The sequence below is a fragment of the Pseudomonas sp. EYE_354 genome (genome assembly GCF_023148575.1).
Lineage (GTDB): Bacteria > Pseudomonadota > Gammaproteobacteria > Pseudomonadales > Pseudomonadaceae > Aquipseudomonas.
Genome location: NZ_JAHXNQ010000004.1, coordinates 115,344 through 172,452 on the forward strand (window position 1 = coordinate 115,344; position 57,109 = coordinate 172,452).

The following is a 57,109-nucleotide window of genomic DNA, read 5'->3' on the forward strand; positions in this document are numbered from 1 at the left end:
GCACCTGCAGCCAAATCTCTTCGTACACATCGCGCAGGGCCAACACCCGGGCCTGGCCGTCGTCCGACAGCGAGCGCCATTCGTACACCAACACCGCCATGGCCTCGCCACTGCCGCCCATGATCGACTGCAATTCGCAGCGAATCAGCGCCAGCACGCGCTCACGCACATTCCCCGCCTCCTGCAGCGACGCGCGCATCAGCGCGGTGTTGTAGCGGATGGTTTCCTCCATCACCGCGCGCAGGATCTCGTCCTTACTCTTGAAGTGATGAAAAATACTGCCGCTCTGGATCCCCACCGCGCCAGCCAGGTCACGCACGGTGGTGCGCTCGAAGCCCTTGTTGCGAAACAGGTGAGCCGCGGTTTGCAGCAACTTGCCCCGGGCGCTGTCGGGGTCGGTCAATTGGCCGCCGTCGACCAGGGTGCGCATCACCCGCAGGGCTGTTTGCTCATCCATGCCACTCTCCTTTACTTCTACTCACGTCGTGGCCGGCAATTTAGGCCGTGCCCGCCACCCAAGCAAGCGCTTGGCTAAAACTTGTGACAGGCGTTTACAAACCAAGCGCTTGCTTGGTAGTCTCGGCAACAGCCACTCGAGGAAGGATTTCTCATGAGCAAGACGGTTCGTATCGGCTGTGCCAGCGCCTTCTGGGGCGACACCTGCACCGCGGCCGCGCAGTTAGTGCACGGCGGCAAGCTGGATTACCTGGTGTTCGACTACCTGGCGGAAGTCACCATGTCGATCCTGGCCGGCGCACGGTTGAAAGACCCTCAAGCCGGTTACGCCACGGATTTTGTCGAGGTGCTGACGCCCCTGCTGGCCGAGATCCAGCGCCAGGGCATTCGCGTGATCAGCAATGCCGGCGGCATCCACCCCCAGGCCTGCGCCGCCGCCCTGCAAGCGGCCTGCGACAAGGCACACATCCCGCTGAAAATCTCCGTGTTGCTCGGCGACGATCTGCACCCCCAGCTCAAACACCTGCGTACGGTCAGCGACATGTTCAACGGCGCGCCGCTGCCACCGATGTGTGTGTCCGCCAATGCCTACCTCGGCGCGCCGGGCATCACCCAGGCCTTGCAGCTGGGCGCCGATATCGTCATCACCGGTCGGGTGGTCGACAGCGCGGTGGTCAGTGCCGCGCTGGTGCACGAATTCAATTGGGCGTGGCACGACTACGACCGCCTCGCCCAGGCCGCCCTCGCCGGGCATATCATCGAATGCGGCGCGCAGTGCACCGGCGGTAATTTCACCGACTGGCGCGATGTGCCCGACTACGAAAACATCGGTTTCCCTATCGTCGACGTCAGCGCCGACGGCGCGTTCACGGTGAGCAAGGTCGACGGCACCGGCGGGCTGATCAGTGAACTGAGCGTGGCCGAACAACTGCTGTACGAAATCGGCGACCCGCGCGCTTATTTATTGCCCGATGTGATCTGCGACTTCAGCCAGGTCAAGGTGCAGCAACAGGGCGAAAACCGCGTTCATCTGAGCGGCGCCCACGGCATGCCGCCGACCGACACCTACAAGGTCAGCGCCACATACCCCGACGGTTTCCGCTGCACCGCCAGTTGCCTGATCGCCGGGATCGACGCCGTGGCCAAGGCCGAGCGGGTCAGCCAGGCCATCATCAACAAAACCTCGCACTTGTTCAGCCAGCGCGGCTGGGCGCCTTACACCGAGGTGAACATCGAACTGCTGGGCAGCGAAGCCACCTACGGCGCCCACGCCCTGCGCCATGACTGCCGTGAGGTGGTGGTCAAGCTCGCCGTACGCCATCCGAACAAACAGGCGCTGGTGCTGTTCGCCCGCGAGATCGCCCAGGCGGCGACGGGCATGGCGCCGGGGTTGACCGGGATCGTTGGCGGGCGGCCGACGGTTTATCCGTTGATTCGGCTGTTTTCGTTCCTGATCGATAAAGCCCAGTGTGAACCGGTGGTCGACTTCCAGGGCCAGCGCCACCCCTGCATCCTGCCGCCCGCGAAGCCCCTGGCCACGCCCACCGCGCCGATGGAAGCGCCAAAACCCCAAGGCCGCGCCGACGCCAGCGTCCCCCTGGTAAAACTCGCGGCGGCGCGCTCCGGCGACAAGGGCAACCACAGCAATATCGGCGTGATCGCGCGCCGCCCCGAGTACCTGCCGTGGATCGCCGAGGCCCTGACGCCCGAGGTGGTCGTCGACTGGATGAGCCACGTACTTGACCCCCTCATCGGCCGCGTCGAGCGTTGGTATCTGCCGGGCAGCCACAGCTTGAACTTCCTGCTGGAAAACGCCCTGGGCGGCGGCGGTATCGCCAGCCTGCGCATCGACCCCCAAGGCAAGGCCTTCGCCCAGCAACTGCTGGAAATCCCCATCGCCGTGCCGCAACACCTCGCCGATCAACTCACCTAAGGAGCGCTGCCGTGGCCTTCGATTCAATCTTCAAAGCCGACCTGTTTCACGGGCAGACCGTGATGGTCACCGGTGGCGGCAGCGGTATCGGCCGCTGCACCGCCCACGAGCTGGCGGCCCTGGGCGCCCAGGTGGTGCTGGTGGGGCGCAAGCCGGACAAGCTGCAAACCGTCGCGGCAGAAATCGTCGAAGACGGCGGCAGCGCCCATTGGCAGGTGTGTGACATCCGCGATGAAGAGGCGGTGAAAGCACTGGTCAGCCGGATCCTTCACGCACACGGTCCCATCCACGGCTTGGTCAACAATGCCGGGGGCCAGTACCCCTCCCCGCTGGCATCGATCAATCAGAAAGGCTTCGAAACCGTGCTGCGCACCAACCTGGTGGGCGGCTTTCTGGTGGCCCGCGAAGTGTTCAACCAGTCGATGAGCCGTCACGGCGGCGCCATCGTCAACATGCTCGCCGACATGTGGGGCGGCATGCCCGGCATGGGGCACTCGGGGGCCGCCCGCGCGGGCATGGACAACTTCACCAAGACCGCCGCGGTCGAGTGGGGCTGCGCCGGGGTGCGGGTCAACGCGGTGGCGCCGGGCTGGATTGCGTCCAGCGGCATGGACACCTACGAAGGCGCGTTCAAGGCGGTGATCCCCACCCTGCGCGAGCATGTGCCGCTCAAGCGTATCGGCACCGAATCGGAAGTCAGCGCGGCCATCGTGTTCCTGCTCAGCCCGGCTGCGGCGTTTATCAGCGGCAGCACCCTGCGCATCGACGGCGCCGCCAGCCTGGGCAGCCGCGCCTGGCCGCTGCACAAGGCACAGCCGCCGAGCGCGGCGTTCAATGGTTTCCACCGCGCCTATCTGCCGGATGTGCTCAAGGAAGGGACCTGAACCATGCCGCTGATCGAAAGCCTGATCGACCCCCACAGCCCGCAGTTCGTGCAGAACCGCGATGCCCTGCTGGCGAGCATCGAGCACCTGCGCCAACTGGAGCAAACCCTGCTGGACAAGGCCCAGCAAGCCAAGCCCAAGTTCGACAGGCGCGGTCAACTGCTGCCCCGCGAGCGCCTCAACCTCTTACTGGACCCCGGTGCACCGTTTTTGGAACTGGCGAGCCTGGCCGGCTATAAGCTGCACGATGACAAGGATGGCAGCGCGGCCGGTGGCGGCTTGATCGCGGGTATCGGCTATGTCAGCGGCGTGCGCGTGCTGGTGGTGGCGAACAACAGCGCGATCAAGGGCGGCACCATTTCCCCCAGCGGCCTGAAAAAATCCCTGCGCCTGCAACAGATCGCCCTGGAAAACAAACTGCCGGTGGTGACCCTGGCCGAGAGCGGCGGCGCCAACCTCAACTATGCCGCCGAGATTTTCGTCGAAGGCGCGCGCAGCTTTGCCAACCAGGCGCGTATGTCGGCCATGGGCCTGCCGCAAATCACCGTGGTACACGGCTCGGCCACGGCGGGCGGGGCTTATCAGCCGGGGTTGTCGGATTACGTGGTGGTGGTGCGCGGCAAGGCCAAGCTGTTTCTCGCCGGGCCGCCGCTGCTCAAGGCCGCTACCGGCGAAGTCGCCACCGATGAAGAACTGGGCGGCGCCGAAATGCACGCGCAGATAGCCGGCACCGCCGAATACCTGGCGGAAAACGACGCCGATGGGATCCGCATCGTGCGGGAGATCGTCAGTCTGCTGCCTTGGAATGCCCACCTGCCGCCGGCGCCGGCACGCATGTTCAAGGAGCCGCTGTATGCCATCGACGAACTGCTGGGCCTGATCCCCGATGACCCGAAAAAGCCCTACGACGTGCGCGAGATCCTGGCGCGCCTGGCCGACGGTTCCAATTTCCTCGAGTTCAAAGGCGAGTTCGACGCCCACACCGTCTGCGGCCACTTGCACATCCAGGGCCGTGCCGTGGGGGTAATCGGCAATAACGGTCCGATCACCCCCCAAGGGGCGATCAAGGCCGCGCAGTTTATCCAGCTGTGTGACCAGAGCCGCACGCCGCTGCTGTTCCTGCACAACACCACCGGTTTCATGGTGGGCACCGAGTCGGAGCAGCAGGGGGTGATCAAGCACGGCGCGAAGATGATCCAGGCGGTGGCCAATGCACGGGTGCCTAAACTCACGGTGGTGGTCGGTGGCTCGTACGGCGCGGGCAACTATGCGATGTGCGGGCGAGGCCTGGACCCGCGCTTTATCTTCGCCTGGCCCAACAGCCGCACGGCCGTCATGGGTGGCGCCCAGGCGGGCAAGGTGCTGCGCATCGTTACCGAGGCCAAGCAGTTGAAAGACGGTTTGGTGCCCGACCCCAAGGTGCTGGATATGCTGGAGCAGGTCACCGCGCAGAAACTCGACAGCCAATCCACTGCGCTGTATGGCACGGCAAACCTGTGGGATGACGGGCTGATCGATCCACGCGACACCCGTACCCTGCTCGGTTTTTTGCTGGATATCTGCCATGAAGCCCAGGTGCGGGAACTGCAACCCAACAGCTTCGGTGTGGCGCGTTTCTAACAGGAGAACAAGAACAATGATCTTCACCCAGGAACACCAGGAACTGCGCCGCACCGTGCGCGCCTTCGTCGACCGCGAGATCAACCCCCATGTGGATGAATGGGAAAAGGCCGGGCGCTTTCCCATCCACGAGATTTTCCGCAAGGCCGGCGACCTGGGCCTGCTGGGCATTTCCAAGCCCGAACGCTTTGGCGGCATGGGCCTGGACTACAGCTACTCGATCGTCGCCGCCGAAGAATTCGGCACCATCCACTGCGGCGGCATCCCCATGTCCATCGGCGTGCAGACCGACATGTGCACCCCTGCCCTCGCCCGTTTCGGCTCGGATGAACTGCGCGATGAATTCCTGCGTCCCGCCATCAGCGGCGAGCAAGTGGGCTGCATCGGGGTCTCGGAAACCGGTGCCGGTTCGGACGTGGCCGGGCTCAAGACCCACGCGCGCAAGGACGGCGCCGACTACGTGATCAATGGCAGCAAAATGTGGATCACCAATTCGCCAAGCGCCGACTTTATCTGCCTGCTGGCCAACACCTCGGACGACAAGCCGCATATCAACAAGTCGCTGATCATGGTGCCGATGAACACCCCCGGGATCAGCGTCAGCCCGCCCCTGGAAAAGCTCGGCATGCACAGCTCGGAGACCGCCCAGGTGTTTTTCGACAATGTGCGTATCCCCCAGCGCAACCGCATCGGCCATGAAGGCGCGGGGTTCATGATGCAGATGTTGCAGTTCCAGGAGGAACGTCTGTTTGGCGCGGCCAATATGATCAAGGGCCTGGAGTACTGCATCGACAGCACCATCGCCTATTGCAAGGAGCGCCAGACCTTCGGCAAAGCGCTGATCGACAACCAGGTGATCCACTTCCGCCTCGCGGAGCTGGCCACCGAGATCGAATGCCTGCGGGCGCTGGTCTACCAGGCCACCGAGCAGTACATCAAAGGCCAGGACGTAACCCGCCTGGCCTCCATGGCCAAACTCAAGGCCGGGCGCCTGGGTCGCGAGGTCAGCGACAGCTGTCTGCAGTACTGGGGCGGCATGGGGTTCATGTGGGACAACCCGGTCGCGCGGGCGTATCGCGACGTACGCCTGGTGTCGATCGGCGGCGGCGCCGACGAAATCATGCTGGGCATCATCTGCAAACTGATGGGCACCCTGCCGGGGAAAAAATCATGAACACCCTGCTGCTCGAATCCCATAACGGTGTGCTGCACATCACCCTTAATCGCCCCGAATGCCGCAATGCCATGAGCCTGCAGATGGTCAACGAACTGCATGCGGCCTTGGCGCAGTTGGACAGCCAGGTGCGCGCCGTGGTGATCAGCGGCGCGGGCGGGCACTTTTGCGCCGGCGCCGATGTGAAAGACATGGTCAGCGCGGGTGATCAATTGGCCGCGCTGAACCGCGCTTTCGGTGCCTTATTGCAAGCGGTCGAAGCCCTGCCGCAGGTGGTGATTGTGTTGCTGCAAGGCGCCGTGCTGGGCGGTGGCTTCGGCCTGGCCTGCGTGAGCGACATCGCGATTGCCGACCACAAGGCCCGCTTCGGCTTGCCCGAAACGAGCCTGGGCCTGCTGCCGGCGCAGATTGCGCCGTTCGTGGTCAAGCGTATCGGCCTGACCCAGGCGCGTCGCCTGGCCCTCACGGCCGCGCGCTTCGATGGCGTGGAAGCCGAGCGCCTGGGGCTGGTGCATTTCACCGAACATGACCCCCAAGCCTTGGCCGAACGACTCGATCAGGTGCTGGGCCAGGTCTTGCAGTGCGCACCGGGGGCCAATGCGCGCACCAAGGCGCTGTTGCTGGCCAGTGTCGAGCAGCCGTTGGGGCCTTTGCTGGATCAGGCCGCACAGTGGTTTGCCGAGGCGGTGAGAGGTGAAGAAGGGATTGAGGGCACGCAGGCGTTCGTGCAGAAGCGCCAGCCGGGGTGGTGCATATGACGCCTCCACCACGGGACAACGCCATGGGGGCGTTCAGCAAAATCCTCATCGCCAACCGCGGCGAAATTGCCTGCCGCGTCCAGCGCACCGCTCACGCTCTGGGTTACCGCACGGTGGCGGTCTATAGCGATGCCGATGCCGAAGCGCTGCATGTGCACATGGCCGACGAAGCCGTGTGTATCGGCCCGGCCCCCGTGCAGCAGTCCTACCTGAACATCCCGGCCATTCTTCACGCGGCAAAGATCACCGGCGCCGATGCGGTGCACCCCGGTTACGGTTTTCTTTCTGAAAATCCCGCGTTCGCCAAAGCGTGCTTCGACGCCAACCTCACCTTCATCGGCCCCAGCGTCGAAGCCATCGAATTGATGGGCAGCAAGCGCCTGTCGAAACTGGCCATGCTCGACGCCGGCGTGCCCTGCATCGCCGGCTACCAGGGCAGTGACCAGGACGACAGCACCCTGCAACAGCAGGCTGAGCGCATCGGCTACCCGTTGATGATCAAAGCCAGCGCCGGCGGCGGTGGGCGCGGCATGCGCCTGGTGCAGCAACCCGAGCAGCTGCTGGAGCAACTGCGCACCGCGCGTTCCGAAGCGCTGAACGCCTTCGGCAGTGATGAGCTGATTCTGGAACAGGCGCTGATCGAACCGCGTCACGTCGAAATCCAGCTGTTCGGCGACAGCCACGGCCACCTGATCTACCTCGGTGAGCGCGACTGCTCGATCCAGCGCCGCCATCAAAAAGTCATCGAAGAAGCGCCCTGCCCGGTGATGACCGCCGCCTTGCGCCAAGCCATGGGCGAAGCCGCGCTCAAGGCCGGCCGTGCGGTGAGCTACGTGGGGGCCGGCACTGTGGAGTTCCTGCTCGACCGCCACGGCCAGTTCTATTTTCTGGAAATGAACACGCGCCTGCAGGTCGAGCACCCGGTCACTGAGCTGACCACCGGCTTCGACCTGGTGGCCTGGCAACTGCAGATCGCCGCCGGCCAGACGCTGCCGGTCACCCAAGAGCAAGTGACGCTGACCGGCCATGCCATGGAAGTGCGCCTGTACGCCGAAGACCCGGCACGCGGCTTCGTACCGCAAACCGGGGACGTGCTGCGCTGGGAACCGGCGCCCGGTGTGCGGATCGACCATGGGCTGCGCGAAGGCGACACAATCAGCCCGTTCTACGACGCCATGCAAGGCAAGATCATCGCCCACGGCGCCACTCGTGAAGAGGCGCGGCGCAAATTGCTGCGCGCGGTGGAAGATACGCGGCTGCTGGGCGTCGCGACCAACCAGCAGCTGTTGATCGACGTGCTCAAGCATCCGGGCTTTATCAACGGCGATTTCAGCACCGGGTTTCTCGCCGAGCACTTCAATGTCATAGCGCAGCCGACGGTCACCGATGAACAACTGGCCCTGGCCGCTGCGCTGTTCCATCAACACAGTGCCGACCTGCACCCGCACGGCCTGGCGGGGTGGCGGAACAACGCCAGTGTGCCCAACACCTTGCGCCTTGAGGTCAACGGCGACATTCACAGCGTCACCGTAGCCCCGCTGCACCTGACCACCGACGGCCGCCACGCGACCCTGGTGCGCGACGGCATCCGCCGCCGCATCGCCTATCACCTGGACGGTGATCGGCTTTGGCTGGCGGGCCTGAGCGTGACCAACCGCACTCACCAGGTCGCCAGCCGCCACGCCGACGCCAGCAGCGGCACAGTCAAGGCGCCGATGGACGGGGCTATTGTCGAGGTGCGCGTACAGGCCGGTGAGCACGTCAGCAAAGGCCAACTGCTGCTGGTGCTCGAAGCGATGAAAATGGAGCAGCCGCTCACGGCGGGCATCGACGGCATTATCAAACACGTGCGGGTCATGGCCGGCGATCAGGTGCGCAATCGTCAGGTGTTACTGGAGATCGAATAGGCCCTGGGCGGAACTACAAGGCCGGGCTACGCTCTATCCCCATCAAGAAGGGAAGAGTACGGGAACCTGCACGATGCCTCATTGGCTGATTATTGACCTTGAAGCCACAACGGATGAAGGCGGCTGGCCCGTGACGGAGATGGAAGTCATCGAGATCGGCGCAAGCCTGGTGAACCGCCAGGGCCGTGAACTGGATCACTTCCAGCGTTTTGTGCGGCCGTTGCGCCGTCCCTTGCTGACGCCCTTTTGTCGCCAACTGACCCACATCACCCAAGCGAATATCGACACGGCCGCGCCCATCACCGAGGTGTGGCCGCTGTTCGAGCGCTGGCTGGGCCGGCATCTCGGCCCTCTGGAAGGCTGGGCCAGTTGGGGCGACTATGACCGCGCGCAGCTTGAACTCGAATGGCAGCGCAACCGCTTGGCCAGTGCTCTGGCGCAAACGCCCCACGTGAACCTCAAGCAGCGCTTCGCCAAGGCCCGGCGCCTGGACAAACCCCTGGGGCTCAATGGTGCCCTGCAATTGGCGGGGATGCAGTTCCAGGGTCAGCAACACCGGGCACTGGAAGATGCGCGTAACACCGCACGCCTGCTGCCGCTGATTTTGCCGGTCTAGGCAGCTCCCCTGGCGTTGGGCATACTGGCCGACCTTTTCAGACCCTTTTCCGAGGATTGGCCCATGTTCAAAGTCAACGAGTACTTCGACGGCACCGTCAAGTCGATCGCTTTCGGCACCGCAGAAGGTCCGGCGACCATCGGCGTGATGGCTCCGGGTGAATACGAATTCGGCACGGCCCAGCGTGAAATCATGCACGTAGTCTCCGGCGCCCTGACCGTCAAACTGCCCGACGCCAGCGACTGGGAAACCTTCGCCGCCGGCAGCCAGTTCAACGTACCGGCCAACAGCAAGTTCCAACTGAAGGTCGCCGTGGACACCGCTTACCTGTGCGAATACCGCGGCTGAGGGTTACACCGCGCATAAAAATGCCCGTCTCGCAGGAGACGGGCATTTTTATGGGCTCGGGAATTATTCGAGGATCGTCACCGGCATGCCCACCTCCAGGCGCCCGAGACCATCGTTGACCAGGTTCTGGCCAAACATCACGTCACCGTCGCGCTCGCGATAGGTCTTGAGGGTGGCCAGGGGCTCACGGTCCGCACTGCGCTCGCCGCTGGCAGGGTCGATGGTGGTGAGGATGCAGCGTGAACAGGGCTTGACCACGCGAAACTCCACATCGCCGATGCGCACACGTTTCCAGCCATCTTCGGCGAACGCCTCACCGCCTTCGATCACCAGATTGGGTCGAAAACGCAGCATCTCCATGGGGCGGCCGATGCGCTGGGATACGTCGTCCAGCGACGCCTGGCCGATAAGCAACAGCGGGAACCCGTCGGCGAAGGCCACCTTGTCGTCGTCCTTGCCGTAGCCGTCTTGCGTGGTACGCGCCCGTTCGACCGGGACATGCACCAGTCGCGTCGGCTTGCCGATAAAGTCGCTGACCCAGGCCGCCGCCGCATCACCGGCGTCCGGCACGCGCAGGGTGTCGCGCCAGATGGTCACCCCGCGCAAGTCGGTGTCAGGGCCCGGCAGCGCCACCTCCACGGTGGCGTGCCCAGGCGAGCTGAGGGTCAGGCCGCCGGCGCTGCTGCACAAGGCCGACAACTGGCCCATCTTCGCCACCGCACGCTGCGTGAGGAAACGCCCGCTGGCCTCGTCCACCAGCATCCAGCGTCGATCCCCGGCCAGCCCGAGTTTATCCAGGCCAACGTGCTGCAACGTCTCGGCCTTGCCGGACTTCAAGGGGTAACGGTACAGCGCGCTGAGACGAAGCATGGGCCTGCATTCCTGAGGGGGCAAAGGTGCCACCCTAAGGTCAAGCCGAGGCTTCGTCCAGCATCAGTCGTTGACGCACGACATCCACCAGCTTGTCCGGCTGGAATTTGGACAGGAAGTTGTCGCATCCGACCTTCTTCACCATCGACTCGTTGAAGCTGCCCGACAGCGAGGTGTGCAGCACCACGTAGAGCTTGCGCAGGCGCGGGTCGTTGCGGATTTCGGTGGTAAGGCGATAGCCGTCCATCTCAGGCATTTCGGCATCGGTGAAGATCATCAGCAGCTTGTCGGTCATCACGTGGCCGGCATCGGCCCAGCCCTTGAGCATGTTCAGCGCCTTGAGACCGTCGCTGGCGATGTGCATCTTCACGCCCAACTGGCCGAGGGTGTCGCGCAGTTGCGACAGGGCGACGTTGGAGTCGTCCACCAGCAGTACTTCGCGGCCGCGGGCACGCTCCAGTACCGGGTCTTCGAGTTTTTCACGGGAGACCTTGGCGTTGTAGGGCACGATTTCGGCGAGGACTTTTTCCACGTCGATGATTTCCACCAACTGGTCATCGACCTTGCTGATGGCCGTGAGGTAGTGCTGGCGACCGGCACTGGTCGGCGGCGGCAGGATGGCTTCCCAGTTCATGTTGACGATACGGTCCACGCCACCGACCAGGAAGGCCTGCACCGAGCGGTTGTACTCGGTGACGATGATGGTGCTGTTCGGGCCCGGCACGAGCGGGCGCATGCCGATGGCCTGGGACAGGTCGATCACCGGTAACGTCTGGCCACGCAGGTTGACCACGCCACACACGAACGGATGACGCTGGGGCATCAGGGTGAGCTTGGGCAGTTGCAGGACTTCCTGAACCTTGAACACGTTGATCGCAAACAGTTGCCGCCCGAACAGGCGGAACATGAGGATCTCCAGGCGATTCTCACCCACCAGTTGCGTGCGTTGGTCTACCGTGTCGAGAATGCCGGCCATTAAATGCTCCTGGTGTGCGCTGGAAAGTGTGGCGCTAAGGGGATGTGCTGTTCACTTACGCTAGTTATCGGCGGCGAACGGCAGACCTTGACCCCTAGTAAAATGCCACGGAAACCAATTGATGTCACAATGACATCATGCTTTACTGCGCTGGCTGTTCCAGATGGCAATAGAGCACCGCTGCGCGACATTCAAATCGACGCTTGGTTCCGCTATATAAGGGATTCCCCTATACACAATCAGGCCCAACCTGATATTCGCAATATCTAATAGCCATTAATGTGACGCCATTCTCATTGCATGAATGGAGTCGGGCTTTTGTTTGCCATGCCAAGCCCACGGCCCACAGGCCTTTCAGACGTCCACGTCGCGGCCATTGAAGGTGTGCAACAAAGCCTGCTCACGGGGGCTGTGCACGCCCCTTGCCGTTATTCAAGTATTCGTCCTACTGAAAACTCAGAAGCGGCCTACATACTCCGGTTATATTTCAGCGCTAGTTTTACGCCATTCACCCGGTGCGACCTCTCATCACCCGAGCTTATGTTGTGGAGACTTGCATGATGAACGACGGTAACGAGTGGCAATCGGCACTTCCCGAGTTCCTGCACGAGGCGCAAAGCCTGCTGGCCAAATCGGAAGAGTGCCTGAGCCACCTGCATTTGATCCGAAACGACAGTGACGCCATCGACTGCATAAAAACCAGCCTGATCAGGCTGGCCGAAAAAGCCGATTGTCTGGCGCTGCTGGCGATCAGCGAATTCTCGCGGCACATACAATGCCTGATCGCCAATGCCGAAAACCCGCTTCAACTGCATGATCAAGCCCTTGACGCACTGCATGACTGCCTGACCTTGCTCGCGTGGCAGTTGGAGTTGATCGACGCAAAAACCGGTCAGCTGACATTGGACGAGACCGAACAAACCACGTTGATCGCCACGGTTGCCGTACAGATCCCGCAAAAGGGCTTGGGTCATAAACCGCAGCAACGTATGCATCACGCGTCTTGACGACTCAGCAGCTCGTACTCGACCTGTAGTTATCCGAAAACGACAAATTCAACCTATCTTTTGCAACTAAATATTGCGCAAAAAGATATCAATTAGCCACTAATTGTAACAACGATACAAACCGATTGAATTACGTTAACTTCCCCACTCCCTCAACTCCGGGTTTAGTATCCCGGGGTGTTCACGCGGTTAATAACCCGCAAGGCAAGGCACCAGGCGACCAACGGTAAGAGTGGTGGTACTATGCCCCCGCTCGAAGTGACTCAACTTCATGATGCAAATAAACGAATCAATAACGTACTCCAAACACAGCCCGGCCAATCGCCATGACCGGTCTTCCTGCAGTGAACCTTCATTGGCTCCATCCGCTATGCATGCCAGCCTAAAGACCCTCATCGCCAGGTCAACGTCCCGCAGCAATGCACGCCGTTTGATCCTCGCCCTGTGCCTTGGCTCGCTGCTGTTGAGCCTGTGGGCCTACAGTCAATCCGCGCCGCTGCCACTTCTGGTATTGCTGCTTAACCTGGCCACGCTGCTCGTGGTGGGCGCGCAACAGTGGTACTCGCGTAAATCCATCAAGTTCCACCCCCAGGAACTCGCCGAGCGCCTGCTGCAGGTGCAGGAAAACGAACGCCACCGCCTCAGCCGCGAACTGCATGATGACATCGGCCAATTGCTCACCGCCGCCAAGCTGCAAAGCGAATGGCTCAAGCGGCGCCTGCCGGATGAGCTGCAAAGCCAGTGCACGGTGCTGTGCAACACCCTGAATGAGACCCTGGCCAAGGTGCGCGACGTCTCGGCTATCCTCAACCCCCGGCAGCTGGCCAGCCTGGGCCTGGAAGCCAGCCTGCGGGCGCACCTGCTCAAAACCCTGGAAAATACCCCGGTGCACTGGAGCCTGGAATGCCACCAGCGGCTGACCGGCATTCCGGAAGAAATGGCCGTAGCGGCCTTTCGCATTACCCAGGAAGCGGTGACAAACATGCTGCGCCATGCCCAGGCGCGGAACTTGCTGGTGCGCCTGCAACGCCTGCCCGAAGGCCTTTCGCTGATTATCTGCGATGACGGCCAGGGTTTTTCACCCGCCATCAACCCCGGCCTGGAAGGGCAACGGGGCATGGCGGGTATGTCCGAGCGGGTTGATCAACTGGGCGGTCGCTTGTCCGTCAGCAGCCAGCCTAGCGAAGGCACGCGGATCGACGCGCTTTTCCCCTGGGCGCCGCGCGCCCTCGAACGGGCCAGTTCCCCTAAGGTTATCGAGTGACGTGCACATTACTGTTGGTGGATGACCACGTGCTGATCAGGGCCGGCGTACGCGCGCTGATCCAGGACATGCCCGGCTATACGGTGGTCGGCGAAGCCAGCGATGGCGCGCAATTGCTGGAGCAGTTTCACGCCTTGCAGCCCGATATCGTTCTGCTGGACCTCTCGATGAAACACACCGGCGGCCTGGACGCCTTGCAGCAACTCAAGCGCGTGTACCCCAACAGCAAAGTGCTGATCCTGTCGATGCACACCGACCCGGAACTGATCATGTGCGGGCTGGAGGCCGGCGCCCATGGCTACCTGCTCAAAGACACCACCGCCAACGAGCTGGAACACGCGCTGCTGGCGTTGCGCAACAACGAGCGCTACCTGAGCCCGGCCATCGCCCACACCGTGATCACCCAAGCCCTGGTACGCAGCGGCGGCGGCACCACCCCGGCAGGCCACAGCCATAACCTCACCGCCCGCCAACTGGAAATCCTGCGCCTGATCGTGCGCGGCAAGTCCACTCGGGAAATTGCCCACGGCCTGGGGCTGAGCATCAAGACGGTGGAAGCGCACCGCTCGCAAATCATGAAGCGTCTGCAGATTTTCGACGTGGCGGGCCTGGTGTTATTCGCCGTGCGTGAGCAGATCATCAGCCTGGACGACTAAGGGCGAACCCAGCGGCAGGTGCACGCGAAGCGCCGCCGGCAAGGCCTCAAAACGCAAATCCTCGCCCTCGAGCGGCTCGCCGTCGAGATTGATGTAAAGCCCTTCGGCCTGCCTGATCTGCACCCATGGCAAGCGTGCACGCACGAACATGGCGTCCAGGCCCCAGCCGTTGCTCATCAGCTCGCGCAAGGCGCCCACCACCTCTTGGGGCGCCGGCAGGATACTGACGTCGAGCAAGCCATCATCGGCCATGGCGCCGGGGCATAGTTCATGCCCACCGCCGGCCTGGCGACCGTTACCGATGCCCAGCGCCAGCAGCTCGCCTTTCCAGTGAAAGTCCGGCCCATCCAGCTCGGCATAGGCCGCCGTGAGCTCGCTGAAACGCGTCAACCCGGTGAACAGATAGGCGGCACCACCTAAGATTTTTTTCAAGTCTTCAGAGGTATTGGCAGTCACTTGGCTGCCGAAGCCGCCGGTGGCCATATTCAGGAAGATTTGCCCGCCGACACGGCCGAGGTCGATCGCCCGCGGCGGCACGTCCAGCAACGCCAGGGCCATAGCAGGTTCCAGCGGCACCCCCGCGGCCTTGGCGAAATCATTGGCTGTGCCCAGCGGCATCAGCACCAGGCTGGCATCGGTCCGGGCCTGGGCCATCGCTTCGGCGACATCGCGCAAGGTGCCATCTCCGCCACCCGCGATGATCCGGGTATACCCGGCGTCCAAGGCTTCTTCAACCAGGCGCCGGGCGTCGCCGCCCTCCCACGTGACCCGTACCGCCAACTCCCAGCCTTGCTCACGCCGGGCCTGCACGGCGGCGCGCACGTCCTCGTTGAGGGCCTGCTTGCCGTGAAGGATCAACAGTGCTTTGGGAGTGGTCATCGAGGGAAATCTCCTGGTTCAAAAGTGCTCGCAGGATGTGGACCTTGAACCAGTAGGGAAAGTGCAGCCGCAAGCGCCAAGTTATCAGCGGCAGGCCAAAACTCGACACATGCCGCTTGAAGCTCGAAGCTTTCAGCCGCCCTTATGCAACTTACTCATCAATTGCGCTTCGGCCTGGGTCAAGCCGCACGACTGGGTCAGCTCATCCACCGTCGCCCCCATGCCCACCAGTTTCGCCGCCTGGGCAAACGACAGGCTGGAGGGGTCACGCTGCTCGATCTGCGCCAGTTTGTCCGGCAACGGCCCGAGAATGGCGCGCAGTTCATGCACCTCATCCCCCACCTTCACCGCACTTTGCTGGTAGTGATCGACACGCTTGACCAGCTCCAGGATGCGCCGGTCCCGCAACGCATCGCGCTCGGCCTGTTGCAACGCCAGCTCCCGCTGCTGGCGCACGTAGCGCAGAAAAAACGCAAGTGTCCCGGCCCACAACAGGGCCAGGACAATCACCAGGGCCTCAAAGAACAATCAGATACTCTCCAGTTCCGACCATTCTTCTTCGCTCATCATCTTGTCCAGCTCAACCAGAATCAGCAGTTCGTTGTTCTTGTTGCACACGCCCTGGATGAACTTGGCCGATTCTTCGTTGCCCACGTTCGGCGCGGTTTCCACTTCCGATTGGCGCAGGTAAACCACTTCGGCGACGCTGTCGACCATGATGCCAACCACTTGCTTATCGGCTTCGATGATGACGATACGCGTGTTGTCGCTGACTTCGACGGTATCCAGGCCAAAGCGCTGGCGGGTGTCGATGACCGTCACCACGTTGCCGCGCAGGTTGATGATGCCCAGCACGTAGCTTGGCGCACCCGGGACCGGCGCGATCTCGGTGTAGCGCAGCACTTCCTGCACGCGCATCACGTTAATGCCGTAGGTTTCATTGTCCAGTTTGAAGGTAACCCATTGCAGGATCGGATCATCCAAACCTTGTGCAGACGCTGACTTGTTCATAGCTGTGACCCCTTCAAATGCCGATGTAGGCGGCGTGTGTACTTCTTTTGGCCTTACTCGCGCGCGGCCCTTATTGTTCAATCAACTGCGTTTGGTAACCGGCATCGCTTTGACGGCACCGCTGGCGATCAACTCGGCCAGTTCGGCGACGTCAAGCAACGCGCACATATGTTCGATCACGGTGCCCGCCAGCCAAGGCCGCTGGCCCCGGTGGCTGCGCCATTTAATTTCATTGGGGTCCAGGCGCAACGAGCGGCTGACTTGATGCACCGCCAGCCCCCATTCGTAGCCCTGCACCGAAATCACGTATTGCAAACCCTGGCGGAAGTCATCGCGGTAGCGGTCGGGCATCACCCAGCGCGCGGTGTCCAGCACCTTGAGGTTGCCGGCCTGGCTCGGCAGGATGCCAAGGAACCACTCCGGCTGCCCGAACAGCGGCGTCAGCTCCTGGCCTTCCAGAGAATAGATCGACCCCAGACACACCAGCGGTACCGCCAGGGTCAACCCGGCAACGTCGAACAGCAAACATTCGAACGGCTCGGCTGCCCAGGCCGGGCGGCCGTCACCGGTGACCGGCGGCGGCGTTATGCTCGGCGGCAGATGCACTTCCACGACGGGCTCGACCACCACTTGCGCCACCACGGCGGGGGCGCTCGGCACCACTACCGGCGCGACCACTTGCGCATCGCGGGCCTGCTCTTCCAGTACGGCCAGCTGGAACTCATCCAGCGTGCTCGCTGCCGGCACGTCCAGCGCAGGCTCGAGTACCAGGATCGGCTCCGGCAGTTCTTCCTCGGTCGCATCCTGCAACAAGGCATCCAGATAGGATTCCAGCGCCAGTTGCGGCCGGGTCTTGACCTTGAGTTCCACGGGACGGTTCATCATCAGGCCACCTGCGCCACAAGCTGCTGGGACAGCAGGTGTTTGAGTAACGCGCGATAGGCCAGAACGCCGCGGCTTTTACCGTCGAACTGCGACGGCGTGAGCCCGGCACGACTGGCATCGCGCAAGCGCGTATCCACGGGGATGTAACCGTTCCAGATGGTCTCCGGGTAGGCGTCGCGCAACACGCGCAAGGTACCCATCGACGCCTGAGTGCGGCGGTCGAACAGGGTCGGCACGATGCTGTACGGCAGTGCCTGTTTGCGCGAACGGTTGATCATCGCCAACGTGCTGACCATACGCTCCAGGCCCTTGACCGCCAGGTGCTCGGTCTGCACCGGGATCACCAATTGCTGGCTGGCCGCCAGGGCGTTGACCATCAGCACGCCCAGCAACGGTGGGCTGTCGATGATGGCGTAGTCGAAATCCTGCCACAGTTGCGCCAGGGTCTTGGCGATCACCAGGCCCAAACCGCTCTGCCCCGGCGACTGACGCTCAAGGGTGGCCAGCGCGGTGCTCGATGGCAGCAGGGAAATACTCTCGCTACTGGTGGGCAGCAACAATTGGCCGGGCAAGTCGCTCGGCACACTGCCCTTGTGCAGGAACAGGTCGAAACAGCTGTGCTCCAGGGCATCCGGGTCGTAACCGAAATAGCTGGTCATCGAGCCATGGGGGTCGAGGTCAACCACGACCACGCGCTTGCCCGCTTCGGCCAGCAAGCCGGCTAAGGCGATGGAGGTGGTGGTCTTGCCGACCCCACCTTTTTGATTGGCAACTGCCCAGACTCTCATTCGGATGGTTCCTCCCGGTGGGCACATGCGCGACCGAGACATTGCATAAGTTATTGAGCCGGTGACGGAGAATTGACGGCACTCTGCCGAACCGGCGGCTTAACAGGGGCCGGTGCAGTTTGTGTGCCAGCACGCTTCAAAGCCGCGTCCGGTGTTGCATTGGCGGTGCCCGTACCGGTCAGGCTACGGCGCACATCCAGGTTTCGTGAGACCACCAACACCACTCGACGGTTGCGCGCGCGGCCTTCGAACGTGGCGTTATTGGCCACCGGCTGGAACTCGCCATAACCCACCGACGCCAGGCGCCCTGGGTTCACACCCTGCATCGCAAGCATGCGCACGATGCTCGCGGCACGCGCCGAGGACAGCTCCCAGTTGGTCGGGTACTGCGCCGTGCTGATCGGCACATTGTCGGTAAAGCCTTCGACATGCACCGGGTTGTCGAACGGTTTGAGGATCGCCGCCACCTTGTCGATGATGGTGAACGCCTGGTCGCTGGGCATCGCATCGGCACTGGCGAACAGCAGGCTGGAATTAAGCTCGATCTCGACCCACAACTCGTTGCCGCGCACAGTCATCTGGTTGGAGCTGATCAGGTCGCCAAACGCCGCGCTGATGTCATCGGCGATGCTTTTGAGCGGGTCGCTGGTGCCGCCCACGCCGGCAGCGGTTTCATCACTGTCGTTAACCAGCGGTTTGGCCGGCGTCACGGTCCTGGGCCGCTCTTCACCGATAGGGATCGGCTTGAGTGCGCGATCGGTATCGTTGAACACGCCGATCAGCGCCTGGGAAATGACTTTGTACTTGCCTTCGTTGATCGACGAGATGGAATACATCACCACAAAAAACGCGAACAGCAGGGTGATGAAATCCGCGTAGGACACCAGCCAGCGTTCGTGGTTAACGTGTTCTTCAGGCTCGCGACGGCGACGGCTCACAGGCAGGCACCTCTCTGTACACAACGTTCGTAGCCGCACTGCCACAAGTAAGTGTTCATGCCCATCAATCCATGAAGCCCTGGAGCTTGAGTTCGATGGAGCGTGGGTTCTCGCCCTCGGCGATCGACAGGATCCCTTCGAGCAACATTTCGCGGTAACGCGACTGGCGCATGGCAATCGACTTGAGCTTGCTCGCCACCGGCAGCAACACCAGGTTGGCACTGGCAACCCCGTAAATGGTGGCGACGAACGCCACGGCGATGCCGCTGCCCAGTTGCGAAGGGTCGGCGAGGTTGCCCATCACATGGATCAACCCCATCACTGCACCGATGATGCCGATGGTCGGCGCATAGCCGCCCATGCTTTCAAAGACTTTGGCGGCGTTGATATCGCGGCTTTCCTGGGTGTAGAAATCCACCTCGAGAATGCTGCGGATAGCCTCCGGCTCGGCGCCGTCCACCAGCAATTGCAGGCCTTTGCGTGCGTAGCTGTCGGGCTCGGCATCGGCCACGCCTTCCAGGCCCAGCAGGCCTTCCTTGCGTGCGGTGAGGCTCCAGTTGACGACACGGTCGATGCCGCCCGCCAGGTCCACGCGCGGCGGGAAAATGATCCAGATCACAATCTGCATCGCACGCTTGAACGAACTCATCGGCGATTGCAGCAAGGCGGCGCCCACGGTGCCGCCAATCACAATCAGTGCCGCCGGGCCGTTGGCCAGGGCGCCAAGGTGGCCGCCCTCCAAGTAGTTGCCGCCAATGATCGCGACAAACGCCATGATGATGCCGATCAGGCTCAACACATCCATCAGAGGCAGGCCTCCACCAGATGCTTGCCGATATCGTCCAGGCTGTAGATGGCGTCGGCCAGATCAGCTTTGACGATCGCCATGGGCATGCCATAGATCACGCAGCTGGCTTCGTCCTGGGCCCAGATCGCACTGCCGCCCTGCTTGAGCAGGCGCGCGCCTTCGCGGCCGTCGGCCCCCATGCCGGTGAGCACCACCGCCAGAACTTTGTCGCCGTAAGACTTGGCTGCCGAACCGAAGGTGATGTCCACACACGGTTTGTAGTTCAGGCGCTCATCGCCCGGCAGGATTTTGATCGCGCCACGCCCGTCAACCATCATCTGCTTGCCACCGGGGGCCAGCAGCGCCAGGCCAGGGCGCAGGATGTCGCCGTCCTCGGCTTCCTTGACGCTGATGCGGCACAGCTTGTCCAGACGCTCGGCAAACGCCTTGGTAAAGGCCGCAGGCATGTGCTGGATCAACACGATCGGCGCCGGAAAGTTGGCCGGCAACTGGGTCAACACCCGCTGCAACGCCACTGGGCCACCGGTGGAGGTGCCGATGGCGACCAGCTTGTAGGCCTTGCGCTTGGGTGCCGGCGAATGCGCGGCAGCAGGCGCGGCGGCGCGTACCGGCGGCGCGGCAGGCCGTGCAAGCGGTGCTGGCGCCGGGCGGCCGAACGTGGAACCGGTGGGCGCAGCAGGTGCCGCCACCGGTGCCGGAGTGGGCGCCGGCGCGCTGAACAAGCTGCGACGGTTACTGCGGGAAATGCTGTGGACTTTCTCGCACAGCAGTTGCTTGACCTTCTCGGGATTGCGCGAGATGTCTTCGAAATTTTTCGGCAGGAAGTCCACCGCCCCCGCGTCCAGCGCATCGAGGGTCACTCGGGCGCCTTCGTGGGTCAGCGAGGAAAACATCAAAACCGGGGTCGGGCAGCGTTGCATGATGTGCCGAACTGCCGTGATGCCATCCATCATCGGCATCTCGTAGTCCATGGTGATCACATCCGGCTTGAGCGCAATGGCTTGATCAATCGCCTCTTTGCCGTTGGTGGCCGTACCGACCACCTGGATGCTTGGATCGGCGGAAAGAATTTCCGAGACGCGGCGGCGGAAGAAACCTGAATCGTCCACCACCAGGACCTTGACTGCCATAAACACTCCGTTAGGTGGGGCAGGCTTTACCGCCCTGCCCCACCAGAATCAAATACGCCGAGCGGCGTAACGCTTGAGCATGCTCGGAACATCGAGAATCAGCGCGATCCGACCGTCACCGGTGATGGTCGCACCCGACATGCCCGGGGTTCCCTGCAGCATTTTGCCCAAAGGCTTGATGACCACTTCTTCCTGACCCACCAGTTGATCGACGACAAAGCCGATACGCTGGGTGCCCACCGAGAGAATCACCACATGGCCTTCGTGCTGCTCCTCATGGGCGGCCGATGCAACCAGCCAGCGCTTGAGGTAGAACAGGGGCAATGCCTTGTCGCGTACGATCACCACTTCCTGGCCGTCCACCACGTTGGTGCGCGACAGGTCGAGGTGGAAAATTTCGTTGACGTTGACCAGTGGGAAGGCGAAGGCCTGGTTGCCCAGCATCACCATCAGGGTCGGCATGATCGCCAAGGTCAAAGGCACCTTGATCACGATCTTCGAGCCCTGGCCCTTGGTCGAGTAGATATTGATCGAGCCGTTGAGCTGGCTGATCTTGGTCTTCACCACGTCCATGCCCACGCCACGGCCCGACACGTCGGAGATCTCGGTCTTGGTCGAGAAGCCAGGGGCGAAGATCAGGTTGTAGCACTCGGTGTCGGTCAGGCGATCGGCAGCGTCCTTGTCCATCACGCCACGCTTGACCGCGATATTGCGCAGAATGGCCGGGTCCATGCCTTTGCCGTCATCGGTGATCGACAGCAGGATGTGGTCGCCCTCCTGCTCCGCCGCCAGAATCACTTTGCCGCCGCGGGACTTGCCCGAGGCTTCGCGTTCTTCCGGGGTTTCCACGCCGTGGTCGACGGCGTTGCGCACCAAGTGGACCAGCGGGTCGGCCAGGGCCTCGACAAGGTTTTTGTCGAGGTCGGTTTCTTCACCCACCAGTTCCAGGTTGATCTCTTTCTTCAGTTGACGCGCCAGGTCACGAACCAGACGCGGGAAGCGGCCGAAGACTTTCTTGATCGGCTGCATCCGCGTTTTCATCACCGCGGTTTGCAGGTCGGCAGTGACCACGTCGAGGTTCGACACGGCCTTTTGCATGGCTTCATCGCCACTGCTCAAGCCCAGGCGCACCAGGCGGTTACGCACCAGTACCAGTTCGCCGACCATGTTCATGATGTCGTCCAGACGCGCGGTATCGACCCGCACGGTGGTTTCGGCTTCACTGGCCGGTTTGTCCGCAGCCGGTGCAGCGGCTGCGGCGGCACGCGCTGGCGCCGGCGCTGCTGCCGGGGCAGCCGCAGGTTTGGCGGCGGCAGGCGCAGCGGCTTTGGCCGGGGCAGCCGCTTTAGCGGCAGCCGGGGCTGCTGTGGCGACGGCGCCGGTCGAAGGCACCTCGCTGAACTTGCCCTTGCCGTGCAAATCGTCCAGCAGGGCTTCGAATTCGTGATCGGTGATCAGCCCATCACCGGCAGGCGCTGCACTGGCGGCAGGCGCTGCGGCGGTAGCGGTGGCCGCGACTGCCGGCAGGGCGTCGGCAGCAAACGTGCCTTTGCCATGCAGTTGGTCGAGCAACGCTTCGAATTCGTCATCGGTAATGTCAGTGCTGACAGGCGCGGCAGGCGCCTGCTCACCGGCCGGCGCAGTTGCAACCGGCGCCACCGCATCGGCGGCGAACTGGCCTTTGCCGTGCAATTGGTCGAGCAGCGACTCGAACTCTGCGTCGGTGATGTCTTCGCTGGTCGGCTCCGCTGGCGAGGCTACGGCGGCCGGCGCTTCGGCTTCGGCCTTGACGGCGCTGAGGGAGTTGAGCAGCTGCTCGAACTCGCTGTCCGTGACGTCCGCTTCATGCTCGGCCACCGGCTCAGGCGCCGCTTCAACCACCGGCGCTGCCGTGGTGTCCGCAGGCTCTGCGTAGCGTGCCAGGGCCGCGAGCAGTTCCGGCGTTGCCGCGGTGATCGGGGCACGTTCACGCACCTCGCTGAACATGCCGTTAACCGCATCCAGTGCTTCGAGAATCACGTCCATCAACTCCGAATCAACGTGACGCTCACCCTTGCGCAGGATGTCGAACACGTTCTCGGCGATGTGGCAGCACTCCACCAGCTCATGGAGCTGGAGGAAGCCGGCGCCCCCTTTTACAGTGTGAAAACCGCGAAAAATTGCATTGAGCAGGTTCGCATCATCCGGACGGCTTTCCAGCTCGACCAGTTGTTCGGACAGTTGCTCTAAAATTTCGCCGGCCTCTACAAGGAAATCCTGAAGGATCTCTTCATCGGCGCCGAAGCTCATGTGGGTGCTCCTTAGAAGCCTAAACTGGATAACAGGTCATCTACGTCATCCTGACCTGACACAACGTCTTCACGTTTATCGGCATGAATCTGCGGACCTTCACCCTTGGCGAGATGTTTTTGTGGATCTTTTTCCGAGAGGATCGCTTCGCGGTCATGTTCGATGCCGGCAAAACGGTCAACCTGGCCTGCCATAAGCACCAGTTTGAGCAGGTTGCTCTCCACTTCGGTGACCAGTTGAGTCACACGCTTGATCACCTGACCGGTGAGGTCCTGGTAATCCTGGGCCAGCAAAATATCGTTGAGGTTGCTGGACACCGTGCGGTTGTCCTGCTCGCTGCGCGACAAAAACCCTTCAACCCGACGTGCCAGCTCACGAAACTCTTCAGCTCCCACTTCCCGGCGCATGAAGCGGCCCCAGTCGTTGCTCAGGGCCTGGGCTTCAGTGGCCATGCCGTTGACCAGGGGCGTGGCGTTTTCCACCAGGTCCATGGTGCGGTTGGCCGCCGCCTCAGTCAGCCTGACCACATAGGACAGGCGTTCGGTGGCATCCGTAATCTGCGAGATTTCTTCGGCCTGGGGCATGTGCGGGTCAATCTGAAAATTGACAATTGCACTGTGCAGCTCGCGTGTGAGCTTGCCCACTTCCTGGTACAGGCCGCGGTCACGGGTCTGGTTGAGCTCATGGATCAACTGCACCGCGTCGCCGAAATGGCCTTTTTCAAGGCTGTCGACCAACTGGTGAGCATGCTTTTTCAGGGTTGACTCAAAGTCTCCCAGTGTCGTTTCTTTATGCTCCATAGCTCCCCCGCGATGGCATTAGCCGTGGATGCGTTCGAAGATTTTTTCGATCTTCTCTTTCAAGGCCAATGCAGTGAATGGCTTGACCACGTAACCGTTAACCCCGGCTTGGGCGGCTTCGATGATCTGCTCACGCTTGGCTTCGGCGGTGACCATCAACACAGGCAGGCTGCGAAGTTTCTCGTCGGCGCGCACGTGGCGCAGCAGGTCGATGCCAGTCATGCCCGGCATGTTCCAGTCGGTTACCAGAAAGTCGATGCTCCCGCTGTTGAGGATCGGAATCGCCGTAAGGCCGTCATCCGCCTCGACCGTGTTTGTGAACCCAAGGTCACGCAACAGGTTTTTTATGATCCGCCGCATCGTTGAGAAGTCATCAACGATGAGGATTTTCATGTTCTTGTCCAATTCGACCTCCAAGCAGTCTTAAACGCGCCCAGCACCTGGACGCGCCATTTCAATCAACAGGCATTACACAAAAAGGACTGCCGGGGGCACCACGAGCCGAACCCGCGACGGTCAATCACCGTCGCGGTATCGCTTTGCAGTGTCCCCACACTGCCTGTCAGCGCGCTCGCCACTCTCCCAAACGCCCCCGCAAGCGGGCGGCGCACTGGCTGTGTAACTGGCTGACCCGCGATTCGCTGACCCCCAGGACCTCACCGATTTCCTTGAGGTTCAGCTCTTCGTCGTAGTACAGCGCCAATACCAGTCGCTCACGCTCAGGCAAATTGGCAATCGCGTCAGCCAACGCCCCCTGGAAGCGTTCATCCTCCAGGTCGCGCGCCGGCTCCATGTGAGTACTCGCGCCGTCCTCGTGCAACCCTTCGTGTTCGCCGTCCTGCAACAGGTCGTCGAAACTGAACAGGCGGCTGCCCAAGGTATCGTTCAAAATCCCGTAATAATCGTCGAGACTCAATTGGAGTTCGGCCGCAACTTCGTGATCTTTAGCGTCGCGACCGGTTTTTGCTTCAATTGCGCGAATTGCGTCACTGACCATACGTGTATTGCGGTGCACCGAACGGGGCGCCCAGTCACCCTTGCGCACTTCATCGAGCATGGCGCCACGGATACGGATGCCCGCATACGTCTCGAAACTCGCACCCTTGCTCGCGTCGTATTTGGTCGACACTTCGAGCAGACCGATCATGCCGGCCTGGATCAGGTCTTCGACCTGGACGCTGGCGGGCAGGCGTGCCAGCAGGTGATAAGCGATGCGTTTGACCAGTGGCGCATAACGCTCGATCAACTCACCCTGACTGTCACGGGCAGACTTCTTGTAGGCGTTATAGCCGTTCGCTGTCATAGCACGGGTCCTGCGCTCGTCTGATGTACCAATCGCTCGACGAAAAACTCCAGATGCCCCCGTGGGTTGGCGGGCAACGGCCAGGTATCGACCTTCTGAGCAATAGCCTTGAACGCCAATGCGCACTTGGAACGAGGGAACGCTTCGTAGACTGCACGCTGCTTTTGCACAGCCTTGCGCACACACTCGTCGTAGGGCACTGCACCAACGTATTGTAGGGCGACATCGAGAAAGCGGTCCGTGACCTTGGTCAACTTGGCGAACAGGTTGCGCCCTTCCTGCGGGCTCTGGGCCATGTTGGCCAGCACGCGGAAGCGGTTCATGCCGTAGTCACGGTTAAGCAGTTTGATCAGGGCGTAGGCGTCGGTGATCGAGGTGGGCTCATCGCAGACCACCAGTAGCACTTCCTGCGCCGCGCGCACGAAGCTGACCACGGACTCGCCGATCCCGGCGGCGGTGTCGATCACCAGCACGTCGAGGTTGTCGCCGATATCACTGAAGGCCTGAATCAGACCGGCATGCTGCGCCGGGCTCAGGTGCACCATGCTCTGGGTGCCGGACGCGGCCGGCACGATGCGGATACCGCCAGGGCCCTGCAGCAGCACATCGCGCAGTTCACAGCGCCCCTCGATCACATCGGCAAGGGTGTGTTTGGGCGTCAGCCCCAGCAGAACGTCGACGTTCGCCAGCCCCAGGTCAGCATCCAGCAGCATGACGCGACGGCCAAGCTCTGCCAGGGCCAGGGACAAATTCACTGACACGTTAGTTTTCCCGACGCCACCTTTGCCGCCGGTCACCGCGATCACCTGTACGGGATGCATGCTGCCCATTTTATTTCTTTACCTTGTCTTGCTTAGACGCAGGCTACATGGCTTGGCCGCTTGAATCGCTTGCAGACCATCAATGTAGGTACATTTCACGGTGTTCATCCTGACTTCAACCGACCCGTTTGGCGGGGTTGTGGTAGAGGTCGGCGAACATATCGGCCATCGCTTCCTCGCTAGGCTCTTCTTGCATTTGCACGCTCACTGCGCGGCTGACCAACTGATGACGGCGCGGCAGATGCAGGTCATCCGGAATCCGCGGTCCATCGGTCAGGTAGGCAACCGGCAGTTCATGGCTGATCGCCAGGCTCAACACTTCGCCCAGGCTGGCGGTTTCATCCAGTTTAGTCAGGATGCAACCGGCCAGGCCGCAGCGCTTGTAGCTGTGATAAGCAGCGGTAAGAACCTGTTTCTGGCTGGTGGTTGCAAGCACCAGGTAATTTTTCGACTTGATGCCACGCCCGGCCAGGCTTTCCAGCTGCATGCGCAACGCCGGATCGCTGGCTTGCAGGCCCGCGGTATCGATCAACACCACGCGCTTGCGCAACAGCGGATCGAGGGCGTTGGCCAGGGATTGGCCCGGGTCGACGTGGGTCACCGGCACATTGAGGATGCGCCCCAGGGTCTTGAGCTGCTCCTGGGCACCGATGCGGTAGCTGTCCATGCTCACCAACGCAATGTTATGGGCGCCGTATTTGAGCACATAACGGGCGGCCAGCTTGGCCAGGGTGGTGGTCTTGCCCATGCCGGCAGGGCCGACCATGGCGATCACACCGCCCTCTTCCAGGGGTTCGACTTCCGGGGTGGCGATCATCCGCGCCAGATGGGCCAGCAACATGCGCCAGGCCTGGCGAGGCTCTTCGATTTCGGTGGTCAGGGCCAGCAGGTCGCGGGACAACGGGCCGGACAGGCCGATGCGTTGCAGGCGGCGCCACAGGTTGGCCTGCTGCGGCTTGCTGCCTTGCAACTGCGTCCAGGCCAACGAACCGAGCTGGACTTCCAGCAGTTCGCGCAGGCCATTGAGTTCAAAGCGCATCGAGTCGAACACGCGCTGGTCGACTGCGGCGGCCGGGGCTGGCGCTGCAGGACGCGGCGGTTCGATGAAGGTGGGCTCTACCAGTGGCTCGGCGGCGGTCAATGGCAGGCCGGCGAACAACTGGCGATTGGTGGTGGCATCGCTGTCGCCACGCATGCTCAGTTCAGCCTGGGCCGAGACGATGCGCGACGCGGTCTTGCGCAGCTCGTCTTCAAGTTCCATGTTCGGCACACGTGGCGCCAGGGCCTGGGGCGTGTAATCCAGGGCAGCCGTCAGCTCGACACCGCCGGCAATACGACGGTTACCGATAATCGCGGCGTCGGCGCCCAGCTCATCACGGACCAGTTTCATGGCCTGACGCATATCGGCGGCGAAAAAACGCTTCACTTGCATATCCCACTACCCTCAGCCGTTGGGCCCTACTGTCGCGACGATAGTCACTTGCTTGTTGTCAGGAATTTCCTGATAAGCCAAAACGTGCAAATTCGGTACTGCCAGGCGTCCAAACCGCGACAACATCGCCCGGACTGGGCCCGCCACCAGCAGAATCACCGGTTGGCCCTGCATTTCCTGGCGCTGTGCGGCGTCGATCAACGAACGCTGCAGTTTTTCAGCCATGCTTGGCTCCAGCAGAACGCCCTCTTCCTGGCCTTGTCCTGCCTTCTGAATACTATTGAGCAATATCTGTTCCAACCTTGGCTCCAAGGTGATCACAGGCAGCTCGGAGTCAAGCCCCACAATGCTTTGCACGATTGCGCGAGACAATCCAACCCGCACCGCCGCCACCAGCGCGGCAGTATCTTGACTCTTGGCGGCGTTGTTAGCGATGGCTTCGGCAATGCTGCGGATGTCTCGCACCGGCACCTGTTCGGCCAACAGCGCCTGCAGCACTTTGAGCAATTGCGACAGCGACAGCACGCCAGGCACCAGCTCTTCGGCCAGTTTCGGCGAGGCTTTGCCCAGCAGGCCCATCAATTGCTGGACTTCCTCGTGGCCGATCAGCTCGTGGGAGTGCTTGTACAGGATCTGGTTAAGGTGAGTGGCGACCACGGTGCTGGCGTCCACCACGGTGTAGCCCAGGGACTGCGCCTGGCTGCGCTGGCTGATTTCGATCCATACCGCCTCCAGGCCAAAAGCCGGATCTTTGGCGGTAATGCCATTGAGGCTGCCGAACACCTGGCCGGGGTTGATCGCCAACTCGCGGTCCGGGTAGATCTCGGCTTCGGCCAGGATCACGCCCATCAGGGTCAGGCGATAGGCGCTCGGGGCCAGATCGAGGTTGTCGCGGATGTGCACGGTGGGCATCAAAAAGCCCAGGTCCTGGGATAACTTCTTGCGCACGCCCTTGATCCGCGCGAGCAATTGGCCGCCCTGGTTGCGGTCCACCAGCGGAATCAGGCGGTAGCCGACTTCCAGGCCGATCATGTCGATCGGAGTGACGTCATCCCAGCCCAACTCCTTGGTTTCCTGGGCCCGCGCCGGGGATGGCAGCAATTCCTGCTGGCGTGCGATTTCCTGCTGGGCGATGACTTTGACCTGGTTCTGTTTCTTCCAGAACAGATACGCACCACCGCCCGCCAAGGCCGCCATGCTCAGAAACGACACATGGGGCATGCCCGGCACGATCCCCATGATCGCCATGATGCCCGCCGCCACGGCCAGAGCCTTGGGCGAGGCGAACATCTGCCGGCTGATCTGCTTGCCCATGTCTTCGGAGCCCGAAGCACGGGTTACCATGATGGCTGCTGCTGTGGATAACAACAGTGATGGCAATTGCGCCACTAAACCGTCACCGATGGTCAGCAAGGCGTACACCTTGCCCGCATCGCCGAAGGTCATGCCGTGCTGGAACATGCCCACAGCCACGCCACCGATCAGGTTGATGAACAGAATCAGCAGGCCGGCGATGGCGTCACCGCGCACAAATTTGCTGGCACCGTCCATGGAGCCGTAGAACTCGGCTTCCTGGGCCACTTCCAGGCGACGGGACTTGGCCTGGTTCTGGTCGATCAGGCCGGCGTTGAGGTCGGCGTCGATGGCCATCTGTTTGCCGGGCATGGCGTCGAGGGTAAACCGCGCGCTCACCTCGGAAATCCGCCCGGCACCCTTGGTCACCACCACGAAGTTAATGATCATCAGGATCGCGAACACCACGATACCCACCACGTAGTTACCGCCGATCACCACCTCACCGAAGGCCTGGATCACCTTACCGGCGGCGGCGTGGCCGTCCTGACCGTGAAGCATCACCACACGGGTCGAGGCCACGTTCAAGGCCAGGCGCAACAGGGTCGCCACCAGCAAAATCGTGGGAAATACCGCAAAATCCAGCGGCCGCAAGGCGTACACGCACACCAGCAGCACCACCACCGACAGGGCGATGTTGAAGGTGAAGAACACATCCAGCAGGAACGGCGGCATCGGCAACATCATCATTGCCAACATCACCAGCAACAACAACGGCACACCCAGATTGCCCCGCGAGAGGTCAGTCAGGGTTGTACGTGCCGTGCCGAGCATTTGAGAGCGATCCACCACCGGTATTCCTCGTTTCCCTTGAAGCAAACTTTTGACGCCGGGAGGCGTCCTGGTGGCGGTATTGCAAGAAACTGTCCAACTTTGGTTTTGGGCTTGGATAACCTCACAGGCGCGCCAATTCCCCAGGTGTGGAGACCCGCTTTATGGAGGATTTTCCGACAAGGTTGATCGTTCCCCGCGCGTGGGAACACCCTGATGAGGGTCGAAGACTATTTTAGCGTTGTCACTTCCGTTGCCTGCTGCCCCTTGGGGCCCTCGACCAGCACGTACTCAACCTTTTGATTCTCTTCCAGGCTTTTGTAATTGCCTGAATTGATACCCGAAAAGTGTACGAACACATCGGCCGTGCCATCGTCAGGACTGATGAAACCAAACCCTTTTTCCTTGTTGAACCACTTCACGGTGCCTGTTGCCATTGCCAATCTCCGAACGGCCTGATGTGAGGCTTAAGCCTTATCAAACCGTCTGGAAACCGGGTTGGCTACTGTCAGAGTTGACAGGTAGACACACACTGGCGACCGGTGGTACGGGAGGCAAGCGACGGTCTCTCTGATGAGCGCAATGTGTTGTTGTAAGCAGGGTTGTTGTGGTGAGCAGGCTTGCCCTGCGCCGGGCTGCTAAGCGGCCCCAACAAGATCACCACCGCCTGCCAGGATTCACGAAGAGGCAGGTTTTTTTGGGGGGGGGGCGGCAGGCCACCGGGAGGGTCAGGAATCGCGGCGCAGTTCCGGTGGGATCGGCAGGTCTTTGAGCGGGTCCGGGCGCTTGCCCTGGCCGGCACGGTACTGGCGAATCTGATAGACATACGCCAGCACCTGCGCCACCGCCAGGTACAACCCGGCGGGGATTTCCTGGTCGAGGTCGGTGGAGTAGAAGATCGAGCGCGCCAGTTCCGGCGACTCCAGCAGCAGAATGTCGTTGGCCACGGCGATTTCGCGGATTTTCAATGCGGTGAAGTCGCTGCCCTTGGCCAGCAGCATGGGCGCGCCGCCCTTCTCCGGGTCGTATTTGAGGGCCACGGCGTAGTGGGTCGGGTTGGTGATGACCACGTCAGCATCCGGCACCGCCGCCATCATCTTGCGCTGGGACATTTCCCGCTGCAGTTGACGAATGCGTTGCTTGACCTCAGGTCGGCCTTCCTGATCCTTGTGCTCATCGCGCACTTCCTGCTTGGTCATCAGCAGCTTCTTGTGGCTTTCCCACAACTGGATCGGCGCATCCACCGCCGCAATGATGATCAGCCCGGCCGCCATCCACAGCGCGCTCCAGCCCACCACCTGCACACTGTGGATGATCGCCGACTCCAGCGGCTCGTGGGCGATGCGCAGCAGGTCGTCGATGTCGGACGACAACACCATCAGCGCCACGAACAGAATCAGGATGAATTTGGCCAGGGCCTTGAGCAGCTCCACCAGGGCCTTGGCCGAAAACATACGCTTGAGCCCCGCCGCCGGATTCATGCGGCTGAACTTGGGCGCCATGCTGCCGGCAGCGAACAGCCAGCCGCCAAGAGCGACCGGCCCGATCAGCGCCGCCAACAGCAAGGTGATGAGGATCGGCTGCACCGCCAGGAGCGCGATTTTGCCCGAGTGCAGCAGGTACTGCCCCATGGAGTCGGGGTTGAGCAACACCTCACGGGGCAAGCTGAAGTTGTGCTTCATCAGCTCCAGCAGGTCCAGCGCCAGGCCGCCGCCATAGATCAACAAGGCGCCCGCGCCGGCCATCATGGTCGCCACGGTATTGAGCTCTTTGGAGCGCGCAATCTCGCCCTTTTCCCTGGAGTCCTTTTTACGTTTCTCCGTGGGGTCTTCTGTTTTGTCCTGACCACTCTCGCTCTCGGCCATGCTCAGCGCGCCCGTGCCAGATCACGTAAGAACTGCAAGGCGTCCGTCGCCAGCGGTTGATACTGATTGAGAATGTCAGCCAGGCCGACCCAGAAAATCCCCATGCCCAGCACCAGGGTCAATGGGAAACCGATGGAAAAGATGTTCAGTTGCGGCGCCGCACGGGTCATCACGCCGAACGCGATATTGACCACCAGCAGCGCTGTGATCGCCGGCAGCACCAGCAGCAGCGACGCCCCCAGCACCCAACCGAGACGCCCGACCACTTCCCAGAAATGGTTGACCACCAGCCCCGAGCCCACCGGCAGCGTGGTGAAGCTTTCGGTCAGCACTTCGAAGGCCACCAGGTGACCGTTCATGGCCAGAAACAGCAAGGTCACCAGCATGGTCAGGAACTGCCCGATCACCGCGGCCGACACGCCGTTGGTGGGGTCGACCATGGACGCAAAACCCATGCCCATCTGCACCGAGATAATCTGCCCGGCGACCACGAAAGCCTGGAAGAACAGTTGCAAGGAGAAGCCGAGCATGGCGCCGATGAGGACCTGTTCAGCAATCAACATCAGGGCACTCAGGTCCAGCGCATTGACCGGCGGCATCGGCGGCAACCCCGGCACCAGCACCACCGTGATCGCCACGGCGAAATACAGGCGCACGCGGCGCGGCACCAGGGTCGTGCCGAACACAGGCATGGCCATCAGCATGGCCGTGACCCGAAACAAGGGCAGGATAAACGACGCCACCCAGGTGCTGATCTGGGTGTCGGTCAAGGCCAGCAGCGAGTTCATCCGATCAGCCGATCAACTGCGGAATACTGCCGTACAACTGCAGGATGTATTCCATGAAGGTTTGCACCAGCCACGGGCCGGCGACGATCAGGGTGACCAGCATCACCAGCAAACGCGGAAGGAAGCTCAAGGTCTGTTCGTTGATCTGGGTCGCGGCCTGAAACATCGCCACCAACAGGCCCACCAACAGGCTCGGCACCACCAGCACGGCGACCATCACGGTGGTCAGCCACAGCGCTTCACGGAACAGGTCGACGGCGACTTCTGGTGTCATGGCCCTATACCCCGCCGAAACTGCCGGCCAGGGTGCCGATAATCAGCGCCCAACCGTCCACCAGCACAAACAGCATGATCTTGAACGGCAACGAGATGATCAGCGGCGACAGCATCATCATGCCCATCGCCATCAGCACGCTTGCCACCACCAGGTCGATGATCAGGAACGGGATGAAAATCATGAACCCTATCTGGAACGCGGTCTTGAGTTCCGAGGTGACGAACGCCGGCACCAGGATGGTCAGCGGCGCCTGATCCGGGGTGGCAATGTCAGTGCGCTTGGACAGGCGCACAAACAGCTCCAGGTCGCTGGAACGGGTCTGCGACAGCATGAAATCCTTGATCGGGCCCTGGGCCTTGTCGATCGCGTCCTGGGCGGTCATTTTTTCTGCCAGGTAGGGCTGCAGGGCCTGTTGGTTCACCTTGTCGAACACCGGCGCCATGATGAACATGGTCAGGAACAGGGCCATGCCGGTGAGGATCTGGTTCGAGGGGGTCTGCTGAAGGCCCAGGGCCTGACGCAGAATCGAGAACACAATGATGATCCGCGTGAAACTGGTCATCAGCATGACGAACGCCGGGATAAAACTCAGCGCCGTCATGATCAGCAGGATCTGCAGGCTGACCGAATATTCCTGGGCCCCGGCCGCATTGGTACCCAGCGTAATGGCCGGGATCGACAACGGGTCGGCGGCCATCGCCAACGGCGCAGCCAGCAACAGCATGAGCGTCAATAAAACGCGCATTACTTCTTATCCTTCTGATCCTTGCCCAGCAACTCCATCAGGCGCTGAGCGAATTCTGGCGTGGCGGCCTCGGTCTGGGCCACGTTCACCGGCGTTTTGAGCACATGCAGCGGGGTGATCCGGCCAGGCGTCAGGCCGAGCAGGATCTGCTCCTCCCCCACCTGCACCAGCACCAGCCGGTCACGCGGGCCGAGGGCACGCGAGCCGATCAGCTCGATCACCTGAGCATTGCCCGGACCGACCTGCTGCACACGGCGCAACAGCCAGGCCAGCACAAAGATCAAGCCCACCACCAGCAGCAGGCCCAACACCAACTGCGTCAGCTGACCACCAAGGCCACTGCCGACCGGTGCGGCGACGGCCTGGGCCAGCGGCTCGGCGGCCCAGGCGTCCAATGGCAGCGCGAGCAACAGTCCCACCATCAGCCGTTTCATATCAGCGCAACTTCTTGATGCGTTCGCTTGGGCTGATCACGTCCGTCAGGCGGATGCCGAACTTTTCGTTGACCACCACCACTTCACCGTGGGCAATCAGGGTGCCGTTGACCAGCACGTCCAATGGCTCACCGGCCAGGCGGTCAAGTTCGATCACCGAGCCCTGGTTGAGTTGCAGCAGGTTGCGGATGTTGATGTCGGTGCTGCCCACTTCCATGGAAATCGACACCGGGATATCGAGGATCACGTCCAGGTTCGGCCCGTCGAGGGTCACCGGGTCGTTGTTCTTCGGCACGCTGCCGAACTCTTCCATTTGCAGGCGGTTGCCCACTGGTGCGGTGGCGGCATCCGCCGCCAGCAGTGCGTCGATATCGTCCTGGCCAACCTCGCCGGTTTCTTCCAGGGCAGCCGCCCATTCGTCAGCCAGGGCCTGGTCTTCGGCAGAAGTGTTTTCGTGTTCGGTAGCCATTACATGTCCTCGGCGGAGCAAACATTCATAAATAGGGATGTATCAAACAGGTGGCATCAACGGCGAGTGATCGACTCCACCACCTGCAGCGCCAGGTTGCCCTTGTGGGAACCCAGCTTGACCTTGAATGACGGCACGCCGTTGGCGCGCATGATCATTTCTTCCGGCAATTCGACGGGGATGATGTCCCCCGGTTGCATGTGCAAAATATCCCGCAGGCGCAGTTGGCGGCGGGCCACGGTGGCACTCAGCGGCACATCGACATCCAGCAGGTCTTCGCGCAGGGCCTTGACCCAGCGTTCGTCCTGGTCGTCCAGGTCGGACTGGAAGCCGGCGTCGAGCATTTCACGCACCGGCTCGATCATCGAGTACGGCATCGTCACGTGCAGGTCGCCGCCGCCGCCATCGAGTTCGATGTGGAACGTGGAAACCACAATGGCTTCGCTGGGCCCGACGATGTTGGCCATGGCCGGGTTCACTTCCGAGTTGATGTACTCGAAACTGACTTCCATGATCGCTTGCCACGCTTCCTTCAAATCGATAAAGGCTTGCTCGAGCACCATGCGCACCACCCGCAGCTCGGTGGGGGTGAACTCACGGCCTTCGATCTTGGCGTGACGCCCGTCACCGCCGAAGAAGTTGTCCACCAGCTTGAACACCAATTTGGCGTCAAGAATGAACAACGCGGTGCCGCGCAGGGGCTTGATCTTGACCAGGTTGAGGCTGGTGGGCACGTACAGCGAATGCACGTACTCGCCGAATTTCATCACCTGCACGCCGCCCACCGCCACGTCCGCCGAGCGGCGCAGCATGTTGAACATGCTGATGCGGGTATAACGGGCGAAACGCTCGTTGATCATCTCCAGAGTCGGCATGCGTCCACGGACGATGCGATCCTGGCTGGTCAGGTCATAACTTTTGACGCTGCCGGGGTCGGCAGCCAGTTCGGTCTGTACCAGACCGTCGTCGACACCATGCAACAGGGCGTCGATTTCATCCTGGGACAGCAGGTCTTGCACGGCCATGTCGTGATCCTACTGCAATACGAAGTTAGTGAAGAGCGCCTGCTCGACCACGACTTTGCCAAGCTCCTTCTGAGCCACTTCCTGCACGCTGGCAGTGACCTTCTGGCGCAGCATTTCCTGGCCTACCGGGGTGGCCAGCGTGTCGAAGCTCTGGGCGGAGAACAGCATCACCAGGTTGTTGCGGATCACCGGCATGTGCACCTTGAGTGCGTCCAGGTCCGCCTGGTTACGCGCCAGCAAGGTAATGCTCACCTGCAGGTAGCGTTGACGGCCGTTCTGATTGAAGTTGGCAACAAAAGCCGGAAGCATCGGTTCGAAGATCGCCGGTTGCTTGGCGTTGGTGGCGGTTTCGGCGGCAGGTGCCGGTTTGCTCGCACTGCTGTGCATGATGTACCAAGTGCCGCCCACCGACGCGCCGATGGCCAGGAGCAAGCCCACGACTATCAACAGAATAAGCTTGAGCTTACCTTTGCCTGCGGGTGCGGGTGCTTTTGCTGCGTCGTCGCTCTTCGCCATGCCAATAATCCGTCACTATTCGGGGATTCATAGATCTACGGAAAGGCAAGAGCAAGTGTTATGCCAGAGTTGTCTGGTAAGCGCAGAGCAAGGCACGTCACCCATCAAATGTGGGGCGGTGCTCGCTGTGGTGAGAGGGCTGCCGGACAGCCCCGTGCGGGGCGGGCCCGCTCACCACGGCAATCAGGCGTAATAGTCGACGGCGCTGGAGCCGATCACGGTGGAGGTCACCGGCGTCACGGCTTCAGCCACATCGATGGCGTTGCCGCTGTCGCCATTGTCAGCGCCGCGCCCGCCAGCGCTGCCAACGCCACGGGTCTGAGCCTGCTGTTGCTGCTGCTCCTGCCCACGGGACTGGTCGGACACATTGACGTCCACCTGCCCCATCCCCTGCTGGGCGAACATCTCTCGCAGGCGACCGGACTGGCTTTCCAGCGCTTCACGTACCACCGGATGGGCACTCATGAAGTTGACCTGGGCCTGCTGGTCGGCCGTCATGTTGACCTTGATATCCAGGCGTCCGAGTTCAGCCGGCTGCAATTGGATCTCCGCCGACTTGAGGTTGGCGCTGGACAGGTACATCACGCGGTTGACGATTTCATCGGTCCAACCGCTCTGGTGCATGGCCAGTGGCGCATTGGTCACCGGCGGCAGGGCGTTCGCGGTTTTCGGCGTGGCGGCCTGGGTCAGTGCCGCCAGACGATTGGCGAAGTCGTCAACGCGGGTATCGCTGCTGGCGCTCTTCAGGTCTTTGAGGCCGTCTTCGATCAAGCCACTGAAGGCCTTGTCGCCGCCCTGGTCGGTACTGTCTTTGGTGGCTTGCTGATCGACCATCGTGGCCATGCCGGCGGCGAAGTTCTGCGCGGCCGTCGGCTGATCCTGAAGGGTGGTCGGCGCGGTTTTGGCCGGCGCCTGGCTGCTGGCTGACACATGTCCGCCCTGCTCCATCGCCAGACGCACAACCGGCATGGCATCCAGCGGGTCGGCCTCCGGGTCGAAGGTCGGCTTGGCCTCTTCGGTGGCGGCGATCGGCGCGGCCACCAACGGTTGGGCCTTGTCATCCTTGGCCGCTGCGACCGGAGCCGGGGTTTCCACCGGAACCGGCACAACCACCGGTGTGACGGCGGCAATCATGGCCGGGTCGACCACCGGATCAACCGCAGGCTGTTGCACCAGAGTCGGGTCGACCGGCGTTTCGCTCTCGGTGTCGGCGCTGTCGTCGGACGCAGCCGGCGGCTTGGCAGGCAAGGTATTGCCGCTATCGGCAACCGCCGGTGTACTGGCGGCAGGCTTGTCGCTGCCGGATGACGGCTTGGCGCTGGCATCGGCAGGCTTGTCCCGCGTGGGCCTGGCCGCGTTGTCGTCGGCCTTCGCCGTGGGTTTCGAGCCCTGGCTGGCAAACACTTGAGCGAAGCCAGGGCCCTTGTCCCGTGGGTCCGCAGCCGCTACCGACGGGGTGGCGACAGGCGCTTGAGGCTTGGCCGCAGGGGCAGCCTGAAGAAGCGAATTAGGGGCGACTGGCATAAATAAAGGTCTCCACTGCATGGGGATCGGGGATGCAGTATCAGGAGCTAGAGCAAGAGTCGGGCCAGATTTGTCAGCAACCTTCAATCACAGCTAAAAGCGCTGCCGCTCGTGCTCGTACAACGGCCGCACCAGCGCGAATTCCTGATCGATCTCATCCACCAGGCGGCCCAGGTCAGCCTCGACCGGTTGCGCCGAACCGTCCTCCAGGCGCCGGCAAAGTTCCGCCAGGCGCAATGCCCCCAGGTTGCCGCTGCTGCCCTTGAAGCTATGGGCAATGCGCCCCAATGCCTTGGCATCATCGCGCGCGTTGCGCAGCGCTTCGATGCGTTTCTGGGAATCATCAAGAAAGGTATCGAGCAACCTGGGGTACTCGCCTTCCATGACTTCCTGCAAACCCGACAACACCTGCGGGTCCAAATGAATCTCTGCCACTTGCTCGCTCCCTGATCAAGAATCGGCGGATTATGCCAGAGCCCCCCAGCAAAACTCCACGCAGACACTGCGCCCGCCGTCGGACCAGCGCACCTCGCTGCTTAATTGACGCACCAGGCTCAGGCCGCGCCCGGACAGACGGTCGACATCCAGCGGTCGCGCCAGCACCTGTTCCACGTCAAAGCCCGGGCCGCTGTCCTCCACGCGCAGGGTCATCTTGCCCCCCGTCCCGGTGGGCACCACCTGCACATGCACGCGCACATAACCATTGTTCAGCTGCGCCAGGCGATCGTTGCGTTGGCGATAGTACTCGGCAAACCCATGGGCATCGCGCTTGAGCTGCGAGTCCAGCCCCAACACGCCGTGCTCCAGGGCGTTGGAGTACAGCTCGGCCATGACGCTATAGAGCGCCCCGCTCTGCTCGCGCAGTCCATGAATCTCCAGCAACAGTTGCAACAGGTAGGGCAAAGGGTTGTAACGCTTGAGGGTGTCGGCGCGAAACTCAAAACTCACCGACCAGTCCAGCGGGCACGACTGGCCGCTGTCGGCATACAACGACCCCGTGGCCCGCAGCGACTGACCGGGTTGCAAGGTGATTTCGACCATGCTCACGTCATCGCGCGCCTCGCCACGAAACGCCGCCAGCGCCTGCTCAATGTCGTCGAACAGACGATTCGGCTCGCGATTGGCGGCAAATACCTGCTGCAAACGCTCGACACCAAACAGTTGATCATTGGCATCAGCGGTATCCAGCACGCCGTCAGACAGCAGGAACACTCGATCACCCACGGCCATCGGCCAGACTTCAGTGCGATCATCAAAGGCGTGCGCCGACAGCACGCCCAGCGGCAAATGCCGCGATTGCAGCGGCGTACGCTTGCCGGAGGCCACTTCGTGTACATAGCCTTCCGGCATGCCGCCGTTCCACACCTCCACCGCGCGCCGCTCGGTACTCAGGCACAACAAGGTGGCGCAGCAGAACATGTCCACCGGCAGGATGCGTTTGAGCTTGGCGTTCATCTCTCGCAGGATCTGCGTCAGGCCGTAGCCCTTGGCGGTCATGCCGTAGAACACTTCCGCCAGGGGCATGGCCCCCACCGCCGCCGGCAAGCCGTGCCCGGTGAAATCACCGAGCAACACGTGCATGTCGCCCGACGGGGTGTAGGCCGCGAGCAGCAAATCACCGTTGAACAGCGCATAGGGCGATTGCAGGTAGCGGATATTCGGCGCGGCGTTGATGCAGCCGGAATGCGCGACCTTATCAAACACCGCCTTGGCCACCCGTTGCTCATGCAGCAGATAGTCATGATGTTTGGCGATCTGGTCGCGCTGCTGCAACACCGTGGCCTGCAGCCGGCGCAAGCGGTCCATGGCATTGATCTTGGCGGCCAGGATCAGTTGGTTATAGGGCTTGGGCAGGAAGTCATCGCCGCCGGCGTCCAGGCATTCAGCCAGGGCGGCACTTTCGCGCAGCGAGGTCAGGAAGATGATCGGCACCAGCGCCTCCCCCGCCAGTTGCTTGATCCACCGCGCCGCCCTGAAGCCATCCATCACCGGCATCATGGCGTCCATCAACACCAGTTGCGGACGCTCACGGGCGAACACCTCCACGGCTTCCTCGCCATTGCTGGCGGTCAGCACGTGGTGGCCCTGTCGCCGTACGATGGTCGACAGCAACAACAGGTCGGCGGCACTGTCTTCGACGATCAGGATCGTCAACGGCTCAATAGCCGGGGCCAGGGCGCTCAATTGATGTCGAACAACTTGTCGAAGTTGGAGATGGCGAGGATCTTGCGCACGTCGGAACTGGTGTTGATCACCATGACCTGCGACTCGTCACCGCCTGCGTGATCACGCAGCAGCAGGAGCATGCCCAGGGCCGAGCTGTCCATGTAGGTGGTTTCTTTGAGGTCGATCACATACAGCTCAGGCACCTTGTAGAAACGCTCGTAAGCGTCACGAAACATCTGATGGCTGCCGAAATCGAACCGGCCCTTGATTGCAATCGTCAACTTCTTCCCGTCCAGGGATACTTCTGACTCGACTGACATGCGACTGCTTCCTTGTCATTGGCAATATGCAACAAGGTGTAGCAGGTGATGGGGATGTGGGCAACTTCTGGCCAGGATCAATACACATCTTTGCGCGGCATGCGCTGGGACAGCTCATCGAGCAGCTTCTGCTCGCGCTTGTCTTCCAACGCCCGCGCCTCGTCGATATAGCGCTGCACCAGCTTGCGCAGGCCTTCCACGCGGGCGAATGCCTGCTGCCAGCTCTCACGGGCCTTATCGAGGTTGTTCTGGTGCCAGGCCAGGCTTTGGCGCTGCTGACCGACCGCCGTTTCCAGTTGATTGAGAAAGCCCTGATAGCCCATCAGCCACTGGCCCGACACGCCCTGGGTGCCGCGCTCGATCCACTGTTGCTGGTACTCGGCGCGAAAGCGTTCAAGATCGCCCAGCTTGCTTTCGGCCAGGCGCACCTGGCCCTGAAAGTAGCCCAGGCGCTGCACTGCGGTTTTTTCGGCCTTCTCGGCCATGTCCACCACGGGCGCCAGGCGGGCAGCACGACTGTTGGCCATGGCTTAGCCGCCTGGCGCAGGGGCGAAGATGGACTGCAAATGCGCTTCGCTTTCACCCATGCTGATCTTGTCGTTGAGGCCCTGGCGCAGGTAGGTCACCAACTGCGGTTGCAGGGCAATCGCCAGGTCGGTGTCGCGGTCACCACCGGCGACGTAGGCGCCCACGCTGATCAGGTCGCGGCTCTGTTGATAGCGCGACCACAACTGCTTGAACTGCTGGGCGCGGATCATGTGTTCCGGTGTGACCACCGCCGGCATGACCCGACTGATGGACGCTTCGATATCGATGGCCGGGTAGTGCCCTTCTTCGGCCAGCCGCCGCGACAGCACGATGTGGCCGTCGAGCACACCCCGCGCCGAGTCGGCAATCGGGTCCTGCTGGTCATCGCCTTCGGACAATACGGTGTAGAACGCGGTGATCGAACCACCACCGGCCTCGGCATTGCCCGCGCGCTCCACCAGTTTGGGCAGCTTGGCGAACACCGAGGGCGGGTAGCCTTTGGTCGCGGGCGGCTCTCCGATGGCCAGGGCAATTTCCCGCTGGGCCTGGGCGAAACGTGTGAGCGAGTCCATCAGCAACAGGACGTTCTTGCCCTTGTCGCGAAAATATTCGGCGATGCGCGTGCAATACATCGCGGCGCGCAGGCGCATCAGCGGCGCATCGTCGGCGGGCGACGCCACCACCACCGAGCGTTTGAGACCTTCTTCACCGAGGCTGTGCTCGATGAACTCCTTGACTTCCCTGCCCCGCTCGCCGATCAGCCCGACCACGATGATGTCGGCCTCGGTAAAGCGGGTCATCATGCCCAGCAACACCGACTTACCTACACCCGTACCGGCGAACAGACCCAGACGCTGGCCGCGGCCGACCGTCAATAAACCGTTGATGCTGCGAATCCCCACATCCAGCGGCACGCTGATGGGGTTGCGGTTGAGGGGGTTGATGGTCGGGCCGTCCATCGGCACCCAGTCTTCGGCCTTCATGCCGCCCTTGCCGTCCAGCGCGCGACCGGCGCCGTCGAGCACACGGCCGAGCATGCTCATGCCCATCGGCAGGCGGCCCGTGTCTGCCAGGGGCACCACGCGCGCACCGGGGGCGATGCCCGCCAGGCTGCCGACCGGCATCAAAAAGATTTTATTGCCGGAAAAACCCATCACTTCGGCTTCGACCTGCACCGGGTGGTAGCTGTCGTCGTTGATCACCATGCAGCGGCTGCCCATGGCGGCGCGCAGGCCTTCGGCTTCGAGGGTCAGGCCGACCATGCGCAACAGGCGCCCTTCGAGGATCGGCTGCCCAGGCAACTCGGTGGCCTCGGTATAACCGTCCAGACGCTTGGCGAAGCTGGTGCGATCAAGGCGCATCGGCGGCGTCCAGGTCCACGCTCAGGTCGGGCTCGGCCGGGTTGAGCGCTTGCTCGTGCTGCTGGTCCAGCAGCTTGGCCATGATCTGACTGATGCGGGTTTCCACCGTGGCATCAATGCGGCTGTGTTCGGTCTCGACCCGGCAACCGCCCGGTTGCAGCGCAGCGTCTTCGACGATGCGCCAGGTTTCTTCGTGGCGCTCGCGCAGGGCTTTGACCTGCTCGAAGTCCTGCGGGTTGATATACAACCGCACGTTGCCCACGCCCAGGGGCAGCAGCTTGAGGGCTTCGCGCATCACGCTTTCGATCTGGCTGGAATCGAGCACCAGTTCGCGCTGGATCACCTGGCGCGCAATGTGCTCCACCAGGCGCACCATGGCTTTTTCAATCTGCGAATCCTGCTCGGCGATGGGCTCGAACAGCCCGCCCATCAAGCGTTCCAGGCTGGCCAGCTTGACGCTCAGCGCCGCCTCGGCTTCCTGGCGCACTTTGAGAGTGGTGCTGCGAAAACCGTCTTTCTCACCGGCGGCGAAGCCTTCGTTGTAGGCTTCCTGGCGGATGCTTTCCAACTCTTCCAAGGTCAGTGGCTGGACCTCTTCGAGCGGTACTTCTTCCATCTCCACCGGTTGTTCGATAACCGGTTCCGGCTCGGGCTCGGGCACGTGCGGGTCGAAGCTGGGCAACGACCAGATGTCGAACCCACCGACATCCCGTGCGCGAATCAGATCGCTGGGCGCCTCATCTTTGTTCGACATGCAAAGCGCCTTAGATCATTTCTTCGCCGCCCTTCCCACCGAGAACGATTTCTCCGGCTTCGGCCATACGGCGGGCAATGGTGAGGATTTCTTTCTGCGCGGTTTCCACGTCGCTGACACGCACCGGGCCTTTGGCCTCCAGGTCGTCGCGCAGCAGCTCGGAAGCCCGTTTGGACATGTTCTTGAAGATCTTCTCTTTGACGCCTTCGTCGGAACCCTTGAGGGCCAGCACCAGCACGTCCGAAGACACTTCGCGCAGCAACGCCTGGATGCCACGGTCGTCGACATCGGAGAGGTTGTTGAACACGAACATGAGGTCTTCGATCTGACCGGACAGGGTGTCGTCGATCTCGCGGATCGAGTCCATCAACTGGCCTTCGACCGAACTGTCGAGGAAGTTCATGATATCGGCCGCGCGCTTGATGCCACCCAAGGTGGTGCGCGAGGCATTCGAGTTGCCGGAGAACTGCTTCTCCAGAATGGTGTTCAATTCTTTCAGGGCGGCCGGCTGTACGGTGTTCAGCGACGACACGCGCAGGATGATGTCCAGACGCACTTTATGGTCAAAGTGGCCCAGCACTTCACCGGCCTGGTCGGGGTCGAGGTAGGCCACCACGATTGCCTGGATCTGCGGGTGCTCGTAGCGGATCACATCGGCGACGGCACGCGGCTCCATCCACTTGAGGCTGTCGAGGCCACTGGTGTTGCCGCCCAGCAGGATGCGGTCGATCAGGCCATTGGCCTTGTCTTCGCCCAGGGCCGAGGTGAGCATCTTGCGGATGTAGCTGTCGGAACCGACGCCCAGGCTGGTCTGGTCGCCGACGATCTCGACGAACTCGCTCATCACCTGTTCGACTTGCTCACGATGCACATTGCGCATTTGCGCCATGGCCACGCCGACACGCTGAACCTCTTTGGGGCCCATGTGGCGCAGCACTTGGGCGGCGTCGGTTTCCCCCAGCGACAGCAGCAGGACTGCGGCTTTGTCGACCCGGGAGAGTTTGGCAACAGCGGCTCGATTATCACTCATCTGCGTTGATCCACTCTTTCACGACCTGGGCCACACGACCCGGGTCTTCTGCTACCAGACTTTTGATTGCGTTCAACTGAGCGTCGTAACCTTCGCTCGGACTAGGCAACAGAATGCTTTGCGGGCCGCCGAGGCTGACGCGGTCGTTGGCCAGTTCGCCATCCAGGCCGCCCATGCCACCGAGCTCGACATCGCCGCCGCCAAACGCCGCCAGCTGTTGCTTCTTGCCGTTGCCGGTGATGTTGTTGAGCACCGGGCGCAGCACGCCGAACACCAGCACCAGGATGAACAACACCCCCAGCACTTGCTTGACGATGTCCCAGAACCACGGCTGGGTGTAGAACGCCGCTTCGGCGATGACTTCACCACGCTCGGCGGAGAACGGCATGTTGATCACGCTCACGCTGTCCCCACGGCTGGCGTCAAAACCGACGGCGTCCTGCACAAGACGGGTGAAGCGCGCCAATTCGTCGGCGCTCCATGGAGCACGGGTAACGGCGCCGTCCGCGGGGTTGACCTTGACCTGGTCGTCGACCACCACCGACACCGACAGACGATTGACGCGCCCTTGCTGCTGCTTGGTGTGGCTGATGGAACGGTCGAGTTCGAAGTTCTTGGTGGACTGGTTACGCTTGTCCGCCGGGTACGGGGCGAGCATCGGCTGGCCGGTGGCCGGGTCCATGATCTGCTGACCGTTGGCGTCCAGCAGTGGCTGGCCAGGCTGAATCGCGCCCGCCGCAGCCGCAGTGCCGCCAGTGGTTTGCGGGGCCGAGGCCGGTGCCGGTGGCTGGTTGCTCAGGGCACCCGGCACACCTTGCGGGCCATTGCTGGCAGTGCGTTGTTCGCTGGTGGACTGCTCGCTGCGCAAGGCCGGCTGGTCAGGGTTGAATTGTTCGGAGGTCGATTCGACGGCACTGAAGTCCACGTCGGCGGACACTTCAGCTTTGTAGCGGTCGTTGCCCAGCACCGGCTGCAGGATGTTGTGCACACGCTGGGTGAGCATGCTTTCCATGCGGCGGCTGTAGTCGAACTGCTTGCCGGCCATGGTCAGTGCGGAGTTCTCCGCCTGGTCGGACAGCAGGTTGCCCTTTTGGTCCACCACGGTGATCTGGGATTTGCTCAGTTCGGGAACGCTGGTGGCCACCAGGTTGATGATCGCCATCACCTGGCCAGGCTCCAGGGAGCGGCCGGAAAACAGCTCGACCAGCACCGAAGCGCTTGGCTTGCGCTCATCGCGCACAAACACCGAGCTTTTCGGAATAGCCAGGTGCACACGGGCGCCCTTGACGTTGTTCAAGCTGGAGATGGTGCGCGCCAGCTCGCCTTCCAGGCCCCGACGGTAGCGAGTCGCTTCCATGAACTGGCTGGTACCCAGGCCCTGGTCCTTGTCGAGGATCTCAAAGCCGATGTTGCTGTCGGACGGCGTCACACCGGCGGCGGCCAGTTTCATGCGCGCACGGGCCACATCGTCGGCCTTGACCAGCAAAGCGCCGGAATTGGGTTCTACGGTATAGGCGATGTCGGCGGCGGCCAGGGTTTCCATGATCTGCTTGGAATCCATACCCGCCAGGCTGCCGTACAGCGGCCGGTAATCAGGTTGCTGCGACCACAACACCACGGCAAAACCAATCGCCACGCTGGCAGCCAGGCCAACCAACAGGCCCACCTGACGCAACATGGTCATTTCCGAGAGGTTTTCCAGGAACGACAGGCCGAACAGCGGCGGCTTGCCGTCTGCCTTGGCGGGTACGTTGTCCACGACTGCTTCTGCCATGACTTAAATCTCGCCCTTAAACCGGCATCTGCATGATGTCTTGATAGGCCTGAACCAGCTTGTTACGCACTTGGGTCAGGGCCTGAAAGGAGACGCTGGCCTTTTGCGAAGCGACCATCACATCGGTGAGGTCCACGCCGCTTTTGCCGATCTCGAACGCGTTGGCCAACTGGCTGGAGGCTTGCTGGGTATCACTGACTTTGTTGATGGCCTGGCCGAGCATGTCGGCGAAGCTGCTTTGGCTCAATTCCGGCGCTGGCGCGACGGATTTCGGCTGAGCCATGGCATCCATCTGCATGGAGCGCATATCCAACATCAACCGATTGAACTCAATACCCTGGCTCATGACCTTCTCTCTCCGACAACCCGTATTTTTTTTGACGCTACGCCGCAATTACTAGGGGAAGTAGCAACAAGGGTGCCAGCTCTGTATCAACTCGTAAGAAAAGGCGACAAACCTTGTCAGGCTTGTTACCGGTTATGTGGCAAACAGATAGGCTTCCACATCCATCCCGGCGTCACGCATCTGCGCCAGCTTGTAGCGCAGGGTGCGCGGGCTGATGCCGAGGCGCTCGGCCGCTTCTTTGCGGCGGCCGCGCTCGGCGCGCAGGGTGTCGATGATCATCTGGAATTCACGTCGACGCAGGTCGTCGCCCAGCCCGCCGGCAGGCTCCGCCTCGACCACCACCGGTGCCGGTGCCAGCGTGGGCAATGGCGCGGCCCCGCTGCCCGTGGCCAGACAGAAGTCCTGGGGCTGAATCAGGCCGCCCTGCTGCAAAATCAGCGCGCGCTGGATGGCGTTGTCCAACTCCCGCACGTTGCCCGGCCATGGGTAGCTGATCAGGCACGCCTGGGCCTCGGCCGACAACCGCGCCTGGGCGTGCTTCATTTTTTTGACGTGGTTGTTCAGCAGACGCTCGGCCAACGGAACGATGTCGGCCGGACGTTCGCGCAACGGGCGCCAGGCCAGGGGAAACACCGACAAGCGGTAGAACAGGTCTTCACGGAAACGCCCCGCCGCCACCTCGCCGGCAAGGTCGCGGTTGGTGGTGGCGACCACGCGGATATCCAACTGGATCGGCTTGCGTGCGCCCACCCGCTCCACTTCGCGCTCTTGCAGCACCCGCAGCAGCTTGGCTTGCAGCCCCAGGGGCATTTCCGAAATTTCATCGAGCAGGATGGTGCCGCCGTCGGCCTGTTCGAACTTGCCCGCCTGGGCGGCGATGGCCCCGGTGAACGAGCCCTTTTCATGGCCGAACAAGGTGGCTTCAAGCATGTTGTCGGGGATCGCCGCGCAGTTGATCGCGATGAACGGCTGTTTGGCGCGGGTCGATTGCTGGTGGATATAGCGCGCCAGCACCTCTTTACCGGTGCCGGACTCGCCGGAGATCAACACGGTGGAATCGCTGCGTGCCACGCGGGCCGCCAATTCGAGTAATTGCGCACTGGCCGGCTCGAAGGCAATCGGGCCCTCGCCTTCGCCGGCCGGGATCACGCCCAGGGCGTGGCGCGCCACCAGCTCCATCAGGGCCTTGGGCTCGAAGGGCTTGACCAGATAATCCGCCGCGCCCTGACGCATCGCATCCACCGCACGCTCGACCGCGCCATGGGCCGTCATCAACAACACCGGCAGTTGCGGCTGACGCGCACGCAGCAGCCCGAGTAATTGGTGACCGTCCATGCCCGGCATGTTCACGTCGCTGACCACCAGGCTGAAGGACTCCTGCTCGACCGCCTCCAAGGCGTCCTCGGCTGAACCGACCGCCCGGTAGTCATGGCCCGCCAACAGCAGCGTGTCAGCCAATGCTTCACGCAGGGCGCGATCGTCTTCAACCAATAGAACCTTGATAGCCATGTTCTTCGTTACTCCGCGCTTGCCGCGCACGAAAACAGCGGCAAGGTCATCAATGCACAGGTGCCACGCCCCACACGGGAGTGCAGTTGCAATTCTCCCTGATGCGCACGTGCCACGGCCTTGACCACGGTCAGGCCGAGCCCGGTTCCGTTGGTCTTGGTGGTGAAAAAGGGTTCGCCCAGGCGTTGCAGCACAGCGGGCTCGATCCCGCTGCCGCTGTCGCTGATGCACAGGCGCAGGGTTTGCCCGCGGTTGTACAGGTGCACTTTGAGCCGCGCCCCCACCCCACTCGCCTGGATAGCGTTTTCGATCAGGTTAAGCAGCGACCCCACCAGGGTGTCGCGGTTGCACAGCAGCTCGCCGAGGTGGCTGTCGCACTGCCAGCGCACCTGAGTGTCCTGGATATGGGCAGTGGCCGCCGCTTGCAGCGCCTGCATCAGTTGCGCCGGGGTCAGGCGGTCGGTCAGCGGTAATTCGCCACGGGCAAACACCAGCATGTCGCGCACCTGGTGCTCCAGCTCATGCAAACGCTCTTTGAGGCGCCCGGCAAAGCGTTGCTGGGTGGCGGCGGGCAGTTGCTCATCAGTCAAATGGCTGGCGTAGATCAACGCGGCCGACAGCGGCGTGCGGATCTGATGCGCCAAAGAAGCGACCATTCGACCTAACGAGGACAACCGTTCATGGCGCGCCAACTGGTCTTGCAGGTGGCGGGTTTCAGTCAGGTCGTTGAGCAACACCAACTGGCCGGGCTCGGCGTCCAGGGAGCGAGTGGCAATCGACAGCCGGCGCCCGTCCTTGAGGGAAATTTCATGGCCATCGTCTTCACGCGGCGCGAAGCAGCGGGTGATGACATGGCGCCACAACTCGCCTTCCAACGGCAGGCCAAGCAAGTCGCACGCGGCTGGGTTGGCTTCGCGCACACGGCCTTGGTCGTCGATGACAATAACGCCACCGGGCAGCAGGTCGAGCAGGTTTTGCAGACGGTTGGCCAGGCGTTCTTTCTCGGCCAGCTCTTCCATGCGCTGGGCGCTGACCACTGCCAGCTCGCCTTTGAGCTCGGACACCCGGGCTTCGAGCAGGCTGTAGGAATCCGTCAGCTGGCTGGACATCTGATTGAACAGCGAGAAGGCCTGCTCCAGGCCATTGCGGCTTTGCTGTTCGACACAGGGGACGAGCCCCGAAAGATCGGGGGCCGAAGATAGTTGGGCGGCGTGGGGCATCATGCTCTCTCGCTGGCTGACCGTCAGTTAAACGGAACGTTGCGAGGGCTGTAGCAATACCCGTGCCTAAAAAAAAACCGCTGACGAATCAGCGGTTTGTGTTTTAGGCGTCAATCATCCGCCTGTTCATCGCCTTCGCGACGACTCATTCCGTACTTGCGCATCTTCTCCACCAGGGTGGTTCGACGGATGCGCAGACGCTCGGCGGCACGGGCGACGATGCCGTTGGCGTCGTCCAGAGCCTGTTGGATCAGGCCTTGCTCGAGGTTGCCGAGGTAGTCTTTCAGGTCGAGACCTTCGGGCGGCAGCATGGCAGTGGAACCGAAGTCCGGGGTATGACCGTTGATCGCCACCCGCTCTTCCATGTCGCTGCGCAGGCTGTCGACCATCTGCTCGTCTTCGTCGTCGACGTAGCGGAACTTCTTCGGCAACTCGACCACGCCGATCACACCGTAGGGATGCATGATCGCCATGCGCTCCACCAGATTGGCCAGTTCACGCACGTTACCCGGCCAGCCATGACGGCACAGCGACATGATCGCGGCGGAATTGAAGCGAATCGAGCCGCGCTTTTCGTGTTCCATGCGCGAGATCAGTTCGTTCATCAGCAGCGGGATGTCTTCGACGCGCTCACGCAGCGGGGCCATCTCGATGGGGAATACGTTGAGGCGGTAGTAAAGATCTTCGCGGAAGCTGCCGACCTCGATCATGCTCTCGAGATTCTTGTGGGTCGCGGCGATGATGCGCACGTCGACGCTCTGGGTCTTGTTACTGCCCACGCGCTCGAAGGTGCGCTCCTGCAGCACGCGCAGCAGCTTGACCTGCATCGGCAGCGGCATGTCGCCGATTTCGTCAAGGAACAGGGTGCCGCCGTTGGCCAGCTCGAAACGCCCGGCACGGCTGGTGATCGCCCCGGTAAAGGCGCCCTTCTCGTGGCCGAACAGTTCGCTTTCAAGCAGTTCTGCCGGGATCGCCCCGCAGTTGACCGGCACAAAAGGCCCGTCGCGGCGCTTGGAGTGGTAGTGCAGGTTGCGCGCGACCACTTCCTTGCCGGTGCCCGACTCGCCGAGAATCAGCACGCTGGCGTCGGTGTCGGCCACTTGCTGCATCATCTGGCGCACATGCTGGATGGCACGGCTGGTGCCGACCAGGCTGCGGAACAGGTTGGGTTCACGGTGGCGACCGCGCTCACGAGCCTGGTCATACATCTCGCGATAGACCTGGGCACGGTGCAGGGAGTCGAGCAGTTTGCTGTAACTTGGCGGCATTTCCAGGGTGGAAAGCACGCGGCGGCGCTGGTCTTCCGGCAGCTCGATGGAAGAAATATCACCGATTAGCAACACGGGAAGGAACTCATCCCAGGTAGACAGTGTCTTTAACAAGCCCAAAACAGCACCAGGAGCGTTTACCGTCCCGATCAGCACGCAAATGACTTCACGGCTCGATGACAACGAGCTGACAGCCTGCTGCCAGTCATGGCTGCCGCAGGCTAAATTTTCTTCGCCAAGAAAATTTAAAATCACCGCCAAGTCGCGGCGCCGGACGCTATCGTCATCGATCAGCAGAATTTTGGTTTCACGCCACATGCAATAGCAACTTCCCTAGTAAACTTCCTGCCCGGTGTAAGGGCAATCGAGACGGCTGTAGGACTTCTTACTCTATAGACGTCTGAACTCTGAAAACAGCACTAGTTAAGTCAAAAAAGCTGGCACGGTCAAATTTATGACGCGCCGGATGGATTAACTGCGTCTGTTCAGCCGAACAGATGGTAGACCTTTGACGCATTTTTCGCTTGGTTGATCTGCGACATCTCTTCGAAAATCGCCTGGCGCTCGCCAGTCGTCACCTCGAGCAACTGCTGGTACACCGCCAACAGGCTCTCAAGCTTCTCACGCAACGCATCCTCGTCCACCGGCGCCTCACTGAGCACCTGCTCGATCACGTCGCGACAACCCATGTCCAGTTCGCCAATGGCATCCCAGTTACGGTCCGCCAGCGCGCCCATCAGCGCTTCACGGGTTTCATCAATGCGTTGCAGTGCATGGCTCATGACAGGTTCCTCAAGGCCGCAGGCCTTATTCTGCTGCGCCTTGTGGCGCGCCGATGGCATCCCAGCCTTCTTTAACGGTAATCATCAAACGGGCGACTTCGTCGATCATGTCGGCGTCGTTGTGCAGGTTCGCCTCCATCAGACGGTTGGTCATGTACGCGTACAGGCTTTCCAGTTGCTGGACGTAGGCCGGGTTATCGCTTTTTTCCGCATCCAGACCATCACGCAGGCCGATCACAATGTCGATGGCCTTGCCGAGCATCAAGCCCTTCTGGGCAATGTCACCGCGCGCCAATGCGCCCTTGGCCTGAGCCATACGGTCCAGGCCGCCTTCCATCAGCATCTGCACCAGACGATGCGGGCTGGCTTCGGAGATCTGAGCATGGGAATTGACCTTCTGGTATTGGCGAAGGGCTCTCATGGGATTCATGTTTCTACCTCGTGACAGGCGACAGCGAAAAGGATTTCAGTGACTAGTATGTCGACTGGGTTACCCATTACTTTAATTCGACGACTGTTAAAAAAAACCAGTGCTCAAGGCATTGGTTTTTTGCATGCCTGGCAAGCGCCCTATTATAAGTACGCAACCTCGTCCGCTGCCGCGAACCTGCTCGACTGCTGTTGGTACGCTTCCTGCTTCGCCCTCCAGCGATAGCAAAAACGATATTTCATTGACAGTCGTGGGTACCATGAAAAACATCATCAAGTTGTTAGTACCAGAGATGCCGAAAGTCGAGCAAATTCTCCCGTACTGGCAACAAATCGATGAGAACCGGTGGTATACCAACTTCGGCCCACTGGTCACCGAGCTTGAAGGTCGATTATCGCGCTCATTCAGCCGGGAGCCAGCGCAGGTACATGTTGTATCCATGGCCAATGGCACCTGTGCGCTGCAAATAGCCCTGGAAGCATTAAAATTACGTAAGGGGGGTCGTGTACTCGTCCCTGGATTGACCTTCGTAGCCACGGCGACCGCCATCATCCGGGCCGGGCTCACCCCTCTGATCAGTGACGTAAACCTTGACAATTGGCTGCTTACGCCGGCTATCGCACGGAATGTCCTGGCTGAAACGCCCTATGACGCAGTAATGCCGGTGGCCACTTACGGTTGTCCTCAAGATGTCGCAGGCTGGGACCTATTCAGTGCCGAAACCGGCATTCCGGTGGTCGTGGATGCCGCAGGTGCCTGGGGCAACCAACAGATAGGCCTGACGACAAAAGTCGCTTTCAGCCTCCACGCGACCAAGTCTCTGGGCGGCGGAGAAGGTGGGTTCGTGGCGTCGCGACACCACGCCTACGCCCAAAGCATGCGAGCATTGAGCAACTTCGGTATCGACGCCCACAGTGGCGGCCTGGTCTTCGAGGCAGGTGAGAACGGGAAAATGAGCGAATACCACGCCGCGGTTGCATTGGCCGCGTTGGACAATTGGCCAAGCGTCTCTGAGACACGGCGCAGCCTGCATCAACGTTACGCCGCACAGCTACTGAAAAAAATTCCCTCACTCAAACTTCAGGTCAAACCCATGGATGGCCTATACAGCTTGATGCTGGTACTCCTGCCGCCAGGATTTCGTGGTGTGGATATTCAACTGCGCCTGCTTGGCAAAGATATCGAAACACGCCGCTGGTATTGCCCTCCGCTGCACAGCCATCCGGCGTTCCAGGCATGCACGGCAGGCCCGCTACCCATGGTTGAGCTGCTGGCGGAGCGCTTGCTGGGCTTACCCTTCCATCTTTCATTGACAGACGCAAACATCCAAAGAGTTATCGACTGCCTGGCAGAGTTGCTAGCTGCACAGCCGGCGGCGCAATGACTCCGATGTCGGGCGACAAGCCTTTGGTTGTCATATTCACCGGCGCCAACGAGCGTGCGGTCGGGGCTTTTTGCCGCTCCCTGCAACGCGATCATATCGACTTCGTGTTGATCACGCGCAACGCGCAGGATCTGTTGTACCGCACCCGCCTGCAACGTCACCTGTTTGCTCAGCGTACGCTTGACGCCTTGGACGAAAACGAATTCAAGCGCTTGCTGCTCGACGTCAAAGCCCATTACCCCAAGCGTGCTTTGACCTTGGCGCCCAGCGCCGAGTCGATAAATCGCTTGTTACTCGGCATGCAGGACTGGATGGAGCGCGAAGGTATCCAAGGCATCACCGTCAGCCCGGCGATTTACCGGTTATTTTCCGACAAGGAAAAGCTCCTTGCAGCAGCGGTGACAGTCGGCCTGGAAATACCGGCAGCGGTGGAGCAACTATCAGAAAGCCAAATACCTTTTGTACTCAAGCCCAGAGTCGAAAGCGGCGCCCACGGGCAACGCATTTACCCGCTACTGGTACGCAATGTCGCCGAATATTCCGAACATGCCGTCAGCTATGACGCGAAGCGTTATTTGATTCAGCGCTACATAGACGGGCAGAGTTTTTACTACGTCTATTTCCGCAACGATGCGGGTGTTGTCGCGCTGTTTCAACGCAACATCGTCCAGCAGGCGGCAGGCAAGTCGATGGTCGCCGCCGAACTGGTGAGATGCCCGGATGCAGATACGGACCAGCGCCTGCGGGTACTACTCGAACAGCATGAATATTGCGGTTTCATCATGTTCGAGGTGATGGAGAGCGCTGGCCGGCATTTCCTTATCGAAGCCAATCCGCGCCTTTGGGGGCCGATGCAACTGGCTTTGGAGAATGGCTTCCGCGCCAGCTGGCTGGTTCAAGCCCGTCACACCCCGCCACAGATGACCACGCCGCTACGCTTTCTCGGTCTTTGGCGACGGGACAAATACCTCTGGCTCGGCGGCTTTGTAGGACAGTCACGCAGTGATATGCGTTTTTTTGTCGGCTCTCAGCGTTGGCTGTGGAAGGCCTGCTGTTGGTTACCGCGCTATGACATTTGGTTCTCCACCGACAGCCTTCGGCTGTTTTTCTTCGAGCTCTTTCGTTCAGGCAAACGCCAATGACCAAAGAACAATTACTGGCGCTATACATGCACTCTGGCAAACACGCCAGCTATCAACCGCTGCCTGAGTTTGTGGTCGAGCAGTTGGGTGTCGACGTTCCTGTGAACCCGCGCTGGCGCGCCGACCATGGACGCCTTGATTACCTCAAAGCACATTTTGATTTCAGTGGGCAGCGGCTGCTGGATGTCGGTGCCAATACCGGATTGTTTACCACTACCCTCGCCCACGCGTACCCCACAAGCCATTGCGTTGCTTGGGAACTGGACGAGAGCAGCGCCGACTTCATCCGCGCTCTAGCCACTGAATTCAATCTGGCAAATGTTGAGGTGGTGCAGCAGCCGCTTGACTATCAGATCGCCCAGGCCATGCCGGAGCATTTTGACACCCTATTGCTGTTCAACGTACTGCACCACGCCGGAGTCGATTTCGACGCCGCATTGGTACCCGATAAACAAGCGCTGCAAGACTATATCCAGGGTTTCCTGAAGGGGCTTCGTCCAGCAGCCGATTGTCTCCTCTACCAGATGGGGTTCAATTGGGGCGGTGATACCGCCCAACCCGTGGCAGGCCGCAATGCGTTGGTCGAAAAGCTTGCTTATATCGAGGCGGCGCTGGCCGGGACCGGATGGAGGATTGAACACGTCGGCCTGGTACTGGATCCGCAGACCCGGAAAATCGAACTGTTCGATTCGGCCGGCGCCCTTGCCCATGCTGACCTATGCGATCGCCTGGGCCGCGAAGGCGGCCTCAGCGAGTTCTACCTTCGCCCCTTATTTAAATTGGTGTGAGCATGACCACTACTCCTCCAGCCGACCGCTTGCCGCTGGTCAGCATTGCGATACCGGCCTACAACCCGCGCTTCTTTGAGGCAGCGTTGAGCAGCGCACTGGAACAGCGTTATGCCAATATCGAAGTCGTCATCACTGACGATTGTCGCAGCGATGGCATTCGTCTGATCACCGAGCGTCTTGCTGCGCATACGACTGTACCGGTCCGCTACCTGCACAACGAACACCAGTTGGGCGGCATGCTGAACCTCAACCGATGCCTGGAAGAGTCCCGCGGCGAATACATCAAGTTTCTCAACGACGACGACCTGCTACTGCCAGATTGTGTACAGCGCATGGCCGCTGTGCTGCAAGCGCGTAACGATATCTCGCTGGTCACCTCGCGACGCAGGTTGATAGATGCCGAAGGTGAGCGTCTGCCGGATATTCTCGAGACATCCGGCGTGTTCGTCGAAGACACCTGCCTGCATGGCGAGGACGTTATTTCGCTGCTCTGCGACTGGCCCACGAACTTCATTGGTGAACCGAGCACCGTAATGTTTCGCCGTGCGCAATTGATCGACAAGGTGCCGCACATCTGCGCCCTGGGTGGTGTAGTTATTCGTGCCATCAACGACCTTGCATTGTTTGTGAATCTGCTGCAGGAGGGCCATCTGGCTTTTCTGCATGAACCTCTGTCGTTTTTCCGCAGGCATGCCGAGCAGCGCCAGAACCAGTCCGACATGCGAGCGCTGTTCAAACAGGGCCGCGTCGACTTCATCCAGCAGATTCGTGCACTTGGGTTATACCGCCCGCAATTCTTATTGCAGGTCCGTCGTGCGTCCTTGTCAAAACCTCAGGCTTTCACACTGTTTCGATTGCGCGACGCTTACGTTGCACCCCATTCTCAACTTGGCGATTCACTCAACGACACCGGCGCACTCACCGAAATGTGCGAATTGCTGGAGGTGGAGCGATCATCTGTTCCGGACGACGAGCCACCCGTCGGTGTAGTTATCCATGCTTATCATCCCGAAATGTTGCCGGACATTTTTCGGCGCCTGATTCAGTTGCATGAACGCCTGCATCTGTATGTCACCTGCGTGGCCGGAGATGAAAATGACGTACGCGGCCAATTAGCCACCACTGGACTCGGTTATTCGTTATTCAGGGTGCCAAACCACGGCCGAGACGTTCTACCCTTCCTGCGGGTATTGCCATTTTTACGGGCCGATAACATCCACACATTGGTCAAGCTGCACACAAAGCGCTCTCTGCATCTGGGCGCGGACAACGCCTGGGCCAGCCAGCTTTTCGATGACCTGCTGGGCCCTGTGCGATTCCGCCAATCGGTAGAGTACCTTGCCAACCCGATGCACCATCCAATGCTCGGCACAGAGCAATACCGTCAGCCAGTGAGCACCAACCTTGATGACAACAACCGCGTGCATATGCTGGCGCTTGCCCAGCGTGCGGCTATTGATCCCCAGCAAATCGATGACGCGGACTTTTTCGCCGGCACCATGTTCTTCATGCGTATGGATGCCTTGGCCCCGCTGGAACACATGCAGCTTACGGGAGCCGATTTCGAAACTGAATCCGGCCAACTCGATGGCACGCTTGCCCACGCCTTCGAACGTTTTTTTGGCGTGCTGGCAAATATTGGTAAACAGCAGCGCAACATCCGCCTGTATCAACGCTGGCTGGATACCCGGCAGTTGGCGGCCGCCGAGTTCGAAAGTTTGCCGGCGCGCCTGGCGAGCTGGCCACAACAGCCGGGCGTGTTGGTGATCGTGACCGATACCACCGGTGATATCGCGTCATTACGCGACAGCCTGGACAGTATTGGGCGCCAGCTTTACCAGGCGGCGGCAGTCGCCGTGCTGTCCAACGCCGAACCCGAGGGCGTGACGCCGGCTGATAATCTGGTCTGGTTGCCTCTGGCTGATGCTTGGCCGAGCCAGCTCAATGAGCTGCTGCAAGGCATTCAGACCGACTGGTGTTATCTGCTGCGCGGCGGCGACCAGCTCGACCCCCACGCATTGCTGTTACTTGCCGAAGGCATTGCGCTGAATCCGGGCATCAGTGCCTGTTACAGCGATGAAGACACACTGACCGCAGCCGGCTGCCAGAACCCGGTGTTCAAGCCGGACATGAACCTGGATCTGTTGCGCAGTTATCCGTATGTAGGCCGCAACCTGGCCTTCAGCCGCGAAGCCGCGTTGCGGGCCGACGGCTTTGATCCCGCCCACGCCGAACTGGCACCCCATGACCTGCTCTTTCGGTTGGTAGAGACCCACGGGCTGGGGACCGTAGGTCACCTCGCCGAAGTGCTGGTGCACCAGGCAATCAACTTCGGCCAGTGGCTTGGCGAACCCCAGGTAATCGCAAACTCCGCCGCGGTTACGCAGGCACATTTGCAGCGCTTGGGCGTGGCTCATGAGTTACGTGCGGGCCCCTTGCCGATGGTCACCCGAGTGGTATACCAGCACTTCGGCAAACCGTTGGTATCCATCGTGATTCCCACCAAAGATCAACTGCCAATGCTGATGCGTTGCATTGAAAGCCTGATGGAGAAAACGCTTTACACGAACTACGAACTGATCATCGTCGACAACAACAGTGAAACCAATGAAGCCCGAGAATGGTTCGCAGGCATGACGCGCTTGAACGACGCCAAGGTTCGTATCCTGCGCTACCCTCATCCGTTCAACTATTCGGCGATCAACAATTTCGCCGCGAGCCAGGCCCGCGGCGAGTACCTGTTGTTGCTCAATAACGACACCGCTGTCGTTGATGGTGGCTGGCTTGACGCACTTATCCATCATGCCCAGCGCCCGGAAGTGGGCATAGTCGGGGCCAAATTACTGTTCCCACACGGAACAATCCAGCACGCTGGCGTCGTTCTTGGTCTGCGTGGCGTCGCAGATCACCCCTTCATCGGCGAACCAATGCTGTCCAACGGCTACCTTCATCGTTTACAGATTGATCAGAACTACAGCGCAGTC

General features: G+C 61.4%; 57 protein-coding genes (2 of these 57 only partly in view). 15 read left to right on the forward strand and 42 right to left on the reverse strand.

What is annotated here, in order from left to right; all coding sequences use genetic code 11:
* Positions 1-457: the 5' portion of a TetR/AcrR family transcriptional regulator gene (locus KZX66_RS06965; protein ID WP_248077848.1), read on the reverse strand. It extends 167 nt beyond the left edge of the window; 457 of the gene's 624 nt are visible here — the first part of the coding sequence; the start codon lies at positions 455-457; its stop codon lies beyond the left edge, outside the window.
* Positions 458-610: 153 nt separating this feature from the next.
* On the opposite strand from KZX66_RS06965, the gene KZX66_RS06970 reads away from it, so the two are divergent.
* The 8 genes from KZX66_RS06970 to KZX66_RS07005 all read left to right on the forward strand — a co-directional run bounded on the left by KZX66_RS06970 (position 611) and on the right by KZX66_RS07005 (position 9,696).
* Positions 611-2,389 (forward strand): acyclic terpene utilization AtuA family protein, encoded by a 1,779-nt coding sequence (locus KZX66_RS06970; protein WP_248077850.1) that lies wholly within the window; start codon positions 611-613, stop codon positions 2,387-2,389.
* Positions 2,390-2,400: 11 nt separating this feature from the next.
* Positions 2,401-3,273, forward strand: a complete 873-nt coding sequence (locus KZX66_RS06975; protein ID WP_248077852.1) for an SDR family oxidoreductase — start codon at positions 2,401-2,403, stop codon at positions 3,271-3,273.
* A gap of 3 nt (positions 3,274-3,276) precedes the next feature.
* Positions 3,277-4,893, forward strand: coding sequence for an acyl-CoA carboxylase subunit beta (atuC, locus tag KZX66_RS06980; protein WP_248077854.1), 1,617 nt, complete (start codon positions 3,277-3,279; stop codon positions 4,891-4,893).
* Positions 4,894-4,909: 16 nt separating this feature from the next.
* Positions 4,910-6,067, forward strand: coding sequence for an acyl-CoA dehydrogenase family protein (gene atuD / locus KZX66_RS06985; RefSeq protein ID WP_248077856.1), 1,158 nt, complete (start codon positions 4,910-4,912; stop codon positions 6,065-6,067).
* Positions 6,064-6,825 (forward strand): enoyl-CoA hydratase-related protein, encoded by a 762-nt coding sequence (locus KZX66_RS06990; protein ID WP_248077858.1) that lies wholly within the window; start codon positions 6,064-6,066, stop codon positions 6,823-6,825. Before atuD ends, KZX66_RS06990 begins: the two co-directional genes overlap by 4 nt.
* A gap of 23 nt (positions 6,826-6,848) precedes the next feature.
* Entirely contained in the window at positions 6,849-8,732 is a 1,884-nt protein-coding gene (locus tag KZX66_RS06995; RefSeq protein WP_248078188.1) for an acetyl/propionyl/methylcrotonyl-CoA carboxylase subunit alpha, read from the forward strand.
* A gap of 73 nt (positions 8,733-8,805) precedes the next feature.
* A complete protein-coding gene (locus KZX66_RS07000) occupies positions 8,806-9,348 on the forward strand; it encodes an exonuclease domain-containing protein (protein WP_248077860.1) in 543 nt (180 codons plus the stop codon).
* A 63-nt stretch (positions 9,349-9,411) separates the two neighbouring features.
* Complete coding sequence (locus KZX66_RS07005) at positions 9,412-9,696, forward strand: pyrimidine/purine nucleoside phosphorylase (protein ID WP_058424671.1); 285 nt, start codon at positions 9,412-9,414, stop codon at positions 9,694-9,696.
* A gap of 63 nt (positions 9,697-9,759) precedes the next feature.
* On the opposite strand, the gene KZX66_RS07010 is transcribed toward KZX66_RS07005, so the two are convergent.
* Positions 9,760-10,566: an MOSC domain-containing protein gene (locus KZX66_RS07010; protein ID WP_248077862.1), complete on the reverse strand. Its 807-nt coding sequence runs from the start codon at positions 10,564-10,566 to the stop codon at positions 9,760-9,762.
* Positions 10,567-10,606: 40 nt separating this feature from the next.
* Positions 10,607-11,542, reverse strand: a complete 936-nt coding sequence (locus tag KZX66_RS07015; protein WP_248077864.1) for a chemotaxis protein CheV — start codon at positions 11,540-11,542, stop codon at positions 10,607-10,609.
* 557 nt (positions 11,543-12,099) lie between these two features.
* Between KZX66_RS07015 and KZX66_RS07020 the strand changes: the two genes are divergently transcribed.
* The 3 genes from KZX66_RS07020 (at position 12,100) to KZX66_RS07030 (ending at position 14,469) form a co-directional block, all read left to right on the forward strand.
* The gene (locus KZX66_RS07020) at positions 12,100-12,549 is read left to right on the forward strand and encodes a hypothetical protein (RefSeq protein WP_248077866.1); all 450 of its coding nucleotides are present in this window, start codon (positions 12,100-12,102) and stop codon (positions 12,547-12,549) included.
* Positions 12,550-12,919: 370 nt separating this feature from the next.
* Positions 12,920-13,813 (forward strand): sensor histidine kinase, encoded by an 894-nt coding sequence (locus tag KZX66_RS07025; RefSeq protein WP_248077868.1) that lies wholly within the window; start codon positions 12,920-12,922, stop codon positions 13,811-13,813.
* Complete coding sequence (locus KZX66_RS07030) at positions 13,810-14,469, forward strand: response regulator transcription factor (RefSeq protein ID WP_248077869.1); 660 nt, start codon at positions 13,810-13,812, stop codon at positions 14,467-14,469. The genes KZX66_RS07025 and KZX66_RS07030 overlap by 4 nt, the downstream gene beginning before the upstream one ends.
* Here KZX66_RS07030 and yegS read toward each other — a convergent pair.
* The 39 genes from yegS to fliS all read right to left on the reverse strand — a co-directional run bounded on the left by yegS (position 14,428) and on the right by fliS (position 50,808).
* Positions 14,428-15,348, reverse strand: a complete 921-nt coding sequence (gene yegS / locus KZX66_RS07035) for a lipid kinase YegS (RefSeq protein WP_248077870.1) — start codon at positions 15,346-15,348, stop codon at positions 14,428-14,430. The genes KZX66_RS07030 and yegS overlap by 42 nt on opposite strands.
* Positions 15,349-15,480: 132 nt before the next feature.
* Entirely contained in the window at positions 15,481-15,876 is a 396-nt protein-coding gene (locus KZX66_RS07040) for a DUF2802 domain-containing protein (RefSeq protein WP_248077871.1), read from the reverse strand.
* Positions 15,877-16,359 (reverse strand): chemotaxis protein CheW, encoded by a 483-nt coding sequence (locus KZX66_RS07045; RefSeq protein ID WP_005790025.1) that lies wholly within the window; start codon positions 16,357-16,359, stop codon positions 15,877-15,879.
* Between the two features lie 81 nt (positions 16,360-16,440).
* Positions 16,441-17,241: a CheW domain-containing protein gene (locus tag KZX66_RS07050; RefSeq protein WP_248078190.1), complete on the reverse strand. Its 801-nt coding sequence runs from the start codon at positions 17,239-17,241 to the stop codon at positions 16,441-16,443.
* A 2-nt stretch (positions 17,242-17,243) separates the two neighbouring features.
* Positions 17,244-18,032 carry a ParA family protein gene (locus tag KZX66_RS07055; RefSeq protein ID WP_248077872.1) on the reverse strand — a complete coding sequence of 263 codons (789 nt, stop codon included), beginning with the start codon at positions 18,030-18,032 and terminating at the stop codon, positions 17,244-17,246.
* Positions 18,033-18,082: 50 nt separating this feature from the next.
* The gene (gene motD, locus KZX66_RS07060; RefSeq protein ID WP_248077873.1) at positions 18,083-18,970 is read right to left on the reverse strand and encodes a flagellar motor protein MotD; all 888 of its coding nucleotides are present in this window, start codon (positions 18,968-18,970) and stop codon (positions 18,083-18,085) included.
* 64 nt (positions 18,971-19,034) lie between these two features.
* Positions 19,035-19,775 (reverse strand): flagellar motor protein, encoded by a 741-nt coding sequence (locus tag KZX66_RS07065; protein ID WP_248077874.1) that lies wholly within the window; start codon positions 19,773-19,775, stop codon positions 19,035-19,037.
* The gene (locus KZX66_RS07070; protein WP_248077876.1) at positions 19,775-20,908 is read right to left on the reverse strand and encodes a chemotaxis response regulator protein-glutamate methylesterase; all 1,134 of its coding nucleotides are present in this window, start codon (positions 20,906-20,908) and stop codon (positions 19,775-19,777) included. The genes KZX66_RS07065 and KZX66_RS07070 overlap by 1 nt, the downstream gene beginning before the upstream one ends.
* Positions 20,909-20,956: 48 nt before the next feature.
* The gene (locus KZX66_RS07075; protein WP_248077878.1) at positions 20,957-23,197 is read right to left on the reverse strand and encodes a chemotaxis protein CheA; all 2,241 of its coding nucleotides are present in this window, start codon (positions 23,195-23,197) and stop codon (positions 20,957-20,959) included.
* A gap of 11 nt (positions 23,198-23,208) precedes the next feature.
* Positions 23,209-23,997, reverse strand: a complete 789-nt coding sequence (locus KZX66_RS07080; RefSeq protein WP_248077880.1) for a protein phosphatase CheZ — start codon at positions 23,995-23,997, stop codon at positions 23,209-23,211.
* 18 nt (positions 23,998-24,015) lie between these two features.
* Positions 24,016-24,390, reverse strand: coding sequence for a chemotaxis response regulator CheY (locus KZX66_RS07085; protein WP_003192908.1), 375 nt, complete (start codon positions 24,388-24,390; stop codon positions 24,016-24,018).
* A gap of 169 nt (positions 24,391-24,559) precedes the next feature.
* A complete protein-coding gene (gene fliA / locus KZX66_RS07090) occupies positions 24,560-25,300 on the reverse strand; it encodes an RNA polymerase sigma factor FliA (protein WP_248077882.1) in 741 nt (246 codons plus the stop codon).
* A complete protein-coding gene (fleN, locus tag KZX66_RS07095; RefSeq protein ID WP_003192912.1) occupies positions 25,297-26,130 on the reverse strand; it encodes a flagellar synthesis regulator FleN in 834 nt (277 codons plus the stop codon). Before fleN ends, fliA begins: the two co-directional genes overlap by 4 nt.
* Before the next feature lie 106 nt (positions 26,131-26,236).
* Positions 26,237-27,553, reverse strand: a complete 1,317-nt coding sequence (gene flhF, locus KZX66_RS07100) for a flagellar biosynthesis protein FlhF (RefSeq protein ID WP_248077884.1) — start codon at positions 27,551-27,553, stop codon at positions 26,237-26,239.
* A 12-nt stretch (positions 27,554-27,565) separates the two neighbouring features.
* Complete coding sequence (flhA, locus tag KZX66_RS07105) at positions 27,566-29,695, reverse strand: flagellar biosynthesis protein FlhA (RefSeq protein WP_248077886.1); 2,130 nt, start codon at positions 29,693-29,695, stop codon at positions 27,566-27,568.
* Between the two features lie 212 nt (positions 29,696-29,907).
* Positions 29,908-30,114 (reverse strand): cold-shock protein, encoded by a 207-nt coding sequence (locus KZX66_RS07110; RefSeq protein ID WP_248077888.1) that lies wholly within the window; start codon positions 30,112-30,114, stop codon positions 29,908-29,910.
* A gap of 291 nt (positions 30,115-30,405) precedes the next feature.
* Positions 30,406-31,542: a flagellar biosynthesis protein FlhB gene (gene flhB, locus KZX66_RS07115; RefSeq protein WP_248077890.1), complete on the reverse strand. Its 1,137-nt coding sequence runs from the start codon at positions 31,540-31,542 to the stop codon at positions 30,406-30,408.
* A gap of 2 nt (positions 31,543-31,544) precedes the next feature.
* Entirely contained in the window at positions 31,545-32,330 is a 786-nt protein-coding gene (gene fliR, locus KZX66_RS07120; RefSeq protein WP_248077892.1) for a flagellar biosynthetic protein FliR, read from the reverse strand.
* A gap of 4 nt (positions 32,331-32,334) precedes the next feature.
* Entirely contained in the window at positions 32,335-32,604 is a 270-nt protein-coding gene (gene fliQ, locus KZX66_RS07125; protein ID WP_010208761.1) for a flagellar biosynthesis protein FliQ, read from the reverse strand.
* 4 nt (positions 32,605-32,608) lie between these two features.
* Positions 32,609-33,352, reverse strand: coding sequence for a flagellar type III secretion system pore protein FliP (gene fliP / locus KZX66_RS07130; protein WP_248077893.1), 744 nt, complete (start codon positions 33,350-33,352; stop codon positions 32,609-32,611).
* Complete coding sequence (gene fliO, locus KZX66_RS07135; protein WP_248077894.1) at positions 33,352-33,786, reverse strand: flagellar biosynthetic protein FliO; 435 nt, start codon at positions 33,784-33,786, stop codon at positions 33,352-33,354. The genes fliP and fliO overlap by 1 nt, the downstream gene beginning before the upstream one ends.
* A gap of 1 nt (position 33,787) precedes the next feature.
* Entirely contained in the window at positions 33,788-34,255 is a 468-nt protein-coding gene (fliN, locus tag KZX66_RS07140; protein WP_248077895.1) for a flagellar motor switch protein FliN, read from the reverse strand.
* A gap of 56 nt (positions 34,256-34,311) precedes the next feature.
* The gene (fliM, locus tag KZX66_RS07145) at positions 34,312-35,280 is read right to left on the reverse strand and encodes a flagellar motor switch protein FliM (RefSeq protein ID WP_248077896.1); all 969 of its coding nucleotides are present in this window, start codon (positions 35,278-35,280) and stop codon (positions 34,312-34,314) included.
* 9 nt (positions 35,281-35,289) lie between these two features.
* Positions 35,290-35,796, reverse strand: coding sequence for a flagellar basal body-associated protein FliL (gene fliL, locus KZX66_RS07150; protein ID WP_248077897.1), 507 nt, complete (start codon positions 35,794-35,796; stop codon positions 35,290-35,292).
* A gap of 183 nt (positions 35,797-35,979) precedes the next feature.
* On the reverse strand, positions 35,980-37,320 hold the full coding sequence (locus KZX66_RS07155; RefSeq protein WP_248077898.1) for a flagellar hook-length control protein FliK: 1,341 nt from the start codon (positions 37,318-37,320) through the stop codon (positions 35,980-35,982).
* Between the two features lie 93 nt (positions 37,321-37,413).
* Positions 37,414-37,755, reverse strand: coding sequence for an Hpt domain-containing protein (locus tag KZX66_RS07160; protein WP_248077900.1), 342 nt, complete (start codon positions 37,753-37,755; stop codon positions 37,414-37,416).
* A gap of 30 nt (positions 37,756-37,785) precedes the next feature.
* Positions 37,786-39,504 (reverse strand): fused response regulator/phosphatase, encoded by a 1,719-nt coding sequence (locus tag KZX66_RS07165; protein ID WP_248077902.1) that lies wholly within the window; start codon positions 39,502-39,504, stop codon positions 37,786-37,788.
* Entirely contained in the window at positions 39,501-39,806 is a 306-nt protein-coding gene (locus KZX66_RS07170) for an STAS domain-containing protein (protein ID WP_248077904.1), read from the reverse strand. Before KZX66_RS07170 ends, KZX66_RS07165 begins: the two co-directional genes overlap by 4 nt.
* A 77-nt stretch (positions 39,807-39,883) precedes the next feature.
* The gene (gene fliJ, locus KZX66_RS07175; protein ID WP_248077906.1) at positions 39,884-40,333 is read right to left on the reverse strand and encodes a flagellar export protein FliJ; all 450 of its coding nucleotides are present in this window, start codon (positions 40,331-40,333) and stop codon (positions 39,884-39,886) included.
* A gap of 3 nt (positions 40,334-40,336) precedes the next feature.
* Positions 40,337-41,695 (reverse strand): flagellar protein export ATPase FliI, encoded by a 1,359-nt coding sequence (fliI, locus tag KZX66_RS07180; RefSeq protein WP_248077908.1) that lies wholly within the window; start codon positions 41,693-41,695, stop codon positions 40,337-40,339.
* A complete protein-coding gene (fliH, locus tag KZX66_RS07185; protein WP_248077910.1) occupies positions 41,685-42,449 on the reverse strand; it encodes a flagellar assembly protein FliH in 765 nt (254 codons plus the stop codon). Before fliH ends, fliI begins: the two co-directional genes overlap by 11 nt.
* A gap of 10 nt (positions 42,450-42,459) precedes the next feature.
* On the reverse strand, positions 42,460-43,479 hold the full coding sequence (gene fliG, locus KZX66_RS07190; RefSeq protein WP_248077912.1) for a flagellar motor switch protein FliG: 1,020 nt from the start codon (positions 43,477-43,479) through the stop codon (positions 42,460-42,462).
* Positions 43,472-45,253: a flagellar basal-body MS-ring/collar protein FliF gene (fliF, locus tag KZX66_RS07195; RefSeq protein ID WP_248077914.1), complete on the reverse strand. Its 1,782-nt coding sequence runs from the start codon at positions 45,251-45,253 to the stop codon at positions 43,472-43,474. The genes fliG and fliF overlap by 8 nt, the downstream gene beginning before the upstream one ends.
* A 16-nt stretch (positions 45,254-45,269) precedes the next feature.
* Entirely contained in the window at positions 45,270-45,599 is a 330-nt protein-coding gene (fliE, locus tag KZX66_RS07200; protein WP_248077916.1) for a flagellar hook-basal body complex protein FliE, read from the reverse strand.
* A gap of 132 nt (positions 45,600-45,731) precedes the next feature.
* Entirely contained in the window at positions 45,732-47,108 is a 1,377-nt protein-coding gene (locus tag KZX66_RS07205; protein WP_248077919.1) for a sigma-54 dependent transcriptional regulator, read from the reverse strand.
* A gap of 8 nt (positions 47,109-47,116) precedes the next feature.
* Positions 47,117-48,328: an ATP-binding protein gene (locus tag KZX66_RS07210; RefSeq protein WP_248078192.1), complete on the reverse strand. Its 1,212-nt coding sequence runs from the start codon at positions 48,326-48,328 to the stop codon at positions 47,117-47,119.
* Between the two features lie 110 nt (positions 48,329-48,438).
* On the reverse strand, positions 48,439-49,914 hold the full coding sequence (locus KZX66_RS07215; RefSeq protein WP_248077921.1) for a sigma-54 dependent transcriptional regulator: 1,476 nt from the start codon (positions 49,912-49,914) through the stop codon (positions 48,439-48,441).
* A 167-nt stretch (positions 49,915-50,081) separates the two neighbouring features.
* Positions 50,082-50,378: a flagellar protein FliT gene (gene fliT, locus KZX66_RS07220; protein ID WP_033901076.1), complete on the reverse strand. Its 297-nt coding sequence runs from the start codon at positions 50,376-50,378 to the stop codon at positions 50,082-50,084.
* 25 nt (positions 50,379-50,403) lie between these two features.
* Positions 50,404-50,808, reverse strand: a complete 405-nt coding sequence (fliS, locus tag KZX66_RS07225; RefSeq protein WP_248077923.1) for a flagellar export chaperone FliS — start codon at positions 50,806-50,808, stop codon at positions 50,404-50,406.
* A 259-nt stretch (positions 50,809-51,067) separates the two neighbouring features.
* On the opposite strand from fliS, the gene KZX66_RS07230 reads away from it, so the two are divergent.
* The 4 genes in view from KZX66_RS07230 to KZX66_RS07245 are tightly spaced (at most 2 nt apart) and all read left to right on the forward strand, a layout consistent with a single transcriptional unit that may run on beyond the window.
* Positions 51,068-52,192 (forward strand): DegT/DnrJ/EryC1/StrS family aminotransferase, encoded by a 1,125-nt coding sequence (locus KZX66_RS07230; RefSeq protein WP_248077925.1) that lies wholly within the window; start codon positions 51,068-51,070, stop codon positions 52,190-52,192.
* Positions 52,189-53,334, forward strand: a complete 1,146-nt coding sequence (locus KZX66_RS07235; RefSeq protein ID WP_248077927.1) for a hypothetical protein — start codon at positions 52,189-52,191, stop codon at positions 53,332-53,334. Before KZX66_RS07230 ends, KZX66_RS07235 begins: the two co-directional genes overlap by 4 nt.
* Positions 53,331-54,122, forward strand: a complete 792-nt coding sequence (locus tag KZX66_RS07240; protein ID WP_248077929.1) for a class I SAM-dependent methyltransferase — start codon at positions 53,331-53,333, stop codon at positions 54,120-54,122. Before KZX66_RS07235 ends, KZX66_RS07240 begins: the two co-directional genes overlap by 4 nt.
* A gap of 2 nt (positions 54,123-54,124) precedes the next feature.
* Positions 54,125-57,109, forward strand: partial view of a glycosyltransferase gene (locus KZX66_RS07245; protein WP_248077931.1) — the 5' portion only. It continues 1,350 nt past the right edge of the window; the window shows 2,985 of its 4,335 coding nt (coding positions 1-2,985); its start codon is at positions 54,125-54,127; its stop codon lies off the right edge, out of view.

What these genes read in the sequence shown, in the direction of transcription:
- KZX66_RS06970 (WP_248077850.1), top strand. Translation starts at nt 611, where the DNA reads ATGAGCAAGACGGTTCGTATCGGCTGTGCCAGCGCCTTCTGGGGCGAC.
- atuC (WP_248077854.1), top strand. Translation starts at nt 3,277, where the DNA reads ATGCCGCTGATCGAAAGCCTGATCGACCCCCACAGCCCGCAGTTCGTG.
- atuD (WP_248077856.1), top strand. Translation starts at nt 4,910, where the DNA reads ATGATCTTCACCCAGGAACACCAGGAACTGCGCCGCACCGTGCGCGCC.
- KZX66_RS06990 (WP_248077858.1), top strand. Translation starts at nt 6,064, where the DNA reads ATGAACACCCTGCTGCTCGAATCCCATAACGGTGTGCTGCACATCACC.
- KZX66_RS06995 (WP_248078188.1), top strand. Translation starts at nt 6,849, where the DNA reads ATGGGGGCGTTCAGCAAAATCCTCATCGCCAACCGCGGCGAAATTGCC.
- KZX66_RS07000 (WP_248077860.1), top strand. Translation starts at nt 8,806, where the DNA reads ATGCCTCATTGGCTGATTATTGACCTTGAAGCCACAACGGATGAAGGC.
- KZX66_RS07005 (WP_058424671.1), top strand. Translation starts at nt 9,412, where the DNA reads ATGTTCAAAGTCAACGAGTACTTCGACGGCACCGTCAAGTCGATCGCT.
- KZX66_RS07010 (WP_248077862.1), bottom strand. Translation starts at nt 10,566, where the DNA reads ATGCTTCGTCTCAGCGCGCTGTACCGTTACCCCTTGAAGTCCGGCAAG.
- KZX66_RS07015 (WP_248077864.1), bottom strand. Translation starts at nt 11,542, where the DNA reads ATGGCCGGCATTCTCGACACGGTAGACCAACGCACGCAACTGGTGGGT.
- KZX66_RS07020 (WP_248077866.1), top strand. Translation starts at nt 12,100, where the DNA reads ATGATGAACGACGGTAACGAGTGGCAATCGGCACTTCCCGAGTTCCTG.
- KZX66_RS07025 (WP_248077868.1), top strand. Translation starts at nt 12,920, where the DNA reads ATGCATGCCAGCCTAAAGACCCTCATCGCCAGGTCAACGTCCCGCAGC.
- yegS (WP_248077870.1), bottom strand. Translation starts at nt 15,348, where the DNA reads ATGACCACTCCCAAAGCACTGTTGATCCTTCACGGCAAGCAGGCCCTC.
- KZX66_RS07045 (WP_005790025.1), bottom strand. Translation starts at nt 16,359, where the DNA reads ATGAACAAGTCAGCGTCTGCACAAGGTTTGGATGATCCGATCCTGCAA.
- KZX66_RS07050 (WP_248078190.1), bottom strand. Translation starts at nt 17,241, where the DNA reads ATGAACCGTCCCGTGGAACTCAAGGTCAAGACCCGGCCGCAACTGGCG.
- KZX66_RS07055 (WP_248077872.1), bottom strand. Translation starts at nt 18,032, where the DNA reads ATGAGAGTCTGGGCAGTTGCCAATCAAAAAGGTGGGGTCGGCAAGACC.
- KZX66_RS07065 (WP_248077874.1), bottom strand. Translation starts at nt 19,775, where the DNA reads ATGGATGTGTTGAGCCTGATCGGCATCATCATGGCGTTTGTCGCGATC.
- KZX66_RS07070 (WP_248077876.1), bottom strand. Translation starts at nt 20,908, where the DNA reads ATGGCAGTCAAGGTCCTGGTGGTGGACGATTCAGGTTTCTTCCGCCGC.
- KZX66_RS07075 (WP_248077878.1), bottom strand. Translation starts at nt 23,197, where the DNA reads ATGAGCTTCGGCGCCGATGAAGAGATCCTTCAGGATTTCCTTGTAGAG.
- KZX66_RS07080 (WP_248077880.1), bottom strand. Translation starts at nt 23,997, where the DNA reads ATGGAGCATAAAGAAACGACACTGGGAGACTTTGAGTCAACCCTGAAA.
- KZX66_RS07085 (WP_003192908.1), bottom strand. Translation starts at nt 24,390, where the DNA reads ATGAAAATCCTCATCGTTGATGACTTCTCAACGATGCGGCGGATCATA.
- fliA (WP_248077882.1), bottom strand. Translation starts at nt 25,300, where the DNA reads ATGACAGCGAACGGCTATAACGCCTACAAGAAGTCTGCCCGTGACAGT.
- fleN (WP_003192912.1), bottom strand. Translation starts at nt 26,130, where the DNA reads ATGGGCAGCATGCATCCCGTACAGGTGATCGCGGTGACCGGCGGCAAA.
- flhF (WP_248077884.1), bottom strand. Translation starts at nt 27,553, where the DNA reads ATGCAAGTGAAGCGTTTTTTCGCCGCCGATATGCGTCAGGCCATGAAA.
- KZX66_RS07110 (WP_248077888.1), bottom strand. Translation starts at nt 30,114, where the DNA reads ATGGCAACAGGCACCGTGAAGTGGTTCAACAAGGAAAAAGGGTTTGGT.
- flhB (WP_248077890.1), bottom strand. Translation starts at nt 31,542, where the DNA reads ATGGCCGAGAGCGAGAGTGGTCAGGACAAAACAGAAGACCCCACGGAG.
- fliR (WP_248077892.1), bottom strand. Translation starts at nt 32,330, where the DNA reads ATGAACTCGCTGCTGGCCTTGACCGACACCCAGATCAGCACCTGGGTG.
- fliQ (WP_010208761.1), bottom strand. Translation starts at nt 32,604, where the DNA reads ATGACACCAGAAGTCGCCGTCGACCTGTTCCGTGAAGCGCTGTGGCTG.
- fliP (WP_248077893.1), bottom strand. Translation starts at nt 33,352, where the DNA reads ATGCGCGTTTTATTGACGCTCATGCTGTTGCTGGCTGCGCCGTTGGCG.
- fliO (WP_248077894.1), bottom strand. Translation starts at nt 33,786, where the DNA reads ATGAAACGGCTGATGGTGGGACTGTTGCTCGCGCTGCCATTGGACGCC.
- fliN (WP_248077895.1), bottom strand. Translation starts at nt 34,255, where the DNA reads ATGGCTACCGAACACGAAAACACTTCTGCCGAAGACCAGGCCCTGGCT.
- fliM (WP_248077896.1), bottom strand. Translation starts at nt 35,280, where the DNA reads ATGGCCGTGCAAGACCTGCTGTCCCAGGATGAAATCGACGCCCTGTTG.
- fliL (WP_248077897.1), bottom strand. Translation starts at nt 35,796, where the DNA reads ATGGCGAAGAGCGACGACGCAGCAAAAGCACCCGCACCCGCAGGCAAA.
- KZX66_RS07155 (WP_248077898.1), bottom strand. Translation starts at nt 37,320, where the DNA reads ATGCCAGTCGCCCCTAATTCGCTTCTTCAGGCTGCCCCTGCGGCCAAG.
- KZX66_RS07170 (WP_248077904.1), bottom strand. Translation starts at nt 39,806, where the DNA reads ATGTCAGTCGAGTCAGAAGTATCCCTGGACGGGAAGAAGTTGACGATT.
- fliJ (WP_248077906.1), bottom strand. Translation starts at nt 40,333, where the DNA reads ATGGCCAACAGTCGTGCTGCCCGCCTGGCGCCCGTGGTGGACATGGCC.
- fliI (WP_248077908.1), bottom strand. Translation starts at nt 41,695, where the DNA reads ATGCGCCTTGATCGCACCAGCTTCGCCAAGCGTCTGGACGGTTATACC.
- fliH (WP_248077910.1), bottom strand. Translation starts at nt 42,449, where the DNA reads ATGTCGAACAAAGATGAGGCGCCCAGCGATCTGATTCGCGCACGGGAT.
- fliG (WP_248077912.1), bottom strand. Translation starts at nt 43,479, where the DNA reads ATGAGTGATAATCGAGCCGCTGTTGCCAAACTCTCCCGGGTCGACAAA.
- fliF (WP_248077914.1), bottom strand. Translation starts at nt 45,253, where the DNA reads ATGGCAGAAGCAGTCGTGGACAACGTACCCGCCAAGGCAGACGGCAAG.
- fliE (WP_248077916.1), bottom strand. Translation starts at nt 45,599, where the DNA reads ATGAGCCAGGGTATTGAGTTCAATCGGTTGATGTTGGATATGCGCTCC.
- KZX66_RS07205 (WP_248077919.1), bottom strand. Translation starts at nt 47,108, where the DNA reads ATGGCTATCAAGGTTCTATTGGTTGAAGACGATCGCGCCCTGCGTGAA.
- KZX66_RS07210 (WP_248078192.1), bottom strand. Translation starts at nt 48,328, where the DNA reads ATGCCCCACGCCGCCCAACTATCTTCGGCCCCCGATCTTTCGGGGCTC.
- KZX66_RS07215 (WP_248077921.1), bottom strand. Translation starts at nt 49,914, where the DNA reads ATGTGGCGTGAAACCAAAATTCTGCTGATCGATGACGATAGCGTCCGG.
- fliT (WP_033901076.1), bottom strand. Translation starts at nt 50,378, where the DNA reads ATGAGCCATGCACTGCAACGCATTGATGAAACCCGTGAAGCGCTGATG.
- fliS (WP_248077923.1), bottom strand. Translation starts at nt 50,808, where the DNA reads ATGAATCCCATGAGAGCCCTTCGCCAATACCAGAAGGTCAATTCCCAT.
- KZX66_RS07230 (WP_248077925.1), top strand. Translation starts at nt 51,068, where the DNA reads ATGAAAAACATCATCAAGTTGTTAGTACCAGAGATGCCGAAAGTCGAG.
- KZX66_RS07235 (WP_248077927.1), top strand. Translation starts at nt 52,189, where the DNA reads ATGACTCCGATGTCGGGCGACAAGCCTTTGGTTGTCATATTCACCGGC.
- KZX66_RS07240 (WP_248077929.1), top strand. Translation starts at nt 53,331, where the DNA reads ATGACCAAAGAACAATTACTGGCGCTATACATGCACTCTGGCAAACAC.